This is a genomic window from Roseateles subflavus (assembly GCF_030285365.1).
In the GTDB taxonomy this organism is placed as follows: Bacteria; Pseudomonadota; Gammaproteobacteria; order Burkholderiales; family Burkholderiaceae_C; genus Roseateles_B; species Roseateles_B subflavus.
On record NZ_JASVDS010000009.1, the window covers coordinates 1 to 54,459 of the forward strand.

At 69.5% G+C, this 54,459-nt stretch carries 56 protein-coding genes and 1 riboswitch (1 of these 57 only partly in view); of the genes, 29 read left to right on the top strand and 27 right to left on the bottom strand.

The annotated features are described in order from the left end of the window. Window positions 1-366, bottom strand: a 366-nt coding sequence (locus QRD43_RS21345) for a branched-chain amino acid ABC transporter permease (protein WP_285984540.1), incomplete at its 3' end; no start/stop codon positions are given. A gap of 367 nt (window positions 367-733) precedes the next feature. Between QRD43_RS21345 and QRD43_RS21350 the strand changes: the two genes are divergently transcribed. Further along, on the top strand, window positions 734-2,644 hold the full coding sequence (locus tag QRD43_RS21350) for a sensor histidine kinase (RefSeq protein ID WP_285984541.1): 1,911 nt from the start codon (window positions 734-736) through the stop codon (window positions 2,642-2,644). 1 nt (window position 2,645) lies between these two features. Beyond that, a complete protein-coding gene (locus QRD43_RS21355) occupies window positions 2,646-3,992 on the top strand; it encodes a sigma-54-dependent transcriptional regulator (protein WP_285984542.1) in 1,347 nt (448 codons plus the stop codon). A 746-nt stretch (window positions 3,993-4,738) separates the two neighbouring features. Here the strand turns inward: QRD43_RS21355 and QRD43_RS21360 are convergent. The 8 genes from QRD43_RS21360 to mltG all read right to left on the bottom strand — a co-directional run bounded on the left by QRD43_RS21360 (window position 4,739) and on the right by mltG (window position 11,185). After that, window positions 4,739-5,719, bottom strand: coding sequence for an amino acid ABC transporter substrate-binding protein (locus QRD43_RS21360; protein WP_285984543.1), 981 nt, complete (start codon window positions 5,717-5,719; stop codon window positions 4,739-4,741). Window positions 5,720-5,914: 195 nt separating this feature from the next. Then, the gene (locus QRD43_RS21365) at window positions 5,915-6,193 is read right to left on the bottom strand and encodes a hypothetical protein (RefSeq protein ID WP_285984544.1); all 279 of its coding nucleotides are present in this window, start codon (window positions 6,191-6,193) and stop codon (window positions 5,915-5,917) included. A gap of 150 nt (window positions 6,194-6,343) precedes the next feature. Beyond that, the gene (locus QRD43_RS21370) at window positions 6,344-7,063 is read right to left on the bottom strand and encodes an ankyrin repeat domain-containing protein (protein WP_285984545.1); all 720 of its coding nucleotides are present in this window, start codon (window positions 7,061-7,063) and stop codon (window positions 6,344-6,346) included. Further along, window positions 7,060-7,839 (bottom strand): TatD family hydrolase, encoded by a 780-nt coding sequence (locus tag QRD43_RS21375; protein WP_285984546.1) that lies wholly within the window; start codon window positions 7,837-7,839, stop codon window positions 7,060-7,062. The genes QRD43_RS21370 and QRD43_RS21375 overlap by 4 nt, the downstream gene beginning before the upstream one ends. Before the next feature lie 71 nt (window positions 7,840-7,910). Beyond that, entirely contained in the window at window positions 7,911-8,312 is a 402-nt protein-coding gene (locus tag QRD43_RS21380; protein WP_434063918.1) for a PilZ domain-containing protein, read from the bottom strand. A 180-nt stretch (window positions 8,313-8,492) separates the two neighbouring features. After that, window positions 8,493-9,530, bottom strand: coding sequence for a DNA polymerase III delta subunit-related protein (locus QRD43_RS21385; protein WP_285984547.1), 1,038 nt, complete (start codon window positions 9,528-9,530; stop codon window positions 8,493-8,495). Continuing rightward, entirely contained in the window at window positions 9,524-10,135 is a 612-nt protein-coding gene (gene tmk / locus QRD43_RS21390) for a dTMP kinase (protein WP_285984548.1), read from the bottom strand. Before tmk ends, QRD43_RS21385 begins: the two co-directional genes overlap by 7 nt. Before the next feature lie 54 nt (window positions 10,136-10,189). Further along, the gene (gene mltG / locus QRD43_RS21395; protein WP_285984549.1) at window positions 10,190-11,185 is read right to left on the bottom strand and encodes an endolytic transglycosylase MltG; all 996 of its coding nucleotides are present in this window, start codon (window positions 11,183-11,185) and stop codon (window positions 10,190-10,192) included. Window positions 11,186-11,337: 152 nt separating this feature from the next. Between mltG and ygfZ the strand changes: the two genes are divergently transcribed. Together ygfZ and QRD43_RS21405 are read left to right on the top strand one after the other, a co-directional pair. Then, window positions 11,338-12,336 (top strand): CAF17-like 4Fe-4S cluster assembly/insertion protein YgfZ, encoded by a 999-nt coding sequence (gene ygfZ, locus QRD43_RS21400; RefSeq protein ID WP_285984550.1) that lies wholly within the window; start codon window positions 11,338-11,340, stop codon window positions 12,334-12,336. After that, window positions 12,333-12,602: a DUF4936 family protein gene (locus QRD43_RS21405; RefSeq protein WP_285984551.1), complete on the top strand. Its 270-nt coding sequence runs from the start codon at window positions 12,333-12,335 to the stop codon at window positions 12,600-12,602. Before ygfZ ends, QRD43_RS21405 begins: the two co-directional genes overlap by 4 nt. Window positions 12,603-12,634: 32 nt before the next feature. Here the strand turns inward: QRD43_RS21405 and QRD43_RS21410 are convergent, their stop codons facing one another. Next, on the bottom strand, window positions 12,635-13,492 hold the full coding sequence (locus QRD43_RS21410; protein ID WP_285984633.1) for a YbgC/FadM family acyl-CoA thioesterase: 858 nt from the start codon (window positions 13,490-13,492) through the stop codon (window positions 12,635-12,637). Window positions 13,493-13,494: 2 nt separating this feature from the next. After that, window positions 13,495-14,403: an alpha/beta hydrolase gene (locus QRD43_RS21415; RefSeq protein WP_285984634.1), complete on the bottom strand. Its 909-nt coding sequence runs from the start codon at window positions 14,401-14,403 to the stop codon at window positions 13,495-13,497. 143 nt (window positions 14,404-14,546) lie between these two features. Here QRD43_RS21415 and QRD43_RS21420 point away from each other — a divergent pair, with 143 nt between their 5' ends. Then, window positions 14,547-15,689 carry a 4-hydroxybutyrate dehydrogenase gene (locus tag QRD43_RS21420; protein ID WP_285984552.1) on the top strand — a complete coding sequence of 381 codons (1,143 nt, stop codon included), beginning with the start codon at window positions 14,547-14,549 and terminating at the stop codon, window positions 15,687-15,689. Window positions 15,690-16,001: 312 nt separating this feature from the next. Here QRD43_RS21420 and aceA read toward each other — a convergent pair whose 3' ends face one another. The 3 genes from aceA to pmbA all read right to left on the bottom strand — a co-directional run bounded on the left by aceA (window position 16,002) and on the right by pmbA (window position 20,509). Continuing rightward, on the bottom strand, window positions 16,002-17,300 hold the full coding sequence (gene aceA, locus QRD43_RS21425; protein WP_434063919.1) for an isocitrate lyase: 1,299 nt from the start codon (window positions 17,298-17,300) through the stop codon (window positions 16,002-16,004). A gap of 444 nt (window positions 17,301-17,744) precedes the next feature. Then, complete coding sequence (locus QRD43_RS21430; RefSeq protein ID WP_285984553.1) at window positions 17,745-18,827, bottom strand: TRAP transporter substrate-binding protein; 1,083 nt, start codon at window positions 18,825-18,827, stop codon at window positions 17,745-17,747. Window positions 18,828-19,108: 281 nt separating this feature from the next. Continuing rightward, window positions 19,109-20,509, bottom strand: a complete 1,401-nt coding sequence (gene pmbA / locus QRD43_RS21435; RefSeq protein WP_285984554.1) for a metalloprotease PmbA — start codon at window positions 20,507-20,509, stop codon at window positions 19,109-19,111. 119 nt (window positions 20,510-20,628) lie between these two features. Between pmbA and yjgA the strand changes: the two genes are divergently transcribed. Continuing rightward, the gene (gene yjgA, locus QRD43_RS21440) at window positions 20,629-21,201 is read left to right on the top strand and encodes a ribosome biogenesis factor YjgA (RefSeq protein WP_285984555.1); all 573 of its coding nucleotides are present in this window, start codon (window positions 20,629-20,631) and stop codon (window positions 21,199-21,201) included. Further along, entirely contained in the window at window positions 21,194-21,808 is a 615-nt protein-coding gene (mog, locus tag QRD43_RS21445; protein ID WP_285984556.1) for a molybdopterin adenylyltransferase, read from the top strand. The genes yjgA and mog overlap by 8 nt, the downstream gene beginning before the upstream one ends. Before the next feature lie 64 nt (window positions 21,809-21,872). Here the strand turns inward: mog and cysE are convergent, their stop codons facing one another. Both cysE and QRD43_RS21455 read right to left on the bottom strand, forming a co-directional pair. After that, window positions 21,873-22,640: a serine O-acetyltransferase gene (cysE, locus tag QRD43_RS21450; protein ID WP_285984557.1), complete on the bottom strand. Its 768-nt coding sequence runs from the start codon at window positions 22,638-22,640 to the stop codon at window positions 21,873-21,875. An 88-nt stretch (window positions 22,641-22,728) separates the two neighbouring features. Beyond that, window positions 22,729-23,499: an RNA methyltransferase gene (locus tag QRD43_RS21455; RefSeq protein WP_285984558.1), complete on the bottom strand. Its 771-nt coding sequence runs from the start codon at window positions 23,497-23,499 to the stop codon at window positions 22,729-22,731. Window positions 23,500-23,652: 153 nt separating this feature from the next. Between QRD43_RS21455 and QRD43_RS21460 the strand changes: the two genes are divergently transcribed. Further along, window positions 23,653-24,609, top strand: coding sequence for an inositol monophosphatase family protein (locus QRD43_RS21460; RefSeq protein ID WP_285984559.1), 957 nt, complete (start codon window positions 23,653-23,655; stop codon window positions 24,607-24,609). Between the two features lie 125 nt (window positions 24,610-24,734). Here the strand turns inward: QRD43_RS21460 and QRD43_RS21465 are convergent, their stop codons facing one another. Further along, a complete protein-coding gene (locus QRD43_RS21465; protein WP_285984560.1) occupies window positions 24,735-25,400 on the bottom strand; it encodes a nucleotidyltransferase family protein in 666 nt (221 codons plus the stop codon). Between the two features lie 123 nt (window positions 25,401-25,523). On the opposite strand from QRD43_RS21465, the gene pdxH reads away from it, so the two are divergent. Continuing rightward, window positions 25,524-26,159 (top strand): pyridoxamine 5'-phosphate oxidase, encoded by a 636-nt coding sequence (gene pdxH, locus QRD43_RS21470; RefSeq protein ID WP_285984561.1) that lies wholly within the window; start codon window positions 25,524-25,526, stop codon window positions 26,157-26,159. Between the two features lie 52 nt (window positions 26,160-26,211). Here pdxH and QRD43_RS21475 read toward each other — a convergent pair whose 3' ends face one another. The 5 genes from QRD43_RS21475 to msrA all read right to left on the bottom strand — a co-directional run bounded on the left by QRD43_RS21475 (window position 26,212) and on the right by msrA (window position 31,838). Next, window positions 26,212-28,323: a TonB-dependent receptor gene (locus QRD43_RS21475; RefSeq protein WP_285984562.1), complete on the bottom strand. Its 2,112-nt coding sequence runs from the start codon at window positions 28,321-28,323 to the stop codon at window positions 26,212-26,214. A 150-nt stretch (window positions 28,324-28,473) separates the two neighbouring features. Next, a complete protein-coding gene (locus QRD43_RS21480; protein WP_285984563.1) occupies window positions 28,474-28,869 on the bottom strand; it encodes a hypothetical protein in 396 nt (131 codons plus the stop codon). Window positions 28,870-29,175: 306 nt separating this feature from the next. After that, window positions 29,176-30,375: an ABC transporter permease gene (locus QRD43_RS21485; RefSeq protein WP_285984564.1), complete on the bottom strand. Its 1,200-nt coding sequence runs from the start codon at window positions 30,373-30,375 to the stop codon at window positions 29,176-29,178. Between the two features lie 68 nt (window positions 30,376-30,443). After that, window positions 30,444-31,175 (bottom strand): ABC transporter ATP-binding protein, encoded by a 732-nt coding sequence (locus QRD43_RS21490; RefSeq protein ID WP_285984565.1) that lies wholly within the window; start codon window positions 31,173-31,175, stop codon window positions 30,444-30,446. Between the two features lie 108 nt (window positions 31,176-31,283). Then, window positions 31,284-31,838, bottom strand: a complete 555-nt coding sequence (msrA, locus tag QRD43_RS21495; protein WP_285984566.1) for a peptide-methionine (S)-S-oxide reductase MsrA — start codon at window positions 31,836-31,838, stop codon at window positions 31,284-31,286. Window positions 31,839-31,989: 151 nt separating this feature from the next. On the opposite strand from msrA, the gene QRD43_RS21500 reads away from it, so the two are divergent. Next, entirely contained in the window at window positions 31,990-32,775 is a 786-nt protein-coding gene (locus QRD43_RS21500) for a YdcF family protein (protein WP_285984567.1), read from the top strand. 326 nt (window positions 32,776-33,101) lie between these two features. Here QRD43_RS21500 and QRD43_RS21505 read toward each other — a convergent pair whose 3' ends face one another. Continuing rightward, a complete protein-coding gene (locus QRD43_RS21505; protein WP_285984568.1) occupies window positions 33,102-34,679 on the bottom strand; it encodes a UbiD family decarboxylase in 1,578 nt (525 codons plus the stop codon). A gap of 253 nt (window positions 34,680-34,932) precedes the next feature. Here QRD43_RS21505 and QRD43_RS21510 point away from each other — a divergent pair, with 253 nt between their 5' ends. The 17 genes from QRD43_RS21510 (at window position 34,933) to tolA (ending at window position 50,664) form a co-directional block, all read left to right on the top strand. Next, the gene (locus QRD43_RS21510) at window positions 34,933-35,769 is read left to right on the top strand and encodes a lytic transglycosylase domain-containing protein (RefSeq protein WP_285984569.1); all 837 of its coding nucleotides are present in this window, start codon (window positions 34,933-34,935) and stop codon (window positions 35,767-35,769) included. Window positions 35,770-35,982: 213 nt separating this feature from the next. Next, window positions 35,983-36,109: riboswitch (ZMP/ZTP riboswitch) on the top strand. Window positions 36,110-36,175: 66 nt separating this feature from the next. Further along, window positions 36,176-37,426 (top strand): serine hydroxymethyltransferase, encoded by a 1,251-nt coding sequence (gene glyA / locus QRD43_RS21515; RefSeq protein ID WP_285984570.1) that lies wholly within the window; start codon window positions 36,176-36,178, stop codon window positions 37,424-37,426. Between the two features lie 15 nt (window positions 37,427-37,441). Beyond that, window positions 37,442-37,885 (top strand): transcriptional regulator NrdR, encoded by a 444-nt coding sequence (gene nrdR, locus QRD43_RS21520; RefSeq protein WP_285984571.1) that lies wholly within the window; start codon window positions 37,442-37,444, stop codon window positions 37,883-37,885. 263 nt (window positions 37,886-38,148) lie between these two features. Beyond that, the gene (locus tag QRD43_RS21525; RefSeq protein WP_285984572.1) at window positions 38,149-38,637 is read left to right on the top strand and encodes a GspH/FimT family pseudopilin; all 489 of its coding nucleotides are present in this window, start codon (window positions 38,149-38,151) and stop codon (window positions 38,635-38,637) included. An 18-nt stretch (window positions 38,638-38,655) separates the two neighbouring features. Then, on the top strand, window positions 38,656-39,270 hold the full coding sequence (locus tag QRD43_RS21530; RefSeq protein WP_285984573.1) for a type IV pilin protein: 615 nt from the start codon (window positions 38,656-38,658) through the stop codon (window positions 39,268-39,270). Between the two features lie 8 nt (window positions 39,271-39,278). Continuing rightward, window positions 39,279-40,058, top strand: a complete 780-nt coding sequence (locus QRD43_RS21535; protein WP_285984574.1) for a hypothetical protein — start codon at window positions 39,279-39,281, stop codon at window positions 40,056-40,058. Window positions 40,059-40,129: 71 nt separating this feature from the next. Further along, window positions 40,130-41,503, top strand: a complete 1,374-nt coding sequence (locus QRD43_RS21540; protein WP_285984575.1) for a hypothetical protein — start codon at window positions 40,130-40,132, stop codon at window positions 41,501-41,503. Between the two features lie 47 nt (window positions 41,504-41,550). Next, window positions 41,551-42,882, top strand: coding sequence for a type IV pilus modification PilV family protein (locus tag QRD43_RS21545; protein WP_285984576.1), 1,332 nt, complete (start codon window positions 41,551-41,553; stop codon window positions 42,880-42,882). A gap of 317 nt (window positions 42,883-43,199) precedes the next feature. Beyond that, entirely contained in the window at window positions 43,200-44,540 is a 1,341-nt protein-coding gene (gene ribD / locus QRD43_RS21550; RefSeq protein ID WP_285984577.1) for a bifunctional diaminohydroxyphosphoribosylaminopyrimidine deaminase/5-amino-6-(5-phosphoribosylamino)uracil reductase RibD, read from the top strand. Window positions 44,541-44,794: 254 nt separating this feature from the next. Further along, window positions 44,795-45,907 (top strand): bifunctional 3,4-dihydroxy-2-butanone-4-phosphate synthase/GTP cyclohydrolase II, encoded by a 1,113-nt coding sequence (gene ribBA / locus QRD43_RS21555; RefSeq protein ID WP_285984578.1) that lies wholly within the window; start codon window positions 44,795-44,797, stop codon window positions 45,905-45,907. Between the two features lie 7 nt (window positions 45,908-45,914). Continuing rightward, on the top strand, window positions 45,915-46,379 hold the full coding sequence (gene ribH, locus QRD43_RS21560) for a 6,7-dimethyl-8-ribityllumazine synthase (RefSeq protein ID WP_285984579.1): 465 nt from the start codon (window positions 45,915-45,917) through the stop codon (window positions 46,377-46,379). A gap of 2 nt (window positions 46,380-46,381) precedes the next feature. Next, entirely contained in the window at window positions 46,382-46,903 is a 522-nt protein-coding gene (gene nusB, locus QRD43_RS21565) for a transcription antitermination factor NusB (protein WP_285984580.1), read from the top strand. A gap of 33 nt (window positions 46,904-46,936) precedes the next feature. Further along, on the top strand, window positions 46,937-48,133 hold the full coding sequence (locus QRD43_RS21570; RefSeq protein ID WP_285984581.1) for a pyridoxal phosphate-dependent aminotransferase: 1,197 nt from the start codon (window positions 46,937-46,939) through the stop codon (window positions 48,131-48,133). Window positions 48,134-48,138: 5 nt separating this feature from the next. After that, complete coding sequence (ybgC, locus tag QRD43_RS21575; RefSeq protein ID WP_285984582.1) at window positions 48,139-48,567, top strand: tol-pal system-associated acyl-CoA thioesterase; 429 nt, start codon at window positions 48,139-48,141, stop codon at window positions 48,565-48,567. Between the two features lie 61 nt (window positions 48,568-48,628). Continuing rightward, complete coding sequence (gene tolQ, locus QRD43_RS21580; RefSeq protein ID WP_285984583.1) at window positions 48,629-49,324, top strand: protein TolQ; 696 nt, start codon at window positions 48,629-48,631, stop codon at window positions 49,322-49,324. 6 nt (window positions 49,325-49,330) lie between these two features. Beyond that, window positions 49,331-49,774: a protein TolR gene (tolR, locus tag QRD43_RS21585; protein ID WP_285984584.1), complete on the top strand. Its 444-nt coding sequence runs from the start codon at window positions 49,331-49,333 to the stop codon at window positions 49,772-49,774. Window positions 49,775-49,779: 5 nt separating this feature from the next. Continuing rightward, on the top strand, window positions 49,780-50,664 hold the full coding sequence (gene tolA, locus QRD43_RS21590) for a cell envelope integrity protein TolA (RefSeq protein WP_285984585.1): 885 nt from the start codon (window positions 49,780-49,782) through the stop codon (window positions 50,662-50,664). Here tolA and QRD43_RS21595 read toward each other — a convergent pair. The 4 genes from QRD43_RS21595 to QRD43_RS21610 form a co-directional block, all read right to left on the bottom strand. Further along, window positions 50,648-51,166 (bottom strand): DoxX family protein, encoded by a 519-nt coding sequence (locus tag QRD43_RS21595; RefSeq protein WP_285984586.1) that lies wholly within the window; start codon window positions 51,164-51,166, stop codon window positions 50,648-50,650. The genes tolA and QRD43_RS21595 overlap by 17 nt on opposite strands. Beyond that, the gene (locus tag QRD43_RS21600; protein WP_285984587.1) at window positions 51,102-52,139 is read right to left on the bottom strand and encodes an HvfC/BufC family peptide modification chaperone; all 1,038 of its coding nucleotides are present in this window, start codon (window positions 52,137-52,139) and stop codon (window positions 51,102-51,104) included. The genes QRD43_RS21595 and QRD43_RS21600 overlap by 65 nt, the downstream gene beginning before the upstream one ends. 163 nt (window positions 52,140-52,302) lie before the next feature. Continuing rightward, window positions 52,303-53,220, bottom strand: a complete 918-nt coding sequence (locus tag QRD43_RS21605) for an MbnB/TglH/ChrH family RiPP precursor modification enzyme (protein WP_285984588.1) — start codon at window positions 53,218-53,220, stop codon at window positions 52,303-52,305. Between the two features lie 90 nt (window positions 53,221-53,310). Then, window positions 53,311-53,586 (bottom strand): BufA1 family periplasmic bufferin-type metallophore, encoded by a 276-nt coding sequence (locus QRD43_RS21610; protein ID WP_285984589.1) that lies wholly within the window; start codon window positions 53,584-53,586, stop codon window positions 53,311-53,313. Between the two features lie 156 nt (window positions 53,587-53,742). Here QRD43_RS21610 and QRD43_RS21615 point away from each other — a divergent pair, with 156 nt between their 5' ends. After that, window positions 53,743-54,312, top strand: a complete 570-nt coding sequence (locus QRD43_RS21615; protein ID WP_285984590.1) for a sigma-70 family RNA polymerase sigma factor — start codon at window positions 53,743-53,745, stop codon at window positions 54,310-54,312. Further along, window positions 54,309-54,459, top strand: the 5' portion of a protein-coding gene (locus QRD43_RS21620) for an anti-sigma factor family protein (protein WP_285984591.1). It continues 77 nt past the right edge of the window; 151 of the gene's 228 nt are visible here — the first part of the coding sequence; the start codon lies at window positions 54,309-54,311; its stop codon lies off the right edge, out of view. Before QRD43_RS21615 ends, QRD43_RS21620 begins: the two co-directional genes overlap by 4 nt.

A 54,459-nucleotide genomic window follows, 5' to 3' on the forward strand; every position in this document is an offset into this window, starting at 1 on the left:
CTTCCACACGATCATCGCCAGCGTCTGCAGCAGCAGCGACATCCCCATCGCCGTGATCAGCGGCGCCAGGCGCGGCGCGCTGCGCAAGGGGCGGTAGGCGATCTTCTCGATCGTGAAGTTCAGGAAGGTGCACACGGCCACCGCGCAGATCAGCGCGATCACCATCAGCGCCCAGCCCGGCAGGCCGGAGTCCGCCAGCAGCGTGACGACCGTCCAGCTGGTGAGCGCTCCCGCCATCAGGATCTCGCCATGGGCGAAATTGATGAGGTTGATGATGCCGTAGACCATCGTGTAGCCCAGTGCCACGAGTGCATACATGCTCCCGAGCACCAGACCGTTGATGATCTGTTGCAGAAAAGTCTCCATAACAGGTCTTCCTTTGCTTTCTCGCCGGGCGAAACGGCCGCCCCACTGGGCACGAGTACTGCACGAGCCGTGCCACCTCAGCCGAATCTCGGGTAAACACCAAGCCCCTCCGGCCAGCGTTCTCCGTGATAACCCTTTGTTTCGAATACCAATCAGCATCCAGCCTCCCGTTGAGACGGGTCAAAGCTTGCCCGCGAGGAAAGGTGTCGTTCGTCACAGCGGGATCACTGGGCGGAATTCCGCCCACCCCCACCCGGGGCTGTGCGGAATTCCACACTCCAACCCAGGCTGACGAGGCCGGCCGCTCGCACGACGCTGGGCGACCGGCGCGACACCCCTTCGCCGTTTGGGCACACTACGCCACCTGATGACGTCGCCCCCCGCCCTGCTGCAAGCGCTGCCGCCCCCTGACACCCGCCCCTGGTGGCGGCGCTGGGTCGCCCGCCTGCGTCGGCCGAACGCGCATGTGTGGCTGACGCTGGGCCTCGTCGCCCTGGGCATGCTGCTGGGCCAGCGGCTGAGCGAGAACGCCGGCATGGCGCAGCTCGCGGCCGTGGCGAGCGAGCGCCTGGAGCTCTACACCGCCGCTCTGGAGGCGGAACTGGCCCGGCACGACTACCTGCCCAACCTGATCGCTATCGACGACGAGGTGCAGGCACTCATTGCCCAGCCCGATGACGGCGCGCTGCGACGCCGGGCCGACCTGAAGCTCGCACGGATCACCGTCCGGGCCGGGGCCAGCGCGTCCTATCTGGTCGACCGCCAGGGCGTGGTGCTCGCGAGCAGCCAGCCCAGTGACACCGGCAACAACCCGCTGAGCGCCGGCGAGCAGTCCCGCCTGCGCGACGCGCTCCAGGCGCAGGCGCAGCACTTCTTCGCGGTGAACGAGGGCAACGGCAGCACCGAGTACTTCATGCTGCACCTGGTGCGCAAGCAGCGTCAGGTGCAGGCCGCCGTCGTCGTGCGGCTCAACCTGGCCCCGCTGGAGGCCACCTGGATCGACCTGGGCCTGCGCTCCCACGGCGAGAAGCTGCTGGTGGTGGACGACAACGAAGTGCTGATCATGTCCTCGGTGCCCGAGTGGAAGTACCGCATCCTCGGGCACGTGACGCCGGAGGTGCAGGCCGCGTTGCAAGCCTCGGGGCGTTACCCGGGCGCCTCGCTGCAGGGCATGGGCCTCAATGTCGAGGGCATGGAGAAGCAGGACGCCCTGCTCGTGGCCGTCCCCGCCGCCAAGGGCCTGCGCGAGGGGGGGCTGCTCCTGGCCCAGCAGCGCGTGGCCGCACCGCTGGGCGTGCGCCTGGTGACGCTGTCCGACCCGGCCGAAGTCTGGCGGCAGGCCCATTACGCGACCTGGGGCGGCGGCGCCTTCGGGGCCAGCGTGGGCCTGATGAGCCTCTATCTGGCATCCCGACGGCGTGCGCTGCGGCAGGTCTTCCAGGCGCAGACGGCGCTGCAGAAGGCCCACGGCGATCTGGAACGCCTCGTGGATCACCGCACCCGCGAGCTGCGAACCACGAACGAGGAGCTCAAGCGCCAGATCGCGCAGCGCCTGCAGGCCGAGACGGAGCTGGTGCAGGCCGGCAAGCTCGCCGTGCTGGGGCAGATGTCAGCGGGCGTCTCGCACGAGCTGAACCAGCCGCTCACGGCCCTGCGTGCCCTTTCCGCCAACACCCTGCGCTTCCTGGAGGCCGGCCGCACGCAGACGGTGGCCGAGAACCTCAAGGCCATCGACAGCGTCGTGGAGCGCATGGCCGCCATCACACGCCAGCTCAAGAGCTTCGCCCGCAAGGCCGAGAATGCCGCCGAGCCCGCCGTGCTGCAGACCGCGATCGCCAACGTGCTCCTGCTGCTGGAGCACCGCCTGCGCAGCGCGCAGGTCGAGGTGAGGCAAGACCTGACCCTGCCGGACGGCCTGCGCGTGAAGGCCGACGCCAACCGGCTGGAGCAGGTGCTGGTGAACCTGGTGGGCAACGCCATCGACGCGATGGACGATGTCTCGCCGCGTCGACTGCTGATCAGCGCACGCAAGGACGGCGAGCGCGTCCGCGTGCAGGTGCGGGACAACGGCCGCGGCATCGACCCGGCGCTGCTGCCGCGCCTCTTCGAGCCCTTCTTCACCACCAAGCCGGCCGGCCAGGGGCTGGGTCTCGGCCTGGTGATCTCGTCGAAGATCGTCCATGAATTCGGCGGTACGCTCAGGGCTGTACCGCCCGCAGACATGCCGCACGCAGAGGCCGGCGGCATGTGCTTCGAGTTTGATCTGGCCTGGGAATAGCATGTTTGAGGGTTACAAGGTTCTCTTCGTCGAGGACGATCCGCCGGTGCGGCTGAGTCTGTCGCAGTCCCTGGAGCTGGCCGGCCTGGAGGTGCAGGCCTGCGGCACGGCCGAGGAGGCGTTGCCGGAGATCGTGCCCGGTGCACAGATCGTGGTGATGAGCGACGTGCGCCTGCCCGGCATGGACGGCATGCGGCTACTGGAACACGTGATGAACGTGGACCCCAGCATTCCCGTCGTGCTGATCACCGCTCACGGGGACGTCGCCATGGCCGTGCAGGCCATGCGCATCGGCGCCTACGACTTCATCGAGAAGCCGTTCGCGCCCGAGCGCTTCGTCGAGACCGCGCTGCGCGCGCTCGACAAGCGCATGCTGCGCAATGCTGTCGACGACCTGCGCTCCCAGCTGCAGCGCGCCAACGGCATCGAGGCCGTGCTGCTCGGGCAGTCAGCGGCGATGCAGCAGGTGCGCAAGCAGATCCTGAACCTGGCCGACACCTCGGCCGACGTGATGATCCTCGGCGAGACCGGCACCGGCAAGGAGCTGGTGGCTCGCTGCCTACACGACCAGAGCAAGCGCCGCGACCGCCACTTCGTCGCCATCAACTGCGGCGGCCTGCCCGAGAACCTGTTCGAGAGCGAGCTCTTCGGCCATGAGCCCGGTGCCTTCACCTCGGCCGCCAAGCGCCGCGTGGGCAAGCTGGAGTTCGCCAACGGCGGCACGCTGCTGCTGGACGAGATCGAGACCATGCCCGTGCCGCTGCAGATCAAGCTGCTGCGGGTGCTGCAGGAGCGGCGGCTGGAGCGCCTGGGCTCCAACGAGGAGGTGCCGATCAATGTGCGCGTCATCGCCGCCACCAAGGCCGACCTCAAGGCCATGAGCGAGGCGCAGCAGTTCCGGGGCGACCTCTACTACCGGCTCAACGTGGCCACGCTGACGCTCCCGCCCCTGCGCGAGCGCCGCGAGGACATCCCCCTGCTCTTCCAGCACTTCATCGCCCAGGCCGCGTCCCGTTACGAGCGCCCGGCGCCGGAGCTCGATCCGCAGCGCCTGCGCGAGCTCATGTCCCACGACTGGCCGGGCAATGTGCGCGAGATCCGCAATGCCGCGGACCGCTTCGTGCTGGGCCTCGCCGGCAGCGACGACGGCCAGCTGATCGAGCCCGTCCCGCTGACCCTGGCGCGTCAGATGGACCTGATCGAGAAGACGCTGATCGAGCAGGCCCTGCGGCGCTGCCACGGCAAGATCCCCGCGGTGATGGAGCTGCTGGGCACGCCGAAGAAGACGCTCTACGACAAGCTGCATCGTCACGGCATCGAGCTGGAGCGGTTTCGGAGTGGGGGGTGACCAGCAGCAGACCGGTCGATGTACACGTCAGTCAGGCCGTCGTGCCTCTACGGCAGAGCCTTAGCGATTCCTGGTATCGCCTCCCGCCCGAAAAGATGGCAACTTCCAAACTCGTCCTTGCTTCTTTGCTTGTCTTGTCGCCAATGCAATCACAAGCGACGGCAGAAGACATGCGGTCCACTATCGAGAACGCAGGACATGGCCGTGCCGTCCCCCCTGCCGCCTCGAGGACGTTGACGGGCTTTTTCATTTGCTCCCATTGGCCCAGCACTTCAGTCGATAGGCCGTACAGCAGGTACGAAGGGGGTTCTCGCCAGCCCATGACGCATTCGCCGATCTGAAGAACTGGAAGAACGTCAATGTGAACCTTCCCGGCGTCGATTCGGTCAAGATTTCCGCCCCACCAAGGCATGGAGACGCCTATGCCTTTGAGCATCCCATGCGCGGCCCGGAATGGTGCTTCGTGCCACACCAGGGATTCACCTGGGTCCGACCGCATCGAGACCGTAGCTTCCTTCGGGGAAATTCAAGTTCGGGTGAAATGCCTCTTCCACGTCACGGACCTGCCCATGGGTAGCGACGCGGCCGAGTCTCTTTGCGCCGGCTCGCCAAATCGCAAGGAAATATGACCTTGCTCCCTGTTGGATCATCGCCGCATCCCGTGTCCCGCGACGGCGACCCTGCTGGGAGGCGTCCGACACTCAACCGCCCCGCTACGGCAAACAGCATGAGCGTGGGTCGAGGCGCTACCGATACACCGCCGGCTCCGGCGAATCCGTCGGCTTCGCGATCACCCGCTTGAAGGCCTCGCCCATGGGCAGGTTGAGGTTCAGGTTGCGAGGCGGGATGGGGCTCTGGAACCAGCGCTGGTAGATGGCCTGGATGTCGCCGCTGCGGTAGAGGCCGATGATGACGCTGTCCACGAGCCGCTTGAACGGCGGGTCGTTGGCCGGGAGGCCGATGGCATAGGGTTCGACGGACAGCGGCTGCTCGGAGATGAAGTACTCCTGCGGGTCCCGCACCTGGGCGATCAGGCTGCGCAGCAGGACGTCGTCCATGGCATAGGCGACGGCGCGACCGGTCTGCAGCAGCCGGAAGGACTCCTGATCGTCCTGGCCGACAAGGATGCGAAAGCCCAGCCCCTTCTGCAGGTTCAGCTGGTGCATGTACTGCAGGCTGGTCGTGCCGATGGTCGAGGCCACGGTGAGGCCGCGCAGGTCCTCGACGGTGCGCATCATCTGGCTGCGTCGGGACAGCAGCCGGCTTTCCGCCACGTAGGTGGTGGTGGAGAACGACTGCGTGCGCGCGCGTTCCGCCGTGTGGGTGGTGATGCCGCACTCGAGGTCCAGCGTGCCGTTGGCGACCAGCGGCATGCGCGTGGCGGAGTTCACGGCGATCTGCTTCACCTCGAGATCGGGGAGTTGCAGCTGCGTGCGGATGGCATCAATCACGCGCTCGCACAGCTCGACGGAATAGCCCACCGGCTTGAGGCGGCCGTCCAGGTAGGAGAACGGCAGCGACGCGGGGCGGTAGCCCATCACGATGACGCCGGTGTCGCGGATGCGGGCCAGCGTCCGCGAGCCGTCGATGCGGGTCGCCGAGGCGGGCGTGACGGGTGCGGGGGCGGCAACGGCGGGGTTGCCGGGCGACGCCTGCGGCGCGGCCGTCGCCGGGCTGGCCAGGCACGCCAGGGCGCTCACCACCAGGCCCAGGACGGCATTCAGCACCGCCCTCGGCTCGAGGGGGCCAGGGACGAGGGAACGAACACCAGAAGGACGGAGCATGCGGCGCAGCGAGAGGCAGGAACGGAATGCCGCCTGACCCGCGCGACGCCGGGTGCGGCAAGGAACGGGCGCATTGTGCGCGATGCCGCCCCGGCCGCAACGGTGCAAGCCCCAGCAGACGCGGGCTTGCCTCGGCGTTCAGTGGCTGGCGTCGAGCGCGGCCGGCTGCATGCCGGCGTCGATGCCCTCGTCGTCCAGGAAGTCCTCCGGCGCGAGGCGGGTCTTGTCCACCAGACGGTCGAAGGCGGCCTGCTCGGGACTCACGGCCTTGGGGATCAGCGGCTTGTCCAGCGGGCGGTAGATCCGGCTGCGCAGGCGGTTGAGGCGGTCGGAGTGCGCCGCCTCCCGGGCGTACTGCTCGGGGTCCAGCAGCATGGCGAAGGGATTGGCGGCGATGGGGGTCGGGCGGGTGGACATGGCGGTCTCCTGCGGCGCGGTGTCTTGGGATGGCTCCACTGTAGGCACTGCCCGCGCGTCAGCCCAGTCGGACGGGCGACAAAGCGCGTGTCGGAAAAAACCTGACGAGGCTGTCAGCCGCCCTGCCCGCGGCGGCGCCCGCCGCAGGGCTCAGCGGCCGCCGCGCTGCCGGTGGGCCTCGATGCGCTGCACCAGCTCGGGCCGGCCGGAGCGGCGGGCGAAATCGAGCACGCCAAGGCCCTTGTCGTTGACCAGGCGGGTGTCGGCGCCGGCCTGCAGCAGCACGTCGACGCTGTCCGGCGAGCCGTAGCCGGCCGCCATCATCAGCGGCGTGCTGCCGTTGGGCGAGCGGGCGTCGATGTCCGCCCCCTGCGCGATCAGCCAGGCCGTGACGCCATTGTCCGGACCGCTGCAGGCGTAGTGCAGCGCCGTGAAGCCGGCCTCGTTGATCAGGGCGCCGCGCTGCACCAGGGCCTGCACCCAGGGCAGGCGCCCGCGCAGGGCGGCCAGCATCAGCGGGGTTTCACCTGCCTGGTTGATGGCGTTGACGTCCATCTGCGGATGCTCGATCAGCAGCTTCACCACCCGCTCCGACTCCTCCATCAGGGCCTTGTGCAGCGCCGTGTTGCGCTGCTCGTCCGCCTGGTTGGGATCGACGCCGTCGAGCAGCAGCTTCATCACGAAGCTGGGCTGATCGCGCACGGCGGCCAGCATGAGGTCGCGGAATTCATCCGGCGTGGCGGGTCGGAACAAGGAGACGCGAGGCGCGACGGGTGGCTCCGCCGCGCGCACCTGCGGCGCCAGCCCGCCCGCCAGGGCCAGCGTGACAGCCAGGGCCAGCCTCTTGACGGAGCGGTCGGCGGGTCTCATGCCGGCATGCGGAACAGGCGCCGGACGTTGGCCGTGGTGGCCTCCGCCACGGCCTCGACGCTCAGACCCTTGATGGCCGCAAGCTGCACCGCGACATGCGGCACATAGGCCGGGCTGTTGGTCTTGCCGCGGTAGGGCACGGGTGCCAGGTAGGGGCTGTCGGTCTCGATCAGCAGATGGTCCAGCGGCAGGGCCGCCGCCACCTCGCGCAGGTCCGCGGCGTTCTTGAAGGTGAGGATGCCGGAGAAGGAGATGTAGTAGCCCTGGTCCACCGCCGCCTTGGCCACGTCCAGGCTCTCGGTGAAGCAGTGGAAGACGCCACCGGCCTGCTCGCCGCCCTCCTCGTTGAGCAGGCGCAAGGTATCGGCGGCGCTGGAGCGCGTGTGGATGACCATCGGCTTGTTCACGCGGCGCGCAGCACGGATGTGGGTGCGGAATCGTTCCCGCTGCCATTCCATGTCGGCCAGCGTGCGTCCGTTCAGGCGGTAGTAGTCCAGCCCCGTCTCGCCGATGGCCAGCACCTTCTCGTGCTGGCTGGCCTCGACCAGCTCGTCCTCGGTGGGCTCGTGCACGTCCTCGTTGTCCGGGTGGACGCCCACGCTGGCGAAGAGCTGCGGATGGGCCTCCGCCAGCGCCCGCACGGCGGGGAACTCCTCCATGGTGGTGCAGATGGTCAGCGCCTGCACGACCTGCGCGGCCTGCATGGCGGCGAGGATCTCGGGCAGCTGGGCCTGGAGCTCGGGAAAGCTCAGGTGGCAATGGGAATCGATGAACATGGCGATGGCAGTGGCGACGACCGCAGCCCCGGCAAGCAGGCCTGTGCGTGCGGCAGGCCCGCCGGGCGGGATCAGAGCGTCTGGGTCGGCTTGGTCGAGGAGATGGCCGTGCCGAGGATCTCCTCGATCTTCAGGCGGATCAGGCGCGTCTTCTCGTCCCCGGGGAACTTCACGCCGACGCCCTGCGTGCGGCCGCCGGAGGCGTTGGCCGGCGTGATCCAGGCGACCTTGCCCGCGATCGGGTAGCGCTGCGGATCTTCCGGCAGGGTGAGGATGAGGTAGATGTCTTCGCCGAGCTTGTACTCGCGCGGCGTGGGCACGAACAGGCCGCCATCGGTGAACGCCGGGATGTAGGCGGCGTAGAGCGCCCCCTTCTCCTTGAACACCAGCTGCATCATGCTGGGGCGGGCGCCCCCACCGGGCTGCGCGGCAGCCAGGGCTGCGGCCTGGGACTTGGCGGGGATGTCACTCATGCGGGCAAGTGTAACGAATGCCTCCGGCCCCGCGACAGGCACGGGTCCTCGGATCTGTGAGCAATTGAAGGGACAGCGTCACGCATAGACCGTGCACGAGGGGACGGCCGGTGCGAGGAGCGCCCTGGCCGGATGTCGTCCGACCTTGAACGGCGCCGCCCTCAGCCCTTCACCAACCCCTCAAGCGTCCTTGCGCACCGCCACCCGCATCAGGCGCTGCCCCTGCCCCACCAGCGATTCCATCAGCAGGTTGGCATTGAGTGGATGCTCGGCGTGGCGGGCGGCGTCACGCAGGATGCGCGCCCATTCCTGCATGGCGTCGGGGTTGCGCGCAGCGGGCAGTGCGTCCCGCGGGAAGTAGGCCGAGGGGGCGCCATGGGCCGTGCGGATGAGATCGGTCGCCAGGCGCTGCAGCGCCTCGATGGCACGCGGCACGGGCCAGTCGCTCAGCACGCCGGTCTCGTTGCGGGCGATGCGGCGCGGCAGTTCCAGCCAGGTCTTGGCAGCAATGCCGTCTTCGGACCACTGCAGCGCCTGCTGCGGCCGGCCGCCACAGGCGTCGAGCAGCACGTCCGGCGAGGCCACGCCGCGCTCCGCCAGCCAGGCGAGCGCCTGCTCGCGCGGCGGCAGACCCAGCGGAACCGGCTGGCAGCGGCTGCGGATGGTCGGCAGAAGGCTCTCCGGCGCACTGCTGGCCAGCACGAAGCGCAGCAGCCCGGTGGGCTCCTCGAGCGTCTTGAGCAGCGCATTGGCCGCCACCGTGTTGAGGCTCTCGGCGGGGAACAGCACCACCACCTTCGCCCGGCCGCGTGCCGCCGTGACCTGGGCAAAGCCCAGCATGGCGCGCACGGCATCGACCTTGATCTCGCGGCTCGGCTTGCTCTTGCTTGCCTTGGCCTCGCCGTCCTTGGCGGGTCCGGCGTCGTCCGCATCCAGTCCCAGCGACTCGCGCAGGGCATCCGGCACCAGCAGCAGGAAGTCCGGGTGCGACCGGGACTGGAAGAGATGGCAGCTCACGCAGCGCCCGCAGGCCAGGCCCGTGGAGAGCGGGGCCTCGCACAGCCAGGACTGCGCCAGCGCCAGTGCCATCTCCAGCTGGCCGACGCCTTCGGGACCCTGCACCAGCAAGGCATGCGAGCGCGCCTGCTGCAGCGCGTGGGTCAGCGGCGCGGCGAGCCAGGGCAGCGGGAGCGCGCCGTCTTCCTTGATGCTCACCATCCGCGCTGCTCCAGGACGGCCACGATCTGGGCGGACACGCTGGCGACATCTCCGCTGGCATCGATGCGGGCGAAGCGCTGCGGCGCCGCGGTGGCACGGGCGGCGTAGCCGGCGCGCACGCGCTCAAAGAAATCGAGGTCCTGCTGCTCGAAGCGGTCGGCGTCACGGGCCGCGGCCCGGCGCGCGGCGGCCATGGCCGGCGGCAGGTCGAACCAGATCGTGAGGTCCGGCTGGCGGCCCTGCGTCACCCAGGATTCCAGCTGATCGAGCACCGCCAGCGGCAGGCCGTTGCCGCCGCCCTGGTAGGCGAAGCTGGCGTCCGTGAAGCGGTCGCTGACCACCGTGCGCCCGGCCGCCAGGGCCGGCTCGATGACCTGGCGCAGGTGGTCCCGGCGCCCGGCGAAGACCAGCAGCGCCTCGGTGAGCACGTCCATGCCCTCGTGCAGGACCAGCTCGCGCAGGCGCTCGGCCAGCGGCGTGCCGCCCGGCTCGCGGGTGTTGACGACCTCGGCACCCGCCGCGCGCAGCCGCGCACTGACGGCCGCGATGTGCGTGGACTTGCCCGCCCCGTCTATGCCCTCGAAGGAAATGAATCGACCGCTCACGCTGTGTGTGTCCTGGGGTTCGCGCCGTTGCCGGTGCCAAAGAGGAGCGCGGGCTCAGCGCCCGCGCTGGTATTGATTGACGGCGCGATTATGCGCGGCCAGGTCGTCCGAGAAGACGCTGCTGCCGTCGCCCCGCGCCACGAAGTACAGCGCCTTGCTCGGCGCCGGGTGCAGCGCCGCCTGCAGCGAGGCCACGCCGGGCATGGCGATCGGCGTGGGCGGCAGGCCGCCGCGGGTGTAGGTGTTGTAGGGGGTGTCCGCCAGCAGGTCGCGCTTGCGCAGATTGCCGTCGAAGGCCGCGCCGAGCCCGTAGATGACCGTCGGGTCCGTCTGCAGCGGCATGCCGATGCGCAGGCGGTTCACGAACACCGAGGCCACCATCGCGCGGTCGGCGGCGGCACCGGTCTCCTTCTCGACGATGGAGGCCAGGATCAGGGCCTCGTCCGCGCTCTTGAGAGGCAGCCCCGGCGCCCGGGCGGCCCAGGCGGCATCGAGCTTGCGCTGCATGGCCTGGGCGGCCCGCTTCAGCACGGTGAGGTCGCTCACGCCGCGACTGTAGGCATAGGTATCCGGGAAGAAGCGCCCCTCGGGCGAGGCGCCGGGCAGGCCGAGGCGGCTCATCACGGCGGCGTCGTCGACGTCCTGGAGGGTCTGCTTCAGCGCCGGGGCGCGCGCCAGCGCCGCGCGGAACTGCCGCCAGGTCCAGCCCTCGATGAGGCGGACCTGCTCCAGCACCTCTTCGCCGCGCACCATCTTGTCGAGCAGCCCGCGAGGCGTGATGCCCTGGTGGATCTCGTAGCTGCCCGCCCGGATCTGCCGCGCCTGACCGGACCATCGGAACCAGTGGTACAGGAGCCGGGCATCCTCCTGCACGCCGGCCAGCACCCAGGCACCGGCCACCTCCCGGGGCGAGGCCCCCGGCTCGATGGAGAGCTCCACCGTCGGTGCGGCCAGACTGAGCGGGCGCTGGAGCCACCACCAGGCGGCGCCGGCCAGGGCCAGAGCGGCGAGCAGGGCCAGCAGGACGAGGGTGCGCAGGAACTTGAACATGACCAGGGGTGGGCGAGGCAGGCTGGGAACGGAGGGACGAGCACGACGCGAGGAGAACGGAGACCCGGCACGTGCCGCCCCCGTCACGGCCCGTGCGCGCGGTCTCAACCTTGCTGCGCCCAGGGCCGGGCCGGGCAAATCATAATTCGCCCATGAGCCAAGCAACGCCCTCCCTCTCCCCGAACCCGCTTCCCGTGCCCGCCCTGCCCACCGACCTCCAGGGGGCCGTCCGTCTGGACGACTGGGGCGTGATGGCCGCCCGTGGTGAAGACGCCGCCAAGTTCCTCCACGGCCAGCTGACGCAAGACCTGGCCCTGCAGACGCCGCAGCAGGCGCGGCTGGCCGGCTACTGCTCCGCCAAGGGGCGGCTGTTGGCGACGATGGTGGCGTTCAAGCCGGCGGCGGACACCGTCCTGCTGGCCCTGCCGTCGGATGTGCTGCCGCCGACGCTCAAGCGCCTGTCGATGTTCGTGCTGCGCGCCAAGTGCAAGCTGGCAGACGCCGGCAGCGCCCAGCCCGAGGGCTGGGCAGTGTGGGGCCTCGCGGGTGCCGCGGCGCAGGCATGGCTGGGTGCCGAGGCGCCCGCGACCGCCTGGGCCGCGTCGGGCAAGTCCCTGCCGGACGGCCGCCTGGCCTGGATCACCCGCCTCCCCGACGCGGGCGCCCTGCCCCGCTACCTGATGCTGGCCCCGGCCGATGCCGCGGCACCTGCACTGCCCCTGCTCGATGCCGCCGACTGGGGCGCACTCGATGTCGCCTCGGGCCTCGCCTGGATCCGCAGTGCCACCGCCGAGCAGTTCGTGCCGCAGATGCTCAACCTCGAACTGCTGGGCGGCGTCAATTTCCAGAAGGGCTGCTATCCCGGCCAGGAGATCGTGGCCCGCAGCCAGTACCGCGGCACCATCAAGCGCCGCACCTTTGCCTTCGCCTGCGACGCGGTGGCCCAGCTCGGCCAGGAGGTCTTCCACAGCGAGGATCCTGAGCAGCCTGCCGGCCTGGTGGCGAGCGTGGCGGCCCAAGGCACGGGCAGCCTGCTGCTGGTCGAGACCAAGCTGGCGGCGCTGACCGCCGGCACGCTGCACCTGGGCGCGGCCCAGGGCCCCCTCCTGCGCCAGCAGGCCCTGCCCTACGAGATCTCGGAGCCCCAATGAGCGCCACCCCGCCTGGAATCGAGCGTTTCGTCTACTACCGCATCCACGAGTCGGACACCGTGGCCGCCCTGGCCGCCTACCGGGCGGCCGTGCCGGCCGGCAGTGTGCGCCTGATGCGTCGCCTGGATGCCGGCGCAGGTGCGCTGCAGACGTGGATGGAAGTGCACGCCGCCGAGACGGGGGCCCAGACCGAGCCGGCGCTCGCCGCGGCGCTCGCGGCCTACATCCAGGGGCCGCGGCACCTGGAGCAGTTCGTGCCCGTCTGACCCCGGGCGGGCCCGCGGGCCCGCCGCCGGCCTCACAGGCTGCGGACCATCTCCACGTGCTGGATGCCGGCCTCCTCGAAGACCGGGCCGCGCTGCTGGAAGCCGGCGCGCATGTAGAAGCTCGCCGCCGAGAGCTGCGCGTGCAGCAGCACCTCCCGATCCCCCCGCGCGCGCGCCGCCTGCATCAGCGCCTCCAGCACCTCGCGGCCGATGCGCGCCCCGCGCATGCTGCGCATCACGGCCATGCGCCCGATCTTGGCGACACCCGGCACATGCTCGAGCAGGCGGCCGGTCGCCAGCGGCACGCCCAGGCGGTTGTAGGCCACGGCATGCACGCAGGAGGCGTCCGCCGCGTCCCACTCCATGTCCGCCGGGATCTTCTGCTCCTGCACGAAGACAGCCTGACGGATGGCGCCGGCATGGGCGCCCAGCGCCCCCCAGTCGCCCACCTGCACCGTGACCATGGGCTCGGCCGCCTCGAAGCCCAGCAGCGTCTGGCGCAGCGCCGGCGGCACGGGCAGCGGGCGCTGATGCTCGGCACCGGCGAACACATAGACCAGCTCGCCGTGCACCAGCAGCTCATCGCCCCGGAACACGGCGCACTGCACGGTGATGGATGTGGTGCCGACCTTGGCGCAGCGCACGCCGATGTCCAGCAGGTCGTCGTAGTGGGCCGAGCCGAGGTACTCGACGGTGGACTTGCGCACGAAGAGGTCGCCCCCCAGCGACGTCATGGTGTCGGCATAGGGCAGCGCCAAGGCGCGCCAGTACGCGCCGACGGCGGTGTCGAAGTAGCCCAGGTAGTGCGCGTTGAAGACGATCTGCTGGGCGTCGATCTCGGCCCAGCGCACACGCAGGCGCTCGAGGCAGCGGAATTCCTGACGGGTCATGCTCATGGCTTCAAGGCCTCCTTGAGGGCAGCGGCGCAGGCATCCAGGGCCTGCAGGGCTTCGGGAATGGTGCGCCCCATCTTGATGAAGTCGTGGGTGACGCCGCGGAAGAGCTCGAGCTGCACCGGCACACCCTGGCTGCGCAGCAGGTCGCCGTAGGCCAGGCCTTCGTCGACCAGCGGATCGCACTCGGCCAGGATCAGCGCGGCGGGTGCCACCTCCGCGTGGTCCGGCGCCAGCAGCGGCGCGAAGCGCCAGTCCCGGCGGTGGTGGTGCTCGATGTAGTGGTCGAAGAACCACTGGATGGACGAGGCATCGAGCAGGAAGCCCTGCGCGAAGAGCTTGTGCGAGGGGGTGTCCGCGTGGGCCGTGGTGCCGGGCGTGATCAGGAGCTGCAGCGCCAGGGGCTGGCCAAGGTCGCGCGCGTGCAGCGCGCAGACGGCGGCGAGCGTGCCGCCGGCGCTGTCGCCACCGACGGCGAGCCGGCTCCCGTCGAGGCCGAGGGCCTCGGCCGCACCCGGCAGCCACTTCATCACGGCCCAGCAGTCATCGACCGCGGCGGGGAAACGGTGCTCGGGGGCCAGGCGGTAGTCCAGCGCGATCACGGCGCAGCCACTGCGCAGGGCCAGCTGGCGGCACAGGCTGTCGTGCGTCTCCAGACTGCCGATGGTGAATCCGCCGCCATGGAAGTACAGCAGCACGGGCAGGCGCTCGTCGCTGGCGGCATAGAGCCGAGCCTGCAGCGGGCCTTCGGCGCCGGGGACGGTGAAGGTCTCGACGCGCGGGAGCGGGGCCCGCGGCAGATCCAGGATCTCCGCCCCCATCAGGTAGCCGATGCGCGCCTGCCGGGGCGTCAGGCTGTGGAAGGCCGGGCGGTTGGCGCGATGGATGCGTTCCAGCACCGCGGCCATGCGCGGTGTCAACAAGGTGCTACTCAAAAGGGACTCCAGGACGTAGGCTGCAGCGCATCGCGTGCCGGCCAGGGCTGCGCATTTTCGCAGACCCGTCCCGGCCCGCCCACGACACCGCACCACTGGACCGGAAAGGGCATCCCATGGCATTGATCCGCTTCGTCAACCCCGTGTATCTCGAGGCCGGCGCGCGATTGCGCCTCGCTGAGGAAGCCCGGGCGCTGGGCTGGCGCAAGCCGCTGATCGTGACGGATGCGGGCGTGCGGGCCGCGGGGGTGCTGGATCGCGCGCTGGAAGGCCTGGAAGGCTGGCCGCTGGCGATCTTCGACGGCACGCCCGGCAATCCCACGGAGGCTGCCGTGCGGGCGGCCTGGCAATGCTGGCAGGACGCGGGCTGCGACGGACTCATCGCCATCGGCGGAGGCTCCAGCATCGACCTGGCCAAGGGCCTGGCGCTGATGGCCACGCATGACGGCCCGCTGCAGCACTACGCCACCATCGAGGGCGGTAGCGCCCGCATCGGTCCGCAGGCCTTGCCGATCATTGCCGTGCCCACGACCGCCGGCACCGGGAGCGAGGTGGCCCGGGGCAGCCTGCTGATCACGGACGACGGGCGCAAGCTGGGCTTCCACTCCTGGCACCTGCTGCCGCGAGTGGCCCTGTGCGACCCAGAGCTCACACAGGCGCTGCCGGCCGGGCTCACCGCGGCGACGGGCATGGACGCCCTCGCCCACTGCCTGGAGACCTTCATGTCGGCCGCCTTCAATCCGGTGGCCGACGGCATCGCGCTGGAGGGCCTGCGGCGCGGATGGGGCGCCATCGAACGCGCGGTGCATCAGGGCGAGGACCTGGACGCCCGCCTGCAGATGATGTGCGCCAGCAGCATGGGGGCCATGGCCTTCCAGAAGGGGCTGGGCTGCGTGCATTCGTTGAGCCACGCAATCGGCGGGCTGCATCCGCGGGCGCATCACGGGACGCTCAATGCCGTCTTTCTGCCGGCGGTGCTGCGATTCAACGCCCCGCATGCGTCCATGCAGGCCGAGGACAAGCTGGCTCGCCTGGCGCAGGCGATGGGTGTGACCGATGCCGCGCCTGAGGCGCTGGCAGAAGCCCTGCGCCAGCGGACGCAAGACCTGGCCCTCCCCACACGCCTGTCCGAGATGGGACTGGATCTGTCCGATGCCGACCTCATCATCGAGCGGGCGATGAAGGATCACTGCCATGGGACGAATCCACGGGTGGCGAGCGCAGCGGACTACGAGGCGCTGCTGAAGGCATGCGCTTGAGTGGTCGGACCAGCGAGGAGCAACTTCAACAGGAGCCCCGAACAAGAGGCGGCGAGCGACCACCGAGCGCCCGCCGGGAGGCGGGTGAGCTCGATGGCACCGTGTCCTCCCTCCCGCTTCGCGGTCCTCCCCTGTGGCCTGCGGCATCGCCCCCCGCCGCCCGGCTCCACCACTGCTGAGCTCGTGCCAATCGAAGGGACCCCATCGCACCGCGGGGCAAGTAGAAAGGCCTGACCCCTTGCGGGGTCAGGCCTTGCCTTTGGGCCCGTCCGGCGCCCGGGCTCGAGCCGGGCAGCCAGCGGATTCGGCGGATCAGCCGTGCTTCTTGTCGAAGAACTGCTCGTCTTCCGTCGAGCCCTTCAGCGCCGCGGTGGAGGCATCGGCTTCGATGGTCGTGGTCACGGCGTCGAAGTAGCCGGTGCCGACCTCACGCTGATGCTTGACGGCCGTGAAGCCACGGTCGGCAGCGGCGAATTCCTTCTCCTGCAGCTCGACGAAGGCGCTCATGTTGTTGCGAGCGTAGCCGTAGGCTAGGTCGAACATCGAGTAGTTCAGGCTGTGGAAGCCGGCCAGCGTGATGAACTGGAACTTGTAGCCCATGGCGCCCAGCTCGCGCTGGAACTTGGCGATGGTGGCGTCGTCCAGGTTCTTCTTCCAGTTGAAGGACGGCGAGCAGTTGTAGGCCAGCAGCTTGCCGGGGAACTTGGCATGGATGGCGTCGGCGAAGGCCTTGGCGAAGGCCAGGTCGGGCTTGCCGGTCTCGCACCAGATCATGTCGGCATAGGGCGCGTAGGCCAGACCGCGGCTGATGGCCTGGTCCAGACCGTTGCGGGTGCGGAAGAAGCCTTCCACGGTGCGCTCGCCGGTGCAGAAGGGCTTGTCGTTGTCGTCCACGTCGGTGGTGACCAGGTCACCGGCTTCGGCGTCGGTACGGGCCAGCAGCACGGTCGGGGTGCCCATGACGTCCGCCGCCAGACGGGCGGCGACGAGCTTGGCCACGGCCTCGCGGGTCGGGACCAGCACCTTGCCACCCATGTGGCCGCACTTCTTGGCAGCGGCCAGCTGGTCTTCGAAGTGAACGCCGGCGGCACCCGCCTCGATCATGGACTTCATCAGTTCGAAGGCGTTCAGCACGCCGCCGAAGCCGGCTTCCGCGTCGGCCACGATGGGGGCGAAGAAGTCAGTGTCGTCCTTGCCCTCGCTCCACTGGATCTCGTCAGCGCGCTTGAAGGTGGCATTGATGCGCTTGACGACCTTCGGCACGGAGTCGACGGAGTACAGCGACTGGTCGGGATACATCTCGCCATTGCTGTTGGCGTCGCCGGCCACCTGCCAGCCGGACAGGTAGATGGCCTTGAGGCCGGCCTTGACCTGCTGCATCGCCTGGTTGCCGGTCAGGGCCCCCAGCGCATTGATGAAGGGCTCGGTGTTGACCAGGTTCCACAGCTTCTCGGCACCGCGCTGGGCCAGGGTGTGCTCGATCTTGAGCGAGCCACGCAGGCGAACGACGTCGGCGGCGGTGTAACCGCGCTTGATGCCCTTCCAACGGGGGTTCTCGGCCCAGTCCTTCTCGAGGGCGGCGATTTGCTGTTCACGGGTCAGAGTCGTCATGCTTAGCTCCTGGTGGATGTGAAACGAAGAACTCGTTGGACTCAAATCTAGACCTTCGCCAAGCGTTTGTGGGGACTTATGTCTTATATAAGACTAAAAATCTTTTCATTAAGAATCAATGACTTAGCGTTTGAATTCCATATTGCAAAATGATTTTTGCCATGATGAGAAATCTTGCTGCATTGCAGCAGCGTGGCATTTTGCGATCTGAAATGCCAATTGCGCATCGTGAAAAATGAGGGCCAGGGCCGGCAGCGCATCGCCTGCCGTTTCGCAGTGCGAGAGCCAGGCTCGTCCACGGCCGCATTCCCGCCGATTCGGTGGCCTCTGATGGCGAAGAGATTTCTCGATGTGGAATTTTCGTGCGCCCAATGAAAAACCCCCAGGCCTGGCGGCGTGGGGGTTCCGGGCGGGCGTCCGGCGCGTGAGGCGCCGGATGGCCGATCAGAGCTTCTGTGCCTGCATGAAGTCGTCGAAGCCGGCCTCGGCGAAGCGGAACCACAGGTTCTGGTCGCGGCGGAAGGCGGCCATGTCTTCGTAGACCTTCTTCCAGTTCGGATTCTTGGCGGACAGCTCGCTGTAGATGGCCATCGATTCCTTGAAGGCCAGGTCCATCACGTCACGCGGGAACTTGAACAGCTTGGTGCCCGAGCCCACCAGGCTCTTGAGCGCCTGCGGGTTCTTGGCGTCGTACTTGGCCTGCATGTCGATGTGGGCCTGCGCGGCGGCGCATTCCACGATGGCCTTGTACTCGGAACTCAGCCCGTCGTAGGCCTTGGTGTTGATGTAGAAGTCCAGCTGCGGGCCGCCTTCCCACCAGCCGGGGTAGTAATAGTTCGGGGCGACCTTGTTGAAGCCCAGCTTCTGGTCGTCATAGGGGCCGACCCATTCCGCCGCATCGATGGTGCCCTTTTCCAGCGCGGAATAGATTTCACCGCCCGGGATGTTCTGCGGCACGCCGCCCATGCGCTCGAGCACACGGCCGGCAAAACCGCCGATGCGCATCTTCATGCCCTTGATGTCCGCCACGGACTTGATTTCCTTGCGATACCAGCCGCCCATTTGCGCACCGGTATTGCCGCCGAGGAAATTGATGATGTTGTAGTTGCGGTAGAACTCGCGCATCAGCTTCAGGCCGTTGCCTTCCACCATCCACGCCGACATCTGGCGGCTGTTCAGGCCGAAGGGCACGGCGCAGCCCAGCGCAAAGGTCTCGTCCTTGCCGAAGAAGTAGTACGGCGCCGTGTGGGCCATCTCGACGGTGCCGTTCTGCACGCCGTCCACCACGCCGAACGGGGGCATCAGCTCGCCACCGGCATGCACCGAGACCTGGAACTTGCCGCCGGTCATTTCCGAGACCTTCTTCGCGAAGACATCGGCCGCACCGAAGATGGTGTCCAGGGACTTGGGGAAGCTGGATGCCAGGCGCCAGCGGATATTCGCTTGCGCGTGCACGATGGCCGGTGCCGAAGCGGCCGCCAGAACACCCGCCAGGCCAGCCTGCTTCACGAAGGAACGACGTTCCATACACGACTCCTAGAAATGGGATCAAACACAGGGGAAAAACCGAGGTCGAAAATGATTCTAGGAGTGCCCCTCCAGGGTGCTGACAGGTACAAACCCGTGAAAGGGCGCACGAAATCGTGCATCCCCCGCCCAGTCTGAAAACTGGCTGAAACGAGGCTTTCACGAAGCTGAGATGACGCTGAAGATTCGCAGCGAATGTGGCGCAAACCCGCGCTGCGGCATCTCCAAATGCCGACGGCCCGCGTCGAGCGGGCCGTCAGGTGGTGAGTATGGCAAGCCGCTCAGGCGCCGGCGAGCTTCATGCGCGAGATGAGCACCGAGCCCACGCTCTTGCTGCCGAGTGTGTAGACGTCGTTGCCGATGCCCAGGATGTCCTGGAACATCTGCCGCATATTGCCGGCGATGGTCACCTCATGGACCGGGAACGCGATCTCGCCGTTCTCGACCCAGTAGCCGCTCGCCCCGCGCGAATAGTCGCCGGTGACGTAGTTGACGCCCTGCCCCATCAGTTCGGTCACGAAAAGGCCGGTGCCCAGTCGGCGCAGCATGGTCGGGAGGTCATCCCCCGGCGCCGTGAGACGGCTGCTCATGTGCAGGTTGTGCGAGCCGCCGGCATGGCCGGTGGTGCGCAGGCCCAGCTTGCGGGCCGAGTAGGTCGAGAGGAAGTAGCCCTGCAGCACGCCGGCCTCCACGACGCTGCGCGGGCGCGTGGTCACGCCTTCGTCGTCGAAGGGCGTGCTGCCCTTGCCCTTGAGCTCGTGCGGGTCCTCGCGCACATCGATGTGCGAGGCCAGCACCGGCGTGCCCAGGCTGTCCAGCAGGAAGCTGGCCTTGCGGTAGAGCGCGCCGCCGCTGGTGGCCTGCACCAGTGCGCCCAGCAGCCCCGCGGCCACCGTCGACTCGAACAGCACCGGCACCTCGGCCGTCTTCACGCGGCGAGCCTTCAGGCGCGAGAGCGCGCGCTCGGCGGCATAGCGGCCGATGGCTTCCGGCGAGGCCAGATCCTCGGCGGCACGCATCGAGCTGTACCAGGCATCGCGCTGCATGCCCGCCCCCCGGCCGGCGATGGGCGCCACCGACAGCGTGTGGCGGGAGCTGGCATAGCCGCCCATGAAGCCGCGCGTGTTGCCGGCGATGAAGTGCGACTGCTGGGCGGACACGGCCGCGCCCTCGGAATTGGTGATGCGGCGGTCCGTCTCGAAGGTGGCGGCTTCGCAGCGCAGCGCCAGCCGGGCGGCGGTCTCGGCATCGAGATCCCAGGGATGGAACAGGTCCAGCTCCGGGCGCTGGCTGGCGTCCAGGGCGAGGTCGTCCTCGTCCGGCAGCCCGGCAAAGGCGTCCTCGGCGGTGAAGCGGGCGATGTCGAAGGCGGCGCGGACCGTGTCCTTGAGCGCCTTCGGGGAGAAGTCTGAGGTGCTGGCGTTGCCGCGGCGCTGGCCGACGTACACCGAGATGCCCAGCGTCTTGTCCCGGTTGCGCTCGACGTTCTCGAGCTCGCCCTGGCGGACCGAGACCGACAGGCCGCAGCCCTCGGACACCTCGGCGCCGGCGTCGCTCGCGCCCAGGCGGCGGGCCTCGTTCAAGGCGTCTTCCACCAACTGGCGGAACTGATCCTGGCTGTAGGCGAAACCGTGCACGGCATGGGCGCTGGAGTCGGAGGTCTTGGCGTGGGTGTTGGACATGGGCAGGGATGAGGTCAAACCGGCATGCAGCCAGGGTGGGCGACTATCATACGAGGCTTGGCGCCCCGGCCGCCGCATCCTGGCGGACACGGGCGACGCCCCTGCCGTATCGAGCCCCCATGCACCATTCCTACGACGACACCGGCGCTGACGACGACTTCAGCCGCCCCAGCAAGACCCAGCTCAAGCGCGACATGCACGACCTGCAGTCGCTGGGCGAGGACCTGCTGACGCTGCCCGCCAGCCGCCTCGAGCCGCTCCAGCTGCCCGAAATCCTGCTCGACGCCATCAAGGCCGCCAAGAAGATCACCAACTTCGAGGGCCGCCGCCGGCAGATGCAGTACCTCGGCAAGCTGATGCGCAAGATCGACGCCGAGCCGGTGCGCCAGGCCGTGGCCGACTTCAAGCTGGGCCGGGCGCAGGACAGCCTCACCCTGCACGAGAGCGAGGCCTGGCGCGAGCGCCTGCTGGCGCAGGACGACGCGTTGCAGGACTTCATGGCCCGCCACCCGGGCGTGGACGTGCAACAGCTGCGCAGCCTCGTGCGCGCCGCGCGCAAGGATGCCTCGGCCGCCCCGGAGCAGCGCAGCGGCCGCGCCTTCCGCGAGCTGTTCCAGTTCATCAAGGCCGAGGCCAAGCGCGTGGCGCAGGACGCCTCGGACGACGTGCTGGAAGGCGACGGCGATGAGTGAGGCCGTGGCCACGGGCTTCGAGCCGGTCCGCATCGGCATCGTGTCCGTCTCCGATCGCGCCTCGACCGGCGTGTACGAAGACAAGGGCCTGCCCGCGCTGAAGGACTGGCTGGGCGCCGCCCTGCTCAACCCGCTGCATTTCGAGGCCCGCCTCATCCCGGACGAGCGCCCGCTGATTGCAGCCACGCTGCGCGAGCTGGTCGATGACGCACGCTGCGATCTCGTGCTCACCACCGGCGGCACGGGCCCCGCCCCGCGCGACGTCACGCCGGATGCCACACGGGACATCGCGGACCGCGAGATGCCCGGCTTCGGTGAGCAGATGCGCCAGATCTCGCTGCGATTCGTGCCGACGGCACTCCTGTCGCGCCAGACCGCGGTGATCCGCGGCAAGGCGTTGATCCTGAACCTGCCCGGCCAGCCCAAGAGCATCGCCGAAACGCTGGAGGGCCTGCGCTCGCCCGAGGGCGAGGTGCTGGTCAGCGGCATCTTCGCGGCCGTTCCGTACTGCATCGACCTCATCGGCGGCCCCTACCTGGAGACCCGGGACGAACGCATCAAGGCTTTCCGTCCCAAGAGCGCGATACGCCCCCGCCCGACGGCCTGAGCACCGCGATCCTCCATGACAAAGGGCGCCTGAGGCGCCCTTTGTGCTTGGCTGCCGCGGCCGGCTACTTCACCAGCTTGCTCAGCGAGGCGGCGTCGAAGCACTCGTCCTGCTGGGCATCCTGGGGCACGCAGTCGCTGCGTTGCGACTCGGACAGCTTGGCGATGGCCTGCCACAGCAGCGCGATCTGGTGCTCGTGGCCGGCGGCGTTGTCGATCAACCCCTTCATGGCCTGCGCCACCGGGTCGTCGCCCTGCGTCAGGCCATAGGCCGAGAACCCCATGCGTGCCGCGGCGGCTTCGCGCTCGGCATCCGCCTGCGCCTCGATGACGCGCGCCGGGTTGCCGACCGCCGTCGCGCCGGCCGGCACGGGCTTGGTCACCACGGCGCCCGAGCCGATGCGTGCGCCGGCGCCGACGGTGAAGCCACCGAGCACGCAGGCGTTCGCCCCGACGATCACGCCAGGCTCCAGCGTCGGGTGCCGCTTGGCGCCCTTGATGAGCGAGGTGCCGCCAAGCGTCACGCCCTGGTAGATGGTGCAGCCCTCGCCGATCTCGGCCATCTCGCCGATGACGATGCCCATGCCGTGGTCGATGAACACGCGGCGCGAGATCTTCGCGCCGGGGTGGATCTCGATGCCGGTCAGGAAGCGCGAGAGGTGCGAGATGAAGCGCCCGAGCCACTTGAGCCCGTGGGTCCAGCACCAGTGCGCGCGGCGGTGCATCACGAGGGCATGCAGGCCGGGATAGCAGGTCAGCACCTCCCAGCTGCTGCGCGCGGCCGGGTCGCGCTCGAGGATCAGCTGGATGTCTTCACGCAGGCGCTTGAACATGGTGATGGGGCCGGGGTGTCAGGGACAAGGGAGCGCCAGTGTAGCGGCGAGGTGCCGCGCGGGTGGGCGTGGGGGCTTGGCAAAAGCATCAGTCCTCGCGGGCCTCCGGACGAGACGCGCCCCCCTCCCCCGGGCCCTGCAGACGCAGCATGCTGCGGGCCATGCCGCGCAGGATGTGAACCTCCTCCTGGGTGAGCTGCGCGCGGTTGAAGAGCTGGTTGAGCCGCGGCATCAGCTTCTTCGGGGCCGCGGGGTCCAGGTAGCCGATGTGCTCGAGCGCTTCCTGCAGGTGCGCCAGCAGCCCCTGCACCGCCCGGCCGTCGGCCAGCTGCGGATCCGCCGTGCGGGACGCGACCTCGAAGCCGCCCAGCGCCTGCCGCCATTCGTAGGCCAGCAGCTGCACGGCCTGCGAGAGGTTCAGCGAGCCGTACTCGGGATGCGTGGGGATCGAGAGCACGGCGTGGCAGCGGTAGACGTCCTCATTGCTCATGCCGTAGCGCTCGGAACCGAAGACGAGGCCCAGCTTGTGCCCCGACGTCGCCAGCTCGGCGAACAGCGGTCGCGGCGCGGAGGTGGGCGGGCCGAAGTCCCGCGGCGTCATGGCGGTCGCGCAGGCATAGGTGACGCCGTCCAGCGCCTCCTCCAGCGTCTCGACGATGCGGGCACGCGCGAGGATGTCCGCGGCGCCGCTGGCCATGGCAATGGTGTCCTCCTGGCTCAGCACATCAGGGAATCGCGGGCGCACCAGCACCAGCTCGGTGAAGCCCATCACCTTCATCGCCCGGGCGGCAGCCCCGACGTTGCCGGGGTGGCTGGTCTGAATCAGGACAAATCGTGTGGATTCCACGCTGGCGGACATGGGGTTCTCGGCTAAAATGGCCGATTATCCGCGCCGTGGAGGCCGTCTGGAGTGCGTCGAAAGACCCCGTCCAGCCCGCCGGTCCCCTGGACCCTCACGCAGCGCCCGCTCTTTTCCTTCGCCAGTCCACCTCTTTCGTTTGCAGGTTCACGCATGACGCAAGCTTCTCTCCATCCCATGCTCAACGTCGCCATCAAGGCGGCCCGTGCAGCGGGATCCATCATCAACCGCGCCTCCCTGGACCTCGACATCCTCAAAATCAACAGCAAGTCGCCCAACGACTTCGTGACCGAGGTGGACCAGGCTGCCGAGCAGCTCATCATCGAGACGCTGCTGCAGGCCTATCCCGATCACGGCATCCTCGCCGAAGAATCGGGCCGTGAGCACGGCAACAAGACCTCCGAATTCCAGTGGATCATCGACCCGCTCGATGGCACCACCAACTTCATCCACGGCTTCCCCGTGTATGCGGTCTCCATCGCCCTGGCCCACCGCGGCGTGGTCCAGCAGGCCGTGGTCTACGACCCCACCCGCAACGATCTCTTCTACGCCACCAAGGGCCGCGGTGCCTACCTGAACGATCGCCGCCTGCGCGTGTCTCGCCGCACCCGCATGAGCGATGCGCTCATCGGCACGGGCTTCCCCTTCCGCCGGGGTGACAACTTCAAGCGCTACCTGAAGATGTTCGAGGCCGTGATGCAGGAATGTGCCGGCCTGCGCCGCCCGGGCGCCGCGGCGCTGGACCTCTGCTACGTGGCTGCCGGCTATTACGACGCCTTCTTCGAGACCGGCCTGCATCCCTGGGACGTGGCCGCAGGCTCGCTGATCATTGCCGAGGCCGGTGGCCTGGTGGGCAACTTCACGGGCGAGGCGGACTTCCTGCACCAGCGCGAGATCGTGGCGGGCAACCCCCGCATCTACGGCCAGCTGGTCCAGATCCTGGCGCCCTACACCCGCGTCATCAAGCAGGAAGACCTCGACGAGGACGGCAAGCCGGCCGACGACGCCAGCGCGGCCGTCGCCAAGAAGGTCGCCGCTGCGCCTGCCGAGCGCAAGCGCGGCCCGGTGCGCATCAAGAAGACCGACAAGGGCGACGACGCCCCGGTCTGAGGCCGATCACGGTTGCCGGCGCCAACCCAGGTGCCGTCCGCCTCACGAGGCGCCCGCGATGCAGCATCCGGGCGCCTTTTTCATGGGCACAGGCACGTGTCGCTTCGGCGTTGGCCAGGACGTGCTCAGCGCCAGGTGCCGGCCACCGAGGTGCCCTGCAGCATTGCTTGCGGGGACTCCGCGGACGCCCGCTCGCGCAGGCGCTGAAGATCCTCCAGGGTGTCGATGCTCTCGAGCACGGCAGGATCCGGCACCTCCACGCCCACGGCGGGGTAGCGCGCCACCAGGCGCCGCGCGCCCTCGTCGCCCTGCAGGCCCACAAGGTCGGAGTACAGCTCCGCCGAGAAGGCCAGCGGCTGGCCGCTGCGACCCCGGTGCTGGGCAAAGGCCACGGCCTGCTCGCCGAGCCCTTCGGCCACCGCGCGCAGCGTGTCGGGCATGACGCCGGGCATGTCTCCCGGCATCAGCACCCATCCAGGCGCATCCCCCGTGGCAGACACGCCCGCCGCGATGCTGTGCCCCATGCCGACTGGCAAGACCTGACCCTGCACACCCCGCTCGGGCAGCAGCACCAGCTGGTCGAGGCGCGAGACCAGGCACTGGACCTGATCCTTCATCGCCTGGGTCGTGACGATCACCCACGGCAGGCCCGAGGCCCGGACCTGGGCGACCGTGCGCTGAAGCACGGTCTCGCCCGCACGCAGTTCCTGGTGCAGCTTGTGTCCGGGGCCCTTGTAGCGGCTGCCCTGGCCAGCGGCCAGCACGACGACAACAGGCCGTCGTTCATCCATTCGAATCACCTTTTTATGTCGCCGCCTGTTCAGCGGCTGTTGCCCTGCAGCATGCCTGCACGCCAGGGGGCTCCCCATAGGGGGCTTCACTTAAGGAGTTCCCGCCTGAGTGATACTCCCGGTATGAACAAGCTTTCCGATCTGCGCAAGAGCTACGAGCTGGCCGAGCTGGACGAATCCGGGGCCGCCGGCGAGCCGCTCCTTCAGTTCCGCCAGTGGCTGGACGAGGCCCTGAAAGCCGAGGTTCCCGAGCCCAACGCGATGACCGTGGCCACCGTCGGCGAAGACGGCCGCCCCTCCACGCGCATCGTGCTCATCAAGGGCCTCGACGAGCGCGGCATCGTCTGGTTCACCAACTACGAGAGCCGCAAGGGTCAGGAGCTCGCGGTCCATCCCTTCGCCGCCCTGCAGTTCCACTGGGTGGAGCTGGAGCGGGTGGTGCGCATCGAGGGGCGCGTCGAGAAGGTCAGCGCCGAGGAGTCGGATGCCTACTTCCACTCGCGGCCGCTTGACTCGCGCCTGGGCGCCTGGGCGTCCCCGCAAAGCCAGGTGATCAGCTCCCGGGCCGTGCTGGTGGCCAATGCGGCCAAGGCCGCCGCCCAGCATGGCCTGAAGCCCGAGCGCCCGCCGCACTGGGGCGGCTACCGCCTCGTGCCCGAGCGCTGGGAGTTCTGGCAGGGCCGCCGCTCGCGCCTGCACGACCGCATCCGCTACCGCCTCGAGGGCGGTGCTTGGGTGCGGGAGCGCCTGGCACCCTGAGCAGCCGGCGAGTGCCGCCCGCGCTGCCCCCGGCGCCCGGCTCCGTCCTCGATCAGAAGCGCAGCTGCACACCCGTCGACAGACTGCGCCCCGGCAACGGCGCCCAGTCCCGGATCGTGGGCATGCTGGCGGCCCGGTAGGCCAGCGTGTTGCCGAGGTTGTCGAGCTTGAGGTACCACAGCGCGTCCATCTGCTCCCAGCGGAACTGACGATTCAAGGCCAGCTTGGCCACCGTGTAGCCCGGCGTCGCGCGGTCCTCCGACGGTACACGCGCCTGGGTCGCGGCCTGCTGGATCTCCAGCCGCCATCCCCAGGGGCCGCCCTGCCCCTCGAGGCTCAGCGTGGTCCGCCGCGGCGCAATGCGCGGCAGCGGCTCGCCATGGCTCAGGTCGTCGCCGCGGACCCAGTCCATCTGCAAGCCAACCTGCCAGTGCCAGCCCCCCAGCGTGCCGGGGAGCCAGCGCATCTCCAGGTCCTGCTGCACGTTCAGCTCCAGCCCCTGCAGGCGGGCGCCCACGGCCTGGTACGCGTAGACCGGCAGCCGCTCGGCGCCCTCACCGGGCACGGTCGCCCCCGTCGCCCGCAGCGCGATGTAGTCCTTGAAGCGCGTGCGGTAGGCGTTGAGCTCGATGCTTCCGGCCCGGTGCTTCCAGTGCAGGCCGAGGTCCAGGCCGCTGGCATGCTCCAGGCCGAGCGTCGCGTCCCCCTGCTCGAAGGCGCCCGTCGCCACGTGCACGCCCTTGGCGAAGAGCTCGCCGGCGGACGGCGCCCGCTCGGAGTGGTTGACGTTCAAGCTGAGCCCGAGGTCGGCCACCGGATGCCAGGTCACGCTTGCAGAGCCGCTCTTCGGCGAGAAGCGCCGTTCCAGGCCTTCGCCAAAGCGCGGTTCCTCGGCATCCACGGCGTCACCGTCCGAGCGGACGCGCACCTGGTCCCGCCGCGCACCCAGGCCCAGCTGCCATGGCCCGTCGCTCCACTGCTCCAGGATGAAGAGACCTTGCGCCCGGCTGCGGTTGCCTGGCATCAGCGCTTCCTCGCCCTGCACCTCGAAGCGGCTGTTCTCCAGCTGCCAACCCAGCACCCCGCGCGCACCGGCCAGCGGCGCATGCTCCGCCTGCACGCGCAGCTCCGATCCGTGCTGCGAGAAGCGTGTGCCCAGCGAACCATCGCCCTCGATCTCGTCGTGCTGGTAGCGGGCGCGGCTGAACTGCCACTGGACCTTGCGCAGGAAGCCCGACTGCCAGCGCTGCTCGCCGGCGCCCGCCACGCGCTGGCGCTGCATGGCGATCTTCACGTCGGGCTCCACGGTGACGCCGTAGTCGTTGCGATAGTCATCGAAGCTCAGGCCGGCGTAGCCGTCCTGGCCCACCCAGGCTCCGCCCAGGGCGGCACTGCGCGCCGCGCTGGCGGAGTTGCGCACGCGGTCCTGCCGGAGGCCGTCCGGCGAGGTGAAGGCCGGTGTCTTCTGGTCATCCGCCAGGCGGCGGGAGACGTCGGCATGCCAGGCCCAGGGCCCCTGCCCGCCATCCAGCACCGCCGCCACGGCGCGCTCGCCGGACGCGCCGCCCAAACGCAGGTCCACCGCGCCGGACAAACCCTGCGCGCGGCTGCGAGGGATGCGGTTGTCGATGGTGTTCACCACGCCGCCGATGGCATTGCCGCCATACAGCAGGGCTGCCGCCCCGCGCAGCACCTCGACCCGGTCGACCACCAGCGGATCGACTGGCACGGCATGGTCATAGCTCAGGCTGGACACATCGAGCGAGGCGCCGGCGTTGTTGAGCATGCGCACCCGTTCGCCATCCAGCCCCCGGATGGTGGGCCGGCTGGCGTTGGGACCGAAGGAGGTGGCCGCCACGCCGGGCAGGCCTTCGACCGTCTCGCCGAGGCTGGCGCCACGACGCAGCAGCAGCGCATCGCCGGACAGCGACTGCCCCGGCTGAGCCAGTTCCTTGTTGCCCAGCGGATTGCCGGTGACCTGCACGGTGTCCAGGGTCTGGCGGTCCGCCGTGCTGCCCTCGGCATGGGCCAGCGCGGCTGCCATCAGGCTCAGGACGAGCACCGTGGGCCGCAGGGTCAGCGGCCGGCTCAGGGTGGACAGATTCACCGAAGCGATGGCGGAGTGAGCCGCGCGCAGCGCGGCGTGAAGAGAGCGTTCTTGCATGGTGCATGGGCCGTCAGTGAACGGCCGCCTGATGTGGCGGGCTTGATCAAGCCTCGCCGGATCCGAGAGGAGGGTGGCACGCGATGGCACCCCGACCTGGCCGTTCAACGGCGGCCAGGCGTCATCAGCCCCAAGGCGTGGGGCGGGATCTCAGGCCAGAACGGGCGGGCCTCGCGCACAGGCGCAAGGCCTGGGCAAGGCCGCAGAAGCCGCCGCAGGCGCCCCGGGGCACTCAACGACGCGCGACAGCAGGGCATGGGGGTGGTCAGGCGCACCCGCCTGGTCGGCCTGGGCCAGGTGGTCGAACAGCTGGCAGTCCGCCGACCCGATCGCATGGCCCCAGCCATCGGTGGCCGTTGCCTCGGCGGGCATCGCCCCGGCCAGCACAGCGGACGCGGCGAGCCGGGCTCCCTGGTGCGCAATGCGGTGCCCCTGGCCCAGCCCCTGGGCCAGCAGCAGGCACAAGGCCAGCCAGACGTGGAGAGGCCAGCCTCCCCAGCGCTGGCGGTCGGGACGGGCAGCGCGATGCACGCGCGACGCGCTCATCGCTTGCGCTCCTGGCCCGGGCCCTGGCCGCGGTCCCGGACCGCGCCGGTCAGGGCCTCGCCCCAGGCCATCGGCGCTCGACCGCACCCAGCACCGCCTGCCGGCCGACGCGCGCCGGCCCAACCCTGGTGTGCCAGGGCTGCCAGAGAAGCACAGCGGTGGATGCAGACGGAAGACACGATCACGGCGTCGGTAGTGAAGGTCAGGTGCACGGCCTTGCCAAGGCAGCCAGGCGCAGCGGCATTGTGCACGCCAGGCTCCCCCGTGCCATCAGGCATGCCCCGTAGCCTGGAGGATGCGCGGGGCTCATTCCCCCGGCTGAAGCAGGCGCGAGACCTGCAGACGCCAGGCGCACCAGGCCGGCCAAGCCGCGCCGGCCAGGGCGAGCAGCAAGCCGAGCACCGCCAGCCGCCCTCCGAAGACCATCATTCGGCCCTGGGTGCCCAGCCAATGCAGCTGCTCTGGCGCTGCCAGACGCCGGGACTGGATCCATGCGAATTCGGTCGCCACCCAGGCCATGCCCAGGGCCAGCGCACTCACCCACAGCCATTCGAGGACCGGCAGCAGGGCGACGCGCCAGGCGGGCGCGCCGAGCACGCGCAGCAGGACGAGATCCTGCCGCCGCTGTTCCTGGGCCTGCAGCATCAGCGCGAAGGCCGCCAGCCAGGCGCACAGCAGCAGCAGGGACAGCAGGGTGGTCAGCAGCGTCGGCAGCCAGGCCAGGGAGGCCTTCATGCGCCCGATCTCGTCCCGCGGGACGGCTGCCAGCAGGCCGCCCTGCGTGTTCAGCCACGGTAGCAGCACGTTCAGCGACTCCGGGCCGGCCGGGCTGACCAGCACGAAGCTGATGTCGCCAAGGCTTTCCTCGCCCGCGACCGCCCCATCCAGAGCGGCTGGCAGGGCCCGCGGCGGCGCCCCCGCGAGCGGGTCTGCCCCTCCCAGCCCCTCCGAGAGCCCGGCCGGCAGCGCGCCGGAAGGCTGCCGCAGGGACCAGAGCGAACTCAGGTCCGTGAGGATCAGGCCGTCGAGCGTGGAGCCCTGGCGGGCCAGCACGCCCACCACCACGAAGGGCCGCTGAACATCGGCTCCGCTGAATTGGGCCCCCACCCCCAGGCCGAGGCGCTGCGAGGCGTCCGCACCGAGCACGACCTCCATCACATGCTCGAAGACGCGCCCCTGCGCCAGCCGCGCCTGCCGCATCGTCAGGAACGCCGGCTCGGTGCCCAGTACGAGCAAGGATTGGTGACGGGGTCCGATCAGCACCGGCACCGCCTGCTGCACCTGGGGCAGGCCCCGCAGCAGGGGCAGCGCTTCGTACGGCAGGCTGCTGCTGGGCTCACCCAGGAACAGCAGCCCCGACAGAATCTGGCGCCAGGGATCCCCGCGCGGCCCGACCAGCAGCTCCGTGCCCTGCAGTTCATGGTCCAGTTGCTGGGGCAGGCGCTGGGCCAGTTGCAGCAGGAGCCCGGCCACCGCCAGCGCCAGGCTCATGAGCAGCACGCTCACGGCCGCGTACAGCGGGCGGGACCACAGATGACGCCAGGCCAGCCAAGGCAGATGAAGTCCCAGCCGCCTCACTCCCGCACCCCTCCGAGCACGCTGCTGAGCCCCGCGGTGAGGCCGGAGGCCAGCCAGCCCAGGTTGCGCAAGCGGTGCAGCTGGACCGGCAGCAGGGCCTGGAAACGCTGCACCACGCGAGCATCATGCGTGGTGACCACGAGGGTGACGTGATGCTCCGCCGCCGCCTGGCACAGCAGGCCGATCATGCGCTCGCCACCCTCCTCGTCCAGGTTGGCGGTCGGTTCGTCGGCAATGAGGACACGTGGCCCGCGGAGCAAGGCCCGCGCCAGGATCACGCGCTGTAGCTGGCCCTGGTTGAGCTGTGTCGCCCGGCGTTTGGCCAGCCCCTCCAAGCCGAGACTGGTCATGACCAGGCCGATGCGGTCCTTGTCGACTCGCAGGCCGGCCGCCAGGAAGGGCAGACGCAGGTTTTCCAGCACATTCAGCACCGGGCTCAGGTGCAGGCGCGGCGACACGAGGCCCAGCTCACGCCCGCGCCAGCGATCGACGTCTGCCCCATGCATGCGCCCGAGTTCCACGCCCGCCAGTCGCAGTTGCCCGTCGGAGGGGCGCAGCAGCCCGGCCATCAGGTTCAGCAGCGTCGTCTTGCCGGCACCGGACGGGCCATGGACCAGCAGGTGATGTCGGGGCGCCAGCACGAAGTCGTCGAAATACAGCAGGGCGCCGCCGGCATATGCATGGCGCAGGCCATGCCAGGCGATCATCGGCTCGCTGAGCACGGTCATGCCCAAGCTCCTCTGGCACTCCAAGGTGGGACGGGCATGGGCCGCCGCGAGGCCATGCCGCGGCAAGGCCGGGGCCGGTGGGCAGAGAAGTCCGGTGTCTGAATCACCTCAGGCCTCGCCCCCATCGGCTCGCATCAGGTGGGCAAACGTCTTTGTGAACTTGTCGACCTTGCCGGCCACCACGAAGACGCAGTAGCCCTGGTCCGGGTTGCGGGCGAAATACTGGTGGTGGTAGGGCTCGGCCGTGCTGTAAAGCCGCAGGGGCTCGATTTCCGTGACCACCCGGCCGCCCAGGGCTGCGTTGGCCTCGGCCACGAAGGCGCGCGCCTCGGCCTCGTCCTGCGCCTGCTCAACATAGATGCCCGAACGGTACTGGGTCCCGACGTCGGCACCCTGGCGATTCAGGCTCGTGGGGTCGTGGATGCAGAAGAAGACCTCCAGCAGCTGCCGCAACGTGACCTGGGCCGGGTCGTAGTCGATGCGGACCACTTCGGCGTGCCCGGTCCGCCCGGTGCAGACCTGCTCGTAGCTGGGGTTGGGCATGTCGCCGTTGCAGTAGCCCGGCTCGACCGCCTGCACGCCGCGGACGCGTGCGAATACCGCCTCGGTGCACCAGAAGCAGCCGCCCCCCAGGGTGATGCGGCCCGTGCCGGCATGGCTCATCGCGTGTTTCTCCATAGACGGGTGAGATCAGGATCAGCCTGCATTGTGCCGCCAGCCCTGACCGGCGTGCTCAAATCGCGGCCGTCCTGGCGCCCACGAACAGCGCAGTCGTCCGCAGGTTTGAGCATCAACTTCAGCACACCCTCACGTGATGGATCTCTACAACCCCGTCAAGGCCGCCTGCCTGGCCCTGCTGGCCCCGCCCGGCCTGCTGCTGCCGCCGCTGCTGGCCGGCCTGGTGCTGTGGCGGCGTGCAGGGCGCTGGCGTCTGCTGCTGCCGCTGAGCCTGCTGCCGATGTGGCTGTCCCTGTGCGAGGCGCCGGCTCTCCTGCTGCAGCGCTCCCTTCTCAGCCCGCCGCCGCCCCTGCTCCCGACGCCCGCCGCGTGCCAGGCGCAGGCGCACACCCTGGTCCTGGTGCTGGGCGGCGGGATTCATCAGTGGAGCAGCGAGCGCGCGGGCCCGGACCTCAAGCTGGAAACGCTCGCGCGCTTGCGTCATGGCGCCTACCTCGCCCGTCGCTGTCATTGGCCGCTGGGCTTCTCGGGCGGCCTGCCGAGCCCTGCAAAGCCCGGTGACGTGCCGGAGGCGGATGTGGCCGCTCAGGTGGCACGCGAGGAACTCGGTCTTTCGCTGGACCTTGTCGAGCCGGCGGCGCGGGACACCCGCGAGAACGCCCGCCTGAGCCTGCCGCTGCTGCGCGCCCGGGGGGTCCGGCAGGTCGTGATCGTCACCCATGCGGAGCACATGCCACGCGCCCTGAGAGCTTTCCAGGCCGCTGCGCTGGCCGAGAACGCCTCGCTGCGTCTGGTGCCAGCACCCGTGGGAGGGCGTGGGCTGGACCAGCTCACGCCCTATGACTGGCTGCCCAGCGAGGCCGGCTACCGCCGCATGCGCTATGTCTTCTATGAGGGTCTGGGACTGCTGGCCGGGCATTGAGCCAGAAACCACCTCACCACCGCAGGGCACGAGACGGCATACCCCTAAAAGAGGAACCCCTCCGGGCTTTCGCGCGGAGGGGTGGGTGGCTGGCGCCACCGATGGAGCTCAACGGTGAACGACCGGAGGGCCCCTGGCGCGCAGAGACTGCGCCAGTTGAGATGCCTGTCGTCAGGCCTCTCTAAGCTAGGCGGTGCTTCCGGCATCTTCAAGAAAGAACTGAGGCCGCCATGATCCTGGTTTACCCCAGGTCAAGCCCAGGCCTCACCCAGATCATGGCGGCTGGAGTCCAGACCGCCAGCGCACAGGCGGCAGGGACTGCGCCCTCAGTCCTTGCCAGCAAAGAGCTTGTCGAACAGTGCCTGGCTGGATTGCAGCACCGCTTCCGGCATCGTGATCGTCCGGCCCCACTCCCGCGAGGTTTCCCCCGGCCACTTGTTGGTGGCGTCCAAACCCATCTTGCCGCCCAAGCCGCTGACGGGCGAGGCAAAGTCCAGATAGTCGATGGGCGTGCCCTCGACCAGCGTCGTGTCCCGGACCGGGTCCATGCGGGTGGTGATGGCCCAGACCACTTCCTTCCAGTCCCGCACGTCGACGTCGTCGTCCACGATGACGATGAACTTGGTGTACATGAACTGCCGCAGGAAGCTCCACAGGCCGAACATCAGGCGCTTCGCATGGCCCGGGTAGCTCTTGCGGATCGAAATGACCGCCATGCGGTAGCTGCAGCCTTCCGGGGGCAGGTAGAAATCGACGATCTCAGTGAACTGCTTCTGCAGGATGGGCACGAAGACCTCGTTCAGCGCCACGCCCAGCACGGCGGGCTCGTCAGGCGGCTTCCCGGTGTAGGTGCTGTGGTAGATCGGGTCATCGCGGTGCGTCAGACGCTGGACCTCGAAGACCGGGAACCAGTCCTGCTCGTTGTAGTAGCCCGTGTGGTCCCCGTACGGCCCCTCAAGGGCATGGAGATAGCCCTTGATCTCCTTGAGCGGCACGCCATGCGCGCTGCGCCCCTCGAAGCCGGGGGCGGCGGGCGGGATGTGGCCTTCCAGGATGATCTCGGCCGTGGCCGGCACCTGCAGCATCCGGCCCCCCTCGCCCACCGACGTGTCAGCCAACTCGGTGCGCGAGCCGCGCAGCAGGCCGGCGAACTGGTACTCGGACAGACTGTCCGGCACGGGCGTGACGGCCCCGAGCGTGGTGGCCGGATCGGCCCCCAGCGCCACGGCGATCGGGAACGGCTGACCCGGATTGGCGAGCGCGAAGTCCCGGAAGTCCAGTGCGCCCCCCCGATGCGCCAGCCAGCGCATGATCAGCTGGCGTGGCCCGATGAGCTGCTGGCGGTAGATGCCCAGGTTCTGGCGCAACCGAGGCTTCGCGCCGCCCTGCGGACCACGCGTAATCACCAGCCCCCAGGTCAACAGGGGCGCCGCATCCCCCGGCCAGCAGTACTGAATGGGGAGCCGTCCCAGGTCGATCTCATCCCCCTGGAGGATGTTGGCCTGGCAGGCCGGGCGCGAGACCAGGCTCGGCTTCATGTCCCACAACGCCTTGCCCATCTGGAGCAGCTTGCCGGCATCCTTGAGGCCCCGAGGTGGCTCGGGCTCCTTGAGGTTGGCCAGGAGTTGCCCGACGTCTCTCAGTTCGGCCAGGCTCTCGGCGCCCATGCCAAGCGCCACCCGTCGGGGCGTGCCGAACAGGTTGCCAAGCACCGGCATCGGGGGGGCCCCAAGACCTTGGGGGGTCACCGGATTCTCAAAAAGAAGGGCCGGGCCTTCCGCACGGAGCACCCGATCACACAGGGCCGTCATCTCCAGGTGCGTGCTCACGGGATCCTTCACGCGGCGCAGCTCGCCCTGGGCTTCCAGGCCGGCCATGAAGGCCCGCAGATCTCTGTATTTCATAACTATCAGTTATTAAGACAAGCCCTTATAGGCTTGACCGGTTATTTTTCGTCCTTAGAATCGCGCCAACCTTGCACCAGCAAGGGTTAACCCGTGCGCCGTTCCAGGGTTCAAGCGCACGATCGCTGCCAATGGACGCCGCCTGCGGCCGGGCTCTAGAGCCCGCCCGCCTCTGAGGCGGCCCATTATCGCCGTCGGTCTTTGCCCCATGCATCAGCAAGGGTGGGGGTCGGGCGGAGAAGAAAGGAGTCACATGACAGCGCAAGCTAACCTGTTGAGCCTCGGACGCCATGCCCGCATCGCGACCGAGGTGTTTCTCAAGGACATTGGCCAGGGATTGCTGGTCGTCAGTCACAACACCCTGGCCCTGCTGGGCCTTGCCGTCGTCGCCGTGCTGGCCACCTTCGCCAGCCAGGCCGACCTGCGTCATCAACTGGAGAGCCAGACCCTCGGCTGGCTCAGTGCCCGTCAGGAAGCCCGCGCGGAAGCGAGCGGCGATGTGCTGAACACGATGAGCGACCCGAGCGCCATCCAGCGCGCGACCGCCATCAACCCCAAGGAGCTCAGCCGTCCGCAGGCGGCCGTGGCGCAATGGCTGGCCCGCCGCTACAAGGTCGCGCCGGAGCCCGTCGCCCGCCTGGTCCAGGAAGCCTGGGTCGTGGGCCAGAAGGCCAAGGTCGAGCCCACGCTCATCCTGGCCATCATGGCCGTGGAGTCCGGCTTCAATCCGTTTGCCCAGAGCACCGTGGGCGCACAGGGCCTGATGCAGGTGATGACGCGCGTCCATGACGACAAGTACGAGGCCTTCGGCGGCACCCATGCGGCCTTCGACCCGGTCACCAACCTGCGCGTCGGGGTCCAGGTGCTGAAGGAGTGCATCCAGCGAGGCGGAAGCCTGGAGGACGGGCTCAAGTACTACGTGGGCGCCGCCAACCTGAGCGATGACGCCGGCTATGCGGGCCGCGTGCTCAACGAGCACGAGCAGCTCAAGGCCGTGGCCGCCGGCCGCTCGCCCGCGCCCCGGCCCTCGACCGAGCCGCAGGCCCCCATGGCCTCGTCGGCGCCTCAGCAAGTGGCGTTGCTGCACTGAGGCATCGCCCCAGCCCGCCGGCCACGCGAGCCCGGCGCCCCACAAGCCCCAGCCCATCCGGCCGGGGCTTTTCGCTTGAGGGCGGCTCTGCGAGGCGACTTGCGGCCCCATCCCCCTGCGGCGGGCGATCCGGATCGCTCATCCCGGTCACATCTGTCTGACCTTGCAGGTGCGCAATGACGCGTCAGGCCCCGGGCCGGACCCGCTACACTCCACGGGCCGCGCAACTGGCGATGATGCCTCTGCACATTCAGGGGCCAAGGTGGGTGACCACCGGGGAGCGCGGCTGCCGGCACACCCTCGGTGGCAGGCAGATCAGCCGTTCGCCTGGGCAGCCGAGCAAGGAGCTTCAAGGAGCTGACTTGTGGTCCGGGCCCGGCTACAACCCTAGATTCCCACTGACACCATGTTCGACCGCACCCAATCCACCCTGGCCGCCATCGATCCCGACCTCTGGACCGCCATCCAGAACGAGAACCAGCGTCAGGAAGAGCACATCGAGCTGATCGCCTCCGAGAACTACACCTCGCCGGCCGTCATGCAGGCCCAGGGCAGCCAGCTGACCAACAAGTACGCTGAGGGCTACCCCGGCAAGCGCTACTACGGTGGCTGCGAATTCGTTGACGTCGTCGAGCAGCTGGCCATCGACCGCCTGAAGCAGCTCTTCGGCGCCCAGTTCGCCAACGTGCAGCCCAATTCCGGCTCCCAGGCCAACCAGGGCGTGTTCTTCGGCCTGCTGCAGCCCGGCGACACCATCATGGGCATGAGCCTCGCCGAAGGTGGCCACCTGACGCACGGCATGCCGCTGAACATGTCCGGCAAGTGGTTCAAGGTCGTGTCCTACGGCCTCGACGCCAACGAAGCCATCGACTACGACGCCATGGAGCGCATCGCCCGCGAGCACAAGCCCAAGCTGATCATCGCCGGCGCCTCCGCCTACTCCCTGCGCATCGACTTCGAGCGCTTCGGCAAGATCGCCAAGGAGATCGGCGCCTACTTCATGGTGGACATGGCCCACTATGCCGGCCTGATCGCCGCCGGCGTGTACCCCAATCCGCTGCCGCATGCCGACGTCGTGACCTCCACCACGCACAAGAGTCTGCGTGGTCCGCGCGGCGGCATCATCCTCACGAACAACGAAGACATCGCCAAGAAGATCAACTCGGCCATCTTCCCGGGCATCCAGGGCGGCCCCCTGATGCACGTCATCGCCGGCAAGGCCGTGGCCTTCAAGGAAGCCCTGAGCCCCGAGTTCAAGGCCTACCAGGAGCAGGTCGTCAAGAATGCCAAGGTGCTGGCCGAGACCCTGATCGAGCGCGGCCTGCGCATCGTCTCGGGTGGCACCGAGAGCCACGTCATGCTGGTGGATCTGCGTCCCAAGGGCCTGACCGGCAAGGAAGCCGAGGCCATCCTGGGCGCTGCCCACATGACCTGCAACAAGAACGGCATCCCCAACGATCCGCAGAAGCCCATGGTCACCAGCGGCATCCGTCTGGGCACGCCGGCCATGACCACGCGTGGCTTCAAGGAAGAACAGGTGCGCGCCACCGCTCACCTGATCGCCGACGTGCTGGACAAGCCGCATGACGAGGCCAACCTGGCCACGGTGCGCGAGAAGGTCGCCGCCCTGACCCGCCAGTTCCCCGTCTACCGCTAAGCCGGTCCGCCGCCGATGCGCTGCCCCTTCTGTTCCCATCACGAAACCCAGGTCGCCGAGACCCGCGAGTCGGATGAGGGCGACGTGGTGCGCCGTCGGCGGCGCTGCCTGAGCTGCGACAAGCGCTTCACCACCTACGAACGCGCCGAAATCGCCTTGCCCGCGGTGGTCAAGAAGGACGGCACCCGCGCCGACTTCGACCCCTCCAAGCTGCGCGCTTCCATGCAGCTGGCCCTGCGCAAGCGGCCGGTGAGCATCGAGCAGATCGACGCCGCTCTGGAGCGCATCCAGGACAAGCTACTGACCAGCGGGGCCCGGGAAATTCCGTCCACCAAGCTGGGCGAGCTGGTCATGCGCGAGCTCAAGCGCATCGACAAGGTGGCCTACGTCCGCTTCGCCTCGGTCTACCGCAGCTTCGAGGACGTCGACGAATTCCGTCAGCTGATCCGGGACATCTGAGCGGCACCAGCTGCACGGAGTTCATCCGCAGTCCTGCGGATTCCAGGTCGAGCCCATCACACGGCGGACGGATGCGTCCGTGACGCGAGGTCCCTACGCTGACAAGCCTTCACTCACGAAGGCCTGTCATGCGTCCCGATCACCTCCCCTCTCGCTCCAACGTCTGCCCTCATGCGGTGCGCATGGGCCCCCGCCTCTGCGTCAGGTCTGCCCGTCGCACCGGGCAAGGCTTCACGCTGGTCAATGCCCTTCTTTGCTTAGCCGTGCTGGGCATCGTGTGCCTCATCGCCCTGCCCTCGTTCCAGGCGTCGATCCGGCAGCATCGGCTGCAGGCGCTCGCCGCTGATTTCTCGCACGACCTGCAGCTCGCCCGCAGCCTGGCCATCGGCGGCCAGCAGTCGCTGCGCCTGAGCGTGCTGGGATCCTTGGGCGGCAGCTGCTACATCCTGCACAGCGCGGCGCATGACCGCTGTCGCTGCACCGCCAGCACCGCCCAGTGCGATGGCGAGGCTCTCCCCATCCGCTTCCGATGGATCGCCAGCAGCAGCCACACGCAGATCGCGGCCAACGTCCCGGGCATCACCCTGCATGCCGGCGAGGGCTTCGTGACCAGCGCCGGGACCTTCCGCGTCGAAGAGCCCGCGTCGGGGCGAGGCATCTGGTACGTGGTCAGTCCCGTCGGGCGTGTCCGCAGCTGCGCCCAGGGCTGGGCCTCGCGTGCGCTCCCATCCTGCAGCGGCGGCGCCGCGTGACGACGGCCGGAGCACCCCATGCACGCTGCCACTTCATCCCGCCCTGCCGCGGCCATGGTCCGGCCGCCCATCCCTTTCCACCCGCATCGCCACCCGCATCGCCACCCGCCGCCCACCACGGCCCCGATCCCCGGCGCAAGCCCGGCACACGCCTCACACCTGCGCGCCAATGAAGGGCCGTGGGCGCGTGGCTTCACACTCATCGAGCTGCTGATCGTGATGCTGATCTCGCTCGTGCTGTGCCTGCTGGCGTGGCCGCGCTTCGAGGCGCAGCTGCACAAGGCTCGTCGCAGCGAAGCCCAGACGGCGCTCACGAGCCTGCTCCACGCCCAGGCGCGCTACCGGAGCAACCATCGCCACTACGCCCGCAGCCTGGCAGAACTGAAAACGGTCGCTCCGTCGCTCCGGCACTACGAGCTTCGGCTGCGAGGGCTTCCGGCATCCGACGCAGGCGGTGCCGACGACGATCCGTTCCGCCAGGGCTTCGTCGCCACGGCGACGCCCCTGCTCGGTAGCACGCAGTCCCGTGACGCGCCCTGCGCCGAGCTTCGTCTCACCCTCGATGGTCAGCAGGTCTTCCAGACCGCCACCGACCGCGCCGGCAGTGCCACTGACGCGTGCTGGCCGCAGTGAGGATGGCCATGAACGTTCTCAATGAAGGCGCGCCGCGGACCACCCAGCGGGGCAGCCACGCCTTGCTGCGGCCTCCGTGCTACGCCGTCCCTCGCCCTCCCCGACCCGGCCGCGCTGCGCAAGCCGGCCTGACGCTCGTGGACCTGCTGCTGGGGATGGCCCTGGGCCTCTTCCTGTGCGCCACCGCGGGAGGCCTGATGGTGAGCCAGCTGCGAGAGCACAAGCACCTTCTGGCCGAAACGCTGTTGCAACAGGATCTCCGCAACGCCATGTCCTTGATGCAGCTGGAGATCCGCCGGGCTGGCGCGGAACTCGAGGCGCATGAGCTGGTCCCGGAGCCCGGCACCGAGGCCCGGGCACCCCACGCGGTGCCCATGCTGGAGGTGCTGCTGGATGGGACGCCGGTGCCGCCCACTACCTCGGGCGATGGTCTCGTGCTCAGTTTTGACCGGGTGGAGGCTGACGCCGGCAAGCGGCGAGTCGATCGTGGCTTCCGCCTTCGCCAGGGGCAGCTGCAGTACTTGTTGGAGCGCAGCTGGCAGCCCTGGAATGACGGCAACACCGTGCACTTCACCCGTCTGCTCGTGCACCTCGACAGGCAAGCGCAGGCCGCGCCCGCCTGCTCCTGCCCCGACAGGGCGACCACCTGCATCGCCAGCCTGCAGGGGCAGCTCGTCGAAGTGGTGCTGACCGGCCAGTCGCTCCTGGACGCCTCAGCGGTGCGCAGCCTCCACAGCACCGTGCACGTCCGCAACGATCACCTCGAACTCGCGCCTGCATCATGTTGAAGCCAAGACCTTTCCCCCACACCAGCCGCCCCGGCCGTCACAGCGCCGGAGCTGCCACGCTGGCGACCCTCATGGTGCTGCTGCTCCTGATGGGGATGACCACAATGCTGGGTGCAAGGCTGCTCCTGGCCGATCTGCTCGGCAGTGACGCCCTGGTGCAGGCCCAGCAACGCCAGAGTCTCAACGAGAGCGGCCTGGACTGGGGGCTGCAGTTGCTCAACGGTCCGGCGCTGACCCCGGACTGCCGCGCAGCGGGCAACACCCACCCCGCCGCTGGCGTCCCACTGGCCGCGCAGTTGACCGATACCGACGCCAAAGGCAACCGGCGTGTACGCTCGGCGTGGCAGGGGCGGCAGTTTCAGTGCTTCCATGACGACGCCGCCTGGCGCTGCCAATGCCCGGTGCCGGCTCTTTCGACGCCCCGTCCCCAGCTCACCCCGCCGTCGGCGCCCCCGGCGACGCCCCCGGCAATGGTCCCGGAGCGGCGTCAGGCGGCGCTTCGGGAGCCACTGCCTCTGGCCACGCTGGGCAGCTCCGACACGCCGCCGCTGCCGGCCAGCCGCCTCCCCACCACGGAGCTCCATCCGGGCTTCAGTCTGGCGATCCAAGGGTTGGAGCGCCCCGACGCGGCGCACTGGCACCGCCGTACGCTGCGTCTGGTGGTGCAGTCTTGCGCTCAGGGGCAGCTCCGCTGCGCCGTGGCTGACTTGCCGGCCTCCAGCCCGCTCCCGGCGTCGGCCCAGTCTCAACTCGTCATGCTGGCCACGGCGCTGCCGCGTCTGCCCGGCAGCGCGTTGATGGCAGGGGGCACCATCGACTTGCGCAGCCTCGCGGCCGCGCCAGCCGGCGTGGCGATGCCACCGGACGCTCATGGCACCTGGGCCGTGCAGGCGGGCGGGGCCATCCGGGGCGCCGAAGGCCATCTCCAGGGCCCACCGGGCAGCGCCACGGCCACGCTGGCCCGCCCGGGCGACCCCGAGCTCGCGAAGGAACCCGGCACCTTCTTCCAGCGCTTCTTCGGCATGGCGCCCGCCGCGTACCGCGCGCAGCACAGCGTCACGTTCGTGGACTGCAGTGCTGAGGCGGACTGCAGCGCCCAACTCGACTCGCAGGTGCGGGCAGGTCACCCCTGGCTCTGGATCCGGGGGCCCCTGCGTCTCAGGACGCCGGTAACCCTCGGCCGCCTGGAGCGCCCGGTCCTGCTGATTTGCGATGACGCCCTCGACCTCGATGCCCCCGTGCAAATCTCGGGGCTTCTGTACAGCCATGGTCCCAGCCGCCTCCAGGCAGCGGGCGCCTCCTTGCGGATTGACGGCGCCCTGCTCAGTGCCGAGTCCAGCGAAGTGGCCGGGCAAGTCCAGATCGTCTACAGCGCCTCCGTCCTGCGAACCCTGGCAGACCAACTGGGCACCTGGATCCGGCTGCCTGGCGGCTGGACGCCGTGATGCAGCACCGAACGTCCCCTACGGCCCCCCCCAGGAGCATGGCACCCATGACGAAGCATCACGCCGCAACATCTTCCCCTGCCTCGTCTTCCCCTGCCACGCCTTCCCCCTCCGTTCGAGCCGGCCACGACAAGCGCCGCCGGCAGTCGGGCTGGGGGCTGGTCGAAGCGCTGGTCTGCAGCCTGGTGCTCAGTACTGGCATGGTCCTGCTGCTGAAGGGGCAGGCGGCCTTGCGTGCGCACAGCGACTTCGCCCGAGACCGCTCGGCGGCGGCGGTGCTGGCCGAAGCTCAGGTCGAGCGTCTGCGCGCACAGGTACCGGACGCCCCGCCAGCGCATGTTCCGGAGGCAGGCATGCGGCCCGTGGATTCCGAGGGGCGGACGGCGGACACCGCGTTGCGCAGCGCTCCTTTTGCCCTCGACCGGGCAGGACGAGCCAGCGCGGCCAGAACACTCCAGGACGACTGGCAGCTGACCCTCGACAACACGTCGTATGCCTTTCATCAGCAACTGACAGGTGACGACGCAGGGCCTCTTCGGGACCTGGACCTGCAGGTGCGCTGGCAAGACCGGAGTGGCGCATGGCAGCCCCTGCACTGGCCCGCCCGCCTGACCCCGCGCCAGCCGTTGCTCGCGCTGGTCGCGCTGAGTCGGCCACCGGCGGGAGACGTGCTCCTCAGCGCCGGCCGGCATGCGGCCGTGCCGACCAGCGCGCGGGCTCTGGGCGACGGGTGGGCCGTGTTCCAGCCGGAGCCCGGCGTGACGCTCGCCTGGCTCCTTGATATCCGCACAGGCAGAGTGCAAGGCCTGTGTGAACTGGGGGACCGCAGCGTCGACGACCTGCGAGACGCTGACGTTGCCGGTTGCCGGGCACTCATGGCGGCAGGCGGTGCCTGGCTGATCAGTGGTCAGATCCGCTTCGATCTGAGCACCACGCCGTCCGCCGAAGCGCCGCGTTCGCCGGCCCTGCCCGGTGGCGTGACGATCGCCCTGCAGAACGACCCGAATCCCACCACGCCTCCTCGCTGCGCCAGCAATGCCGCGGAGGCCGCAGCCCAGGGGCGAGGCGTCGTCAGCTATCACTGTCTGGTCCCCCCTCGCCGTCGCGACGGGCGCTGGAGCGGGCGTACCGAACTGACCGGCATGATGGCGGATCTGAAGCGCCATCGCGTGTGCCGCTACACCGCTGACTATGACCAGGATGGGCGCATCTCCAACCTCGAGCATCCCGACCGCTATGCGGATGTGGACAGTCCGCTGCTGCAACAGAACTTTCTGGTCATCCGAGCGGAGCTGCCCTGTCCAGCCGGAAGGCCCGCAGACTCGCGGCTGGGGCGTCTGCTCGATGCCACGACGCTCCCTCACCAGCCTTCCGAGTAGCCCGGTCCCGGGGCTGCGCCGTGAAGCGAAACGGCCGGGAGCGAACAGACCGGCGTGCCGCAAGCTATCCTCCGGGCTGCGCTCAACCGAATCCGGTACGAGGCCGGGCCCGGAACAAGGCGCCCCGACCTGAGCGGCACACGCGACGCGGTATCGCTCAGGTCGCGGCGCCCTCGCGGCCCGGCTGGCTTGGGCGGCGCATCCGCATCCGAATCACCAACGCCCGTGAGCCGCATCGCTCACCGGCTCGTCACCCGCTGCCGAACGCATCCGCCCGCACCTTGAAGCCCGAACCCGTCCTCTCTCCTCAGGCCGCCATGGCGATGGCGCTGGCGCTCTCCCGTCAGGCCATCGGTCTCAGCGATCCCAATCCGCGAGTCGGTTGCGTCATCACCGACGCCCAAGGGCATTTGCTCGGGGCCGGTCACACCCAGCAAGCCGGCGGGCCGCATGCTGAGGTCATGGCCCTGCGTGATGTCCTCGCCCGCGGGCATGGCGAAGAGGCGCTGGTCGGTGCGCACGTCTATGTGACGCTGGAACCCTGCGCCCATCATGGCCGCACGCCGCCTTGCTGCGAGGCCCTGTCGGCAGCCCGGGTGGGACACGTTCACATCGCGCTGGCCGATCCGAACCCGCTGGTCGCGGGCAAGGGGCGTCGCCATCTGGAGTCGGCCGGCATCCGGTGCGAGCTCGGCCTAGGCGCGGACGAGGCCCGGGAGATCAACATCGGCTTCCTGAGCCGCATGGTTCGCGGCCGCCCCTATGTCCGCTTGAAGATCGCTGCCAGCCTGGACGGGCGCACGGCACTGCCCGACGGTCGGAGCCAGTGGATCACCAGCCCGGCCGCCCGTCAGGATGGCCAATGGTGGCGGCAGCGGGCCGGCGCCATCCTGACCGGCATCGGCACCGTCCGAGACGACGACCCGCGGCTCGACCTCCGACTGCCGACGGGCGAGACGCCGCCGCTCCAGCCACTGCGCGTCATCGCCGACTCTCGCCTGGAGACCCCTCTGACCGCCCGCATCCTGCAAGCGCCCGGAAAGGTCCTGCTGGTTCATGCGCGGGAGGCGACAGAGCCCGCCGCCCTCGATGCCGCCCCGCCTGCGGCCAGCACGCCCCAGTCCCACAGCCCCACCAACGAGCTCGACACCGCGCGCGCGGCCGGAACGGCATGGCCGGCGGGCGTCGAGTGCCTGGCCTTGCCGCAGACCGCCGCTGGCGTTCGTGTTGGTGCTGGTGTCGGCGCCGGTGCTGGTGTCGGCGCTGGCGTTGGTGGTGGTAGTGCTGGTGGAGTCGCAGGCTCGGGGGCAGATGCCGACACCCGCTTCTTCCTCGCTGGCCGAGCCAGCTCTGAGAACTCTGGCGCTACGCCGGCGCGGGTCGATCTGGTGGCGTTGATGAGCGAACTGGGGCGCCGCGGGATCAACGAGCTCCATGTCGAAGCCGGGGCCACGCTCAACGGCGCCCTCCTGCAAGCGGGGCTGGTGGACGAACTGCTGGTCTATCTGGCGCCCAAGCTCCTGGGTGACGGGCGCGGCATGGCTGCACTGGGACTGCTGCCGGACCTGCAGGCCGCCCCGCGTTTCGAGCTCCTGGAGTGCAGTCCCGTCGGCGACGACGTGCGCCTTCGGCTGCGACGACCCGAGCTCGGGTTCTGACCCGGCGCCCCTTCCACCCGCGACCGTTTGCAGTGCCCACGGCAGGCGCCGTGGCGGCCGGGTGGCTGGGTTCATCTGCCGCCGTAGCCCGATCGGTCAGCCACGCTTGCGCGGATGGCGCTCGGAGGCGGACCGATCTGCCCCTGCCGACACCCGGTCTTGGCGCGTCTGGAGGCACCGCTCCAGTGAACTCTGCTCTACTGTGCCCCCGGGAAACACCGGATGGTGGTCCCGCCCCTCTACAATCCGCGCCTATGCCTATCTCTCCTGTCCCCGAGCTGGTCGCCGAGCTTGCTGCCGGCCGCATGGTCATCCTGGTCGATGAAGAAGACCGCGAAAACGAGGGTGACCTCGTGCTGGCGGCGGACCACGTCACGCCGGAGGCCATCAATTTCATGGCCAAGTTCGGCCGAGGCCTGATCTGCCTGACGCTCACGCGCGAGCGCTGCGAGCGCCTGCAGCTGCCGCCGATGGCCACCCGCAACGGCACGCAGCATGGCACCGCCTTCACCGTGTCCATCGAGGCTGCCACGGGCGTCACGACCGGCATCTCCGCGGCGGACCGCGCCCGCACCGTCCAGGCCGCGGTGGCCCGCAATGCCGAAGCCCGCGACCTCGTCCAGCCCGGCCACATCTTCCCCCTGCAGGCCCAGGACGGCGGCGTGCTGATGCGCGCCGGCCATACCGAGGCCGGCTGCGACCTGGCCCGCATGGCCGGCCTGACGCCCGCCTCCGTGATCTGCGAGATCATGAAGGACGACGGCACCATGGCCCGCCTGCCGGACCTGGAAGTCTTCGCGGCGGAGCACGGCATCAAGATCGGCACCATTGCCGACCTCATCGAGCACCGCAGCCGCCATGAATCCCTGGTGCAGCTCGTGGGCCGCCGGCCCATGCAGACGGCCCAGGGCGCCTTCGAGTGCAGCGTCTTCAAGGACCGCACCGGCGCCGTGCACCTGGCTCTGAGCCGGGGCCAGTGGCAGCCCACGGACGAAGTGCTGGTGCGCGTGCACGAGCCCTTCTCCGCGCTGGACCTGCTGGACGCCGGTCCGAGCGCTCACTCCTGGCCGCTGCCGGCCGCGCTATCTGCGCTGCAGCAGTCGCCCGCCGGCGTTGCCGTGCTGCTGAACTGCGGCGAGGCCGCCGAATCGCTGCTGGGTCGCTTCGAGACGGCCGGCACCGCGCCCGCCCCTCGCGCCATGGCCATGGACCTGCGCACCTACGGCGTCGGCGCGCAGATCCTGCGCGAGCTCGGCGTCCACAGGATGAAGCTGCTGGGCAGCCCGCGCCGCATGCCGAGCATGACCGGCTACGGCCTGGAAGTCACCGGTTTCCTGAGCGCCGACGAGCGCGCCAACAAGGAGTAAGCGCCCCATGCAAGGAGCAGACAAGGGACAGCAGGCCGCGCTGGACGGCCAGGACCTGCGCATCGGTATCGTGCAGGCCCGCTTCAACGAGACCCTGACCAACACCCTCGCCCAGCATTGCCTGGACGCCCTGGCCGCCATGGGCGTGCCGAGCCATCAGATCCGCCACGTCACCGTGCCGGGCGCCCTGGAGGTGCCGGTCGCCCTGCAGACCATGGCCGACAGCGAGCGCTACGACGCCCTGATCGCGCTGGGCTGCATCATCCGCGGTGAAACCTACCACTTCGAGCTGGTGGCCAACGAAAGCGGCGCCGGGGTCACCCGCGTGTCGCTGGACGCCAACCTGCCCGTCGCCAATGCCATCCTCACGGTCGAGGACGAAGCCCAGGCCTGGGCCCGTGCCGCCGAGAAGGGCGCCGACGCCGCCCGCGTCGCCGTCGAGATGGCCCATCTTTTGAAAGCCCTGCAGTGAGCATGAACGACAAGACCAACACCCCCACTGCTCCCAAGACCGCCGGCAAGCCCGCGGCCAAGCCGGGCGTCAAGCGCGCCGGCGCGAAGTCGGCCCGCCGCCGCTCGCGTGAGTTCGCGCTGCAGGCGCTGTACCAATGGCTCGTGACGGGTGACGAGCCCGCCGCCATCGAGACTCACATGCGCGAGCAGCAGGGTTTCGAGAAGTGCGACAAGGCCCATTTCGACGCCTTGTTCAACGGCGGCGTGCATGAGGCCTCCGACCTCGATGCCGTGCTGGCCCGCCACGTGGACCGCAAGACGACCGAGCTGTCGCCCATCGAGCACGGCATCCTCATGATCGGGGCCTACGAGCTCAAGCACTGCGTCGACATCCCCTACAAGGTGGCGATCAACGAAGCCGTGGAACTGGCCAAGTCCTTCGGCGGCACCGACGGCCACAAGTACGTCAACGGCGTGCTGGACCGCGCGGCCGAGGACCTCCGTCCGCTCGAAGTGCAGGCCCAGCGCAAGCCGGCCCGCTGAGTCGCGGCCCGCTCCCCCTCTGCCCCCACCCGGATGAAGCTGGCCCAACGACTGGATCGGATCGATCCCTTCTACGTCATGGAATGCGCCAAGGCGGCCGATGAGCTGGCCCGCACGGCGCTGTGCGATCCTGCCCGGGGCGGGCGACGCATGATTTACCTGAACATCGGCGAGCCGGACTTCGGCGCCAGCCCCGCCGTGGCCGAGGCCGCCGCGCGCTGCATCGCCGAGGGGCGCACGCAGTACACGGCGTCAGCGGGTCTGCCGGCGCTTCGCGAGGCCATCAGCCGCTGGTACGGCAGCCATTTCGGACTGGACGTCCCCGCGGCCCGCATCGTGATCACGGCGGGTGCGTCGGCCGCGCTGCAGCTGGCCTGCCTGGCGCTGTTCGAGCGCGGCGACCAGGTGCTCATGCCCGACCCGAGCTATCCCTGCAACCGGCATTTCGTGGCCGCGGCCGATGCCGAGGCGGTGCTGCTCCCGGCGACCGCCGAGCAGCGCTTCCAGCCCAGCTGCGCCCAGGTCGAGGCGGCCTGGACAGCGCACACGCGCGCCGTGCTCCTGGCCTCGCCCAGCAACCCCACGGGGACCTCCATCGAGCCGGGCGAGCTGGCCCGCATCGTCGCGGCGGTGCGGCAGCGAGGCGGGCTCACGCTGATCGACGAGATCTACCTCGGGCTGTCCTTCGATGCCACCTTCGGGCACAGTGCGCTCGCGCTGGGCGATGACGTCATCTCGATCAACAGCTTCTCGAAGTACTTCGGCATGACCGGCTGGCGCCTGGGCTGGCTGGTGCTGCCGCCCGCGCTGGTGGGCCCTGTCGAGAAGCTCGCGCAGAACCTCTTCATCTGTCCGTCCAGCATCGCACAGCATGCGGCACTGGCCTGCTTCAAGGCGGCCTCGCTGGCCGAGTACGAGCGCCGCCGCGCCGTGCTCCGGGCCCGCCGCGACCGCCTCGTGCCGGCCCTGCAGGCGCTGGGCTTCGGCGTGCCCGTCGTGCCGGATGGCGCGTTCTACATCTGGCTGGATGTTTCGGCCTTCACCGACAATGCCTGGGACTTCAGCTTCGAGCTGATGCAGCGCGCCCAGATCGCCCTCACACCCGGGCGTGACTTCGGCCCCGCCCTGGCGTCGCGGTTCCTGCGCCTGTCCTTTGCCAGCAGCGACGAGGACCTGGACGAAGCCGTGCGCCGCCTGGCCACGCTGCTGCCTGCGCTGCGCCGCGCCTGACCACCATGACGCCTCGGGACGCACCGTTCAGCCTGGGCCTGCGGGTCTACTGGGAAGACACCGACGCCGGTGGCGTCGTGTTCTATGCCAACTACCTGAAGTTCTTCGAACGAGCCCGCACCGAGTGGCTGCGCGAACTGGGCTTCAGCCAGGAGCACATGCGCCAGGCGCAGGGCCGCATGTTCGTGGTCAGCCGCACCGCCGTGAACTACCTCGCCCCGGCCCGGCTGGACGACTGGATCACCGTCACGGTCGAGCTGCGCGAGCAGGGCCGGGCCAGCATGACCTTGTTCCAGCAGGCCTGGCGTGACGGACAGTTACTCGCCGACGGCGAAATCCGCATAGGCTCCGTGGACGCCGCCAGCTTCCGGCCGGCCCGCATGCCCGAGGCGCTGCTCCAGCGGCTCGCCCCCCTTTCCCGACCGGCGGCCTGAGGCCATCACCGCGTCCTTCCCGCATCATTCACGTGTGCCTGCCGCGCCAGAACGACCCGAGATGAACCAAGACCTTTCCATCTTCACCCTCATCGCCAACGCCAGCTTCGTGGTCAAGCTGGTGATCGGTGCCCTGCTGACCGTCTCCCTGGCCAGCTGGAGCGTGATCTTCTCCAAGTTCATCTCGCTGGGGCGCGTGAAGTCCAGCAACGAGGCCTTCGAGCAGGAATTCTGGTCCGGCAAGAACCTCAACGACCTCTTCAACAGCGTCTCCAGCAAGAGCGACGGCGCGCCGCTGGAGCGCATCTTCGCGTCCGGCATGCGCGAGTTCCTCAAGCTGCGCGAGCGCCGCGTGTCCGAACCCAGCGCCCTGCTGGACGGCGCCCGCCGCGCCATGCGGGCCAGCTTCCAGCGCGAGCTCGACGCCATGGAGTCGCACCTGTCCTTCCTGGCCTCGGTGGGCTCCGTCTCGCCCTATGTGGGCCTGTTCGGCACCATCTGGGGGATCATGCACGCCTTCGTGGGCCTCTCGAACCTGCAGCAGGTGACGCTGGCGACCGTGGCCCCGGGCATTGCCGAGGCCCTGGTGGCCACGGCCATCGGTCTCTTCGCGGCGATCCCCGCTGTGCTGGCCTACAACCGCTTCGCGCGCCAGATCGACCGCTCGGCCATCACGCTGGAGACCTTCATCGAGGAGTTCTCCAACATCCTGCAGCGCAACGCCGGCACCCCGGCCGCCGCCCCCACCACCCGCTGATCCACCATGGCTGCCCTCGCCTCCCGCGGCCGCGGACGCCGCCGCACCATCAACGAGATCAACATGGTGCCCTTCATCGACGTGATGCTGGTGCTCCTGATCATCTTCATGGTCAGCGCCCCGTTGATCACGACGGGCCTCGTCGACCTGCCCAGCGTGGGCAAGAGCCGCCAGCAACCGGACCACGTCATCCACGTCGTGGTGGGCCCGGACGAGAAGCTCAAGTTCAAGCTCGACAAGTCGGAACCCGAGCCCACCACACTCAAGGACCTGCCGATGCAGGTCAAGCGCGCGCAGGCCGGCGACGCCAGCACGCCCGTCGTGATCTCGGCGGACCGCAACGTGAAGTACGAGGCCGTGGTCAAGGTCATGGACAGCCTGCAGAGTGCGGGCATCCAGCGCGTGGGCCTGGCCGTGAAGAGCGGCGCGTCCGCTGAAGCCAGCCGCTGAGCATCATGAGCGCGAGCACCCTGAGCGCCGATCGCCTGCGCCCGCCGCCGGCGCCCGCCCTGGGCCGTGGCTTCGGCCTGGCCCTGCTGGCGCACGCCCTGCTGGTGCTGGGCCTGAGCCTGGGCGTGCAGTGGCACACCCAGACGGAGCCCGCCTTCGAGGCCGAGCTGTGGTCCCTCGTGCCCCAGGCCGCGGCACCGCGCCTGCAGGAGCCGGAGCCCCAGCCCGAGCCCGAGCAGCCCAAGGCCAAGACGCCGCCGCCGGTGCCCGAGGCGCAGCCGGACCAGCGCGAGGCGGACATCGCCATCGCCAAGGAGAAGAAGCGCAAGGAAGACGAGCGCCGCCAGGCCGAGCTCGAGCAGCAGCGCAAGAAGGAGCTCGATCGCCAGAAGGAGCTCGAGAAGGAAAAGGAGCGCGAGAAGCTCAAGGACCTGGAACGCCAGAAGAAGGAAGACCAGGCCAAGCAGGACAAGCTCGAGAAGCAGAAGCAGGAGAAGGCCGCCAAGGAGGCGCAGGCCAAGCTCGATGCGCTGCGCAAGCAGAACCTGGAACGCATGATGGGCATGGCGGGCGCTACCGGTTCCCCCGGCAGCACGGGCACGGCCCAGCAGAGCTCGGGCCCATCGGCCACCTATGGCGGGCGCATCAAGGCGGCCATCCGCCCGAACATCATCTACACCGTCAGTGGTGCGGCCAATCCGCAGGCCGAGGTCGAGGTGCGCTGCGCCCCGGACGGCAAGATCATCAGCAGCCGCCTGACCAAGCCCAGCGGCGATGCCGACTGGGACCGCGCGGTGCTGCGCGCCATCGAGCGCACGGACCGCCTGCCCCGGGACACCGACGGCCGCGTGCCGCCGGTGCTCGTGATCAGCTTCAAGCCGAACGACTGAGACACACCTGCCAGCGGGGCTGCAGTGCCTGGTCCAGCGAGATCCGGCCTGCGCCCCACAGCAGCACCGCCACCAGCAGGCTGCCCCACCATTCGTGCCCGGCCAGCGCAGCCGGCGCAATCTCGGCCAGGCTCAGCACGGCCATGACGTTCACCACGGACAAGCCCGCGGCAGCGAAGCGGGTGGCCAGCCCCAGCAGCAGCAGCGGCGGCAGCAGCAGTTCGCCCGCCGTGCCGGCATACGCCGCGAGGACCGGCGGCAACAGCGGCACCTGGTACTCCTCCTGGAACAAGGCCAGCGTGGTGTCCCAGTCCCGCAGCTTGGTCAGCCCGGAGAGAAAGAACACCCGCGCCACATAGACGCGCGCCGCGAGCAGCGCCAGCGACTGCCCCCAGCGGAACAGGGGCGCCGGCCAGGGTTCATGGGGCGTGGCGGCCTCAGTCCCGGCGTGACAGGCCGTGGCGCCCAGGCGGCGCAGAAGATTCATCGAGGTGGACGTCATGGGTTTCCTTCGCACCGCCCGCCGCGTCAAGGGGCAGGACGGCTGTCAGCCATTGCTCTTGCAGCGCCTGTTGCAGGAAGACGGTGAAGTCCCAGGCCACCTCGGCCGACACCGGGGCGTCCCCGTCAGGAAGACCCGTCGATGCCGCCAGGGCCGCTTCCAGGGAATGGCCGGCCAGCGCGCTGCGCATGAAGGCAGCCGGAGCCGCCTTCAACTGAGTCGCCTGGCCTCGCCAATCCTTACGCCAGACGAGGACGGTGAACGCTGCACGGCCCTGCACCGCCCCCTCCTCCAGCGCTGACGGCGCCGTGGACGACGCACCGGGCAGCGGCTGCGCGCTTCCAGCCTGCGCGCCAGACGGCGCATGCACGGTGACCACGGGTGGCGTGCGCCATGCACGGTGCCCCTCCAGCGCCTCGAGCGTTTCGCCGGGGAGCTCCAGCAGCACGAGCCCCGGACGGAACGCGAGGCCCAGCGTGGAAGGATCGCCATGGAGGCGGTTCAGGGAGTCGGTGTCGAGCACGGCACCTGCCGCCCGCTCGGCCTCGTGAATCGCCCATTCGAAGGCAGCAACGCCGGCCAGCCCCTCATCAGCCGTCTCGCGCAGGAAGGCCGGCAACGTCGCCCCCCAGGTGCCGAGGTCGCCCCCCGCAGGCGGGCACTGGCGCCAGAAGGCCCAGGCCAGGCTGGCGAACTGCGGCCCCAGCAGCGACTCAAGATGCGGAAAGGCGCCCGCCAAGGCGCGCGCCGACAAGGCGATGGCGTTGCCTCGGTAGGCCTCCAGGCCGGCTGCCAGGGCAGGCCCTGGCGCGCCTGCCGGGGGCAGATCTACCGGGCCCAGATCGCCCCCGGAGGGCACGGCCGCCGCCAGCACGCCTCGCAGGCCAAGCCGGTGCAGGATCGCGGTGTGCGAGGCCTCGTGACGGCCACCGGCGCCCTGCGCGGGCGCGACGCTCCGCACATCGCCTGACACGGCGTCCGCTCCGGCGCCCGACCCAGCGCCCAGCGGATCGATGGGGGCGTCGTCCGGCCCCCTTCCCGACGCGCTTCCCGAGGCGCTCCCCGAGGCGCCTCCCGAGCATCGTCCCGGCTCACGGCCAAGCAGTGCCAACAGCAGGGCCTCCTGACGCTGCCTTTCAGACGCCGCCATGCCGGACACCCTGAGAGAGCGGAATCCCGATCACCGCATGCGCCAGGCGGTCGGCCTTGCGCGCCTCGGCCAGCAGCACGGGAAATGGCGGCAGCCGGGTGTCCCACTCGATGAGCGTCGGCACCGCGCCGAAGCGACCGAGCGCATGGACATAGAGCGCCCAGACGGCCTCGGACACCGGGTCGCCGTGGTCATCGACGGTCAGCCCCTGCTGTGCACTGTGCCCGGCCAGGTGAATCTCGCCGGGCACCGTGTGCAGGGCGTCCACCCAGCTCATGGCGTCGGCCAGGGCCCGGGCGGCGTCACCGGCATGCCGGTTCAGGGCATTCACGAGGAGGTTGTTCAGGTCCAGCAGCAGGCCGCAGCCGCTTCGCTGGCACAGGGCGTCGAGGAACTCGGTTTCAGCCAGAGGCTCCTCGGCCGGATCGAGATGCCAGGCCAGGTAGGCGCTGAGGTTCTCGACCAGCAAGGGCTGGCGCAGGGCGTCCTGGGCCTGCTGGACGTTGGCCACCATCAGGGCCAGCGAAGCGGCGCCGAAGGCCACGGGCAGGAGGTCCGCGCCATGCACGACGGTGCCGTCGAGCGGAACGCGGGCGAAGCTGGCGTGGTCCGAGACACGCACCGGCTGCACCTGGGCGGCCAGCTGCGCCAGCTGCGCCAGATGCCGCGAGTCCAGCCCGCAGGCCGAGCCCAGGGACAGGCCGACACCATGCAGGCTGACCGGGTAGTGCTCGCGGGCATGAAGCAGGGCCTGGCGGGCGGCACCACCAGGCTGGAAGTAGTTCTCCGAATGCACCTCGATGAAGGGCAGGCGGGGCCGCTCCTCCAGCAAGGCCGCCTCATGGCCGTGGCGCCAGCCGATGCCGCACAGCAGCGGCGGTCCCGGCGCCCTGTCTAGCGCCATATCCGGCGCCATATCCAGCGCCATCGTCGGTGGCCCATCTGGGGCTTCATCCAACGCCACTTCCGGCAGCGCACCCCGCAGGCGCACGGCTTACTTCTTCAGCTTGGCGCGGGCTTCCTCGGTGGTCATGCCACCGTCGGCCTTGCACGAGCCCTTCGGCACATAGCGCCATTCCTCGGGGGCGTTGTTGGTGGTGGCCTGGCCTGCGCAGCTGTGGGTGCCGTTGAGGTTGGCGCAGTCGTTCTGGCCGGCCTTGGCAATGCCGTAGCACTTTTCCTTGGCGCTGTCGGCGGCCTGGGCCTGCTGGACGAGGCCCAGGGCGAGCGCGGCGGCCAGAGCGGTGCTGAGGGTCTTGTGAGTCGACATGAGAGGGCTCCTTGTTGAACGTGGGGGGACTGTAAAGGTTCTTGCGACGCCTCGGGCGCTGGCCGGGCCGGCGGGTCCTCTGATCGCAGGAGCCGTTGTGTCGCGGGGCTGCCGCCAGTCCTTACACTGCGCGGCAAACCATTTCGCGCCCGCCTCATGAGCATCGCCCCCGCCGAGCTGGAAAGCCTGCGCCCCCAGCTCCTGAAATACGCCCGGCTCCAGCTGCGCAACGACGCCTGGGCCGAGGACGCCGTGTCCGAGACGCTCCTGGCCGCCCTCGAGCGTCCCGATGGCTTCGCCGGGCGCTCCCAACTCAAGACCTGGCTCGTCGGCGTCCTCAAGCACAAGCTGGTGGACCAGATCCGGCGCAACAGCAAGGAGCTGTCCACCACCCGGGACGACGACGTCGACCTCGACGACCAGCTCTTCGACAGCACCGGTCACTGGCGCGAAGCCCCGACGGACTGGGGAGACGACCCCGAGCAGGCCCTGCGCCAGCTGGACTTCATGCGCGTACTCGAGGCCTGCGTGGACAAGCTGCCGGGCCAGCAGGGCCGGCTGTTCATGATGCGCGAATGGCTGGAACTCGATACCGAGGAAATCTGTAAGGCGCTGGCCATCAGCCCGACCAATCTGTGGGTGATGCTTCACCGGGCGCGGCTGAGGCTGCGCGAATGTCTTGAGCTGAACTGGTTTGCGGGCACCGGCCCGGGAGCTGCTGCATGAAACTCCTCCGCCCCCTGCTGATCCGCCTGCTGCCCAGTTGCCGCCAGGTCACCGAGATGCTCCTGCTGGCCCAGGAGCGCCCGCCCAGCACGCGGGAGCGCCTGCTGGTGGCGATCCACATGCCCCTGTGCGCTGCCTGTCCGCGCT

Excerpts from the sequence above, each read along its gene's own strand:
- QRD43_RS21385 (WP_285984547.1), bottom strand. The coding sequence starts at position 9,530 with ATGGTGAGCATCAAGGAAGACGGCGCGCTCCCGCTGCCCTGGCTCGCC.
- QRD43_RS21605 (WP_285984588.1), bottom strand. The coding sequence starts at position 53,220 with ATGGCGCTAGACAGGGCGCCGGGACCGCCGCTGCTGTGCGGCATCGGC.
- nrdR (WP_285984571.1), top strand. The coding sequence starts at position 37,442 with ATGCGCTGCCCCTTCTGTTCCCATCACGAAACCCAGGTCGCCGAGACC.
- ygfZ (WP_285984550.1), top strand. The coding sequence starts at position 11,338 with ATGAGCCAAGCAACGCCCTCCCTCTCCCCGAACCCGCTTCCCGTGCCC.
- QRD43_RS21510 (WP_285984569.1), top strand. The coding sequence starts at position 34,933 with ATGACAGCGCAAGCTAACCTGTTGAGCCTCGGACGCCATGCCCGCATC.
- QRD43_RS21465 (WP_285984560.1), bottom strand. The coding sequence starts at position 25,400 with ATGGATGAACGACGGCCTGTTGTCGTCGTGCTGGCCGCTGGCCAGGGC.
- QRD43_RS21370 (WP_285984545.1), bottom strand. The coding sequence starts at position 7,063 with ATGAGACCCGCCGACCGCTCCGTCAAGAGGCTGGCCCTGGCTGTCACG.
- QRD43_RS21545 (WP_285984576.1), top strand. The coding sequence starts at position 41,551 with ATGACGAAGCATCACGCCGCAACATCTTCCCCTGCCTCGTCTTCCCCT.
- ribBA (WP_285984578.1), top strand. The coding sequence starts at position 44,795 with ATGCCTATCTCTCCTGTCCCCGAGCTGGTCGCCGAGCTTGCTGCCGGC.
- ribH (WP_285984579.1), top strand. The coding sequence starts at position 45,915 with ATGCAAGGAGCAGACAAGGGACAGCAGGCCGCGCTGGACGGCCAGGAC.
- QRD43_RS21405 (WP_285984551.1), top strand. The coding sequence starts at position 12,333 with ATGAGCGCCACCCCGCCTGGAATCGAGCGTTTCGTCTACTACCGCATC.
- glyA (WP_285984570.1), top strand. The coding sequence starts at position 36,176 with ATGTTCGACCGCACCCAATCCACCCTGGCCGCCATCGATCCCGACCTC.
- QRD43_RS21475 (WP_285984562.1), bottom strand. The coding sequence starts at position 28,323 with ATGCAAGAACGCTCTCTTCACGCCGCGCTGCGCGCGGCTCACTCCGCC.
- nusB (WP_285984580.1), top strand. The coding sequence starts at position 46,382 with ATGAACGACAAGACCAACACCCCCACTGCTCCCAAGACCGCCGGCAAG.
- msrA (WP_285984566.1), bottom strand. The coding sequence starts at position 31,838 with ATGAGCCATGCCGGCACGGGCCGCATCACCCTGGGGGGCGGCTGCTTC.
- tolA (WP_285984585.1), top strand. The coding sequence starts at position 49,780 with ATGAGCGCGAGCACCCTGAGCGCCGATCGCCTGCGCCCGCCGCCGGCG.
- QRD43_RS21610 (WP_285984589.1), bottom strand. The coding sequence starts at position 53,586 with ATGTCGACTCACAAGACCCTCAGCACCGCTCTGGCCGCCGCGCTCGCC.
- QRD43_RS21615 (WP_285984590.1), top strand. The coding sequence starts at position 53,743 with ATGAGCATCGCCCCCGCCGAGCTGGAAAGCCTGCGCCCCCAGCTCCTG.
- pmbA (WP_285984554.1), bottom strand. The coding sequence starts at position 20,509 with ATGTCCAACACCCACGCCAAGACCTCCGACTCCAGCGCCCATGCCGTG.
- QRD43_RS21530 (WP_285984573.1), top strand. The coding sequence starts at position 38,656 with ATGCACGCTGCCACTTCATCCCGCCCTGCCGCGGCCATGGTCCGGCCG.
- QRD43_RS21570 (WP_285984581.1), top strand. The coding sequence starts at position 46,937 with ATGAAGCTGGCCCAACGACTGGATCGGATCGATCCCTTCTACGTCATG.
- tolQ (WP_285984583.1), top strand. The coding sequence starts at position 48,629 with ATGAACCAAGACCTTTCCATCTTCACCCTCATCGCCAACGCCAGCTTC.
- QRD43_RS21480 (WP_285984563.1), bottom strand. The coding sequence starts at position 28,869 with ATGAGCGCGTCGCGCGTGCATCGCGCTGCCCGTCCCGACCGCCAGCGC.
- QRD43_RS21455 (WP_285984558.1), bottom strand. The coding sequence starts at position 23,499 with ATGTCCGCCAGCGTGGAATCCACACGATTTGTCCTGATTCAGACCAGC.
- QRD43_RS21505 (WP_285984568.1), bottom strand. The coding sequence starts at position 34,679 with ATGAAATACAGAGATCTGCGGGCCTTCATGGCCGGCCTGGAAGCCCAG.
- QRD43_RS21350 (WP_285984541.1), top strand. The coding sequence starts at position 734 with ATGACGTCGCCCCCCGCCCTGCTGCAAGCGCTGCCGCCCCCTGACACC.
- tolR (WP_285984584.1), top strand. The coding sequence starts at position 49,331 with ATGGCTGCCCTCGCCTCCCGCGGCCGCGGACGCCGCCGCACCATCAAC.
- QRD43_RS21375 (WP_285984546.1), bottom strand. The coding sequence starts at position 7,839 with ATGTTCATCGATTCCCATTGCCACCTGAGCTTTCCCGAGCTCCAGGCC.
- QRD43_RS21415 (WP_285984634.1), bottom strand. The coding sequence starts at position 14,403 with ATGGCCGCGGTGCTGGAACGCATCCATCGCGCCAACCGCCCGGCCTTC.
- mog (WP_285984556.1), top strand. The coding sequence starts at position 21,194 with ATGAGTGAGGCCGTGGCCACGGGCTTCGAGCCGGTCCGCATCGGCATC.
- aceA (WP_434063919.1), bottom strand. The coding sequence starts at position 17,300 with ATGACGACTCTGACCCGTGAACAGCAAATCGCCGCCCTCGAGAAGGAC.
- QRD43_RS21355 (WP_285984542.1), top strand. The coding sequence starts at position 2,646 with ATGTTTGAGGGTTACAAGGTTCTCTTCGTCGAGGACGATCCGCCGGTG.
- QRD43_RS21410 (WP_285984633.1), bottom strand. The coding sequence starts at position 13,492 with ATGACCCGTCAGGAATTCCGCTGCCTCGAGCGCCTGCGTGTGCGCTGG.
- QRD43_RS21490 (WP_285984565.1), bottom strand. The coding sequence starts at position 31,175 with ATGACCGTGCTCAGCGAGCCGATGATCGCCTGGCATGGCCTGCGCCAT.
- QRD43_RS21380 (WP_434063918.1), bottom strand. The coding sequence starts at position 8,312 with ATGAGTGACATCCCCGCCAAGTCCCAGGCCGCAGCCCTGGCTGCCGCG.
- QRD43_RS21365 (WP_285984544.1), bottom strand. The coding sequence starts at position 6,193 with ATGTCCACCCGCCCGACCCCCATCGCCGCCAATCCCTTCGCCATGCTG.
- QRD43_RS21420 (WP_285984552.1), top strand. The coding sequence starts at position 14,547 with ATGGCATTGATCCGCTTCGTCAACCCCGTGTATCTCGAGGCCGGCGCG.
- ybgC (WP_285984582.1), top strand. The coding sequence starts at position 48,139 with ATGACGCCTCGGGACGCACCGTTCAGCCTGGGCCTGCGGGTCTACTGG.
- ribD (WP_285984577.1), top strand. The coding sequence starts at position 43,200 with ATGGCGATGGCGCTGGCGCTCTCCCGTCAGGCCATCGGTCTCAGCGAT.
- mltG (WP_285984549.1), bottom strand. The coding sequence starts at position 11,185 with ATGTTCAAGTTCCTGCGCACCCTCGTCCTGCTGGCCCTGCTCGCCGCT.
- QRD43_RS21500 (WP_285984567.1), top strand. The coding sequence starts at position 31,990 with ATGGATCTCTACAACCCCGTCAAGGCCGCCTGCCTGGCCCTGCTGGCC.
- QRD43_RS21595 (WP_285984586.1), bottom strand. The coding sequence starts at position 51,166 with ATGACGTCCACCTCGATGAATCTTCTGCGCCGCCTGGGCGCCACGGCC.
- QRD43_RS21430 (WP_285984553.1), bottom strand. The coding sequence starts at position 18,827 with ATGGAACGTCGTTCCTTCGTGAAGCAGGCTGGCCTGGCGGGTGTTCTG.
- QRD43_RS21540 (WP_285984575.1), top strand. The coding sequence starts at position 40,130 with ATGGTGCTGCTGCTCCTGATGGGGATGACCACAATGCTGGGTGCAAGG.
- yjgA (WP_285984555.1), top strand. The coding sequence starts at position 20,629 with ATGCACCATTCCTACGACGACACCGGCGCTGACGACGACTTCAGCCGC.
- QRD43_RS21460 (WP_285984559.1), top strand. The coding sequence starts at position 23,653 with ATGACGCAAGCTTCTCTCCATCCCATGCTCAACGTCGCCATCAAGGCG.
- cysE (WP_285984557.1), bottom strand. The coding sequence starts at position 22,640 with ATGTTCAAGCGCCTGCGTGAAGACATCCAGCTGATCCTCGAGCGCGAC.
- pdxH (WP_285984561.1), top strand. The coding sequence starts at position 25,524 with ATGAACAAGCTTTCCGATCTGCGCAAGAGCTACGAGCTGGCCGAGCTG.
- QRD43_RS21535 (WP_285984574.1), top strand. The coding sequence starts at position 39,279 with ATGAACGTTCTCAATGAAGGCGCGCCGCGGACCACCCAGCGGGGCAGC.